Here is a 55,961-nt window from a genome sequence, read left to right as displayed (position 1 = left end):
GGGCCTCGGCCGCCAGGCCAAGCGCCGCGGTCTCGCGCTCACGGGCGTCGCGCACGCCCTGCTGCAAGGGAATCATCATCTCGAACATCAGGTCCCAGGACTCGCGGCCCTCGCGCGGGCGGTTGTAGGTGACGCCGACTGCATAGTCGGGCTGGCGCTCGCGGCGCGCGCGTTCGCGCTCGATACGCGCGGCGTCGACGCCGATCGCCTCCGCACGCACCTCGGGGTGGGCCAGGCGCGCACGCTCGACCAGGGTGGCGAACTCGAGCCGGGCGGGCAGCGGCGTCGGCGCCAGCGGCGCGGCGAGCGGCGCATCGGGCGCACGCCCGAGCAGGGCATTGAGCTGGGCGACCGCGGCCTGGCGGCGCTGCTCGATGGCGAGCACGTCCAGGCGCTGGGCGCTCGCCTCGCGCTGGGCCTGCAGCACATCCTGCTGGCTGCCCTCGCCGCTGCGGTAGCGCGCGAGCGCGGCCGCCTCGATGCCGCGCAGCAGTGTCTGCTGCTCGCGGCTGAACTGCAGCTCCTGCTCGGCCTGGTAGTAGCGCAGCCAGGCCGAGCGCACGGCGGCTTCCAGCGTACGCCAGGCGCCATCGCGCGCGGCCTCGGCCTGCGCTGCGCTGGCCACGGCGGCCTCGGTCTCGAGCGCGCGCTTGCCCCAACCGGGCAGGGGCTGGACGATGCGGTAGCGGGTCTCGCCGACCTGGCCCGGCAGCACCGAGGTCGAGCCCCCGCTCATGGTGTTGGTGGCGTCCATCAGCTCGAGCTCGAAACGGGGGTCGGGCAGCGCGCCCGCCGCGCCCACCCGCTCGCGCGCCGCCTGGGTCTCGAAACCCTCGGCAGCGAAGGCCGGGTTGTCCTGGCGGGCGAGCGCGAGCAGGCTGTCGACGTCCGCGCCTGGCACTGCCGGCTGGGCAAGCGCGACGCTGCTGGTGGCGAGGCAGGCAAGCAGGCTCGCCAGGCGCATGAAGGCGCTCATGGGATCTTCCTGGGCCGCGTGCTTACTGCATGACCTCGACGTCGCGCGCGGTGTAGCGGCGCCCGTCCTTGCCGGCGATGAAGCGGATGCGGTCGCCGACCTTGAGCGCTTCGACCACCGCAGCATCCTCGACCTCGAAGGCCATCGTCATCGGCGGCATGCCGAGGTTCTCGAGCGGGCCATGGGCGATCGTCACCCGCTTGCCCGCCTTGTCCAGACGCTTGACCTCGCCCTCGGAGGGTGCGAACTGGGCCGCCCCCGCCGCTGCAGCCGGGGCGCCCTGAGCGTGATGGCCGTCGTGCCCCTGCTGGGCCTGCACCGGCGCGGCGGCGATCCACAGCGCGAGCGCACCGGCGCAGGCCAGGGTCAGCGCCCCGACACGCAGGCGGCCCGCGGCGTTCGCGGCAGCGCCGGCAGTCAGGGCGGAAGCGGTATTGCGATCCCGATGGGCGGGGTGGGTCGTGGTGATCCTGGGGGTGTTCTGCATCGTCCTTCTCCTTGTTGAAGCCGCGGGCTCGCGCCGTGAATGCGTGTCCGGCCAAGGTCTGCAGCCGCCTCGCGGGGAAGACGGCACCCGCGACAAACCGAAGCCCATGACCGCTCAGCGATCGCAGTATGGGTAGCGCCCGCCTACACCAAGCTGACACCAGCATTACATTCCTGTCAGTTTCATCCGCACCCGGCGCTGCGAGGCACAATGCCGGCCATGAAGATCCTCATCGTCGAAGACGAACCGAAGACCGGCGACTACCTGCGCCAGGGCCTGGCCGAGGCCGGCTTCGTCGTCGATCTTGCCCGTGACGGGCTGGACGGCCTGCACCTGGGGCTTAACGGCGACTACGACCTGGTCGTGCTCGACGTCATGCTGCCCACACTGGACGGCTGGGGGGTGCTGCAGGCCCTGCGCCGCAACGGGCGCGAGATGCCGGTCCTGTTCCTGACCGCGCGCGACCAGGTGGAAGACCGCGTGCGCGGGCTCGAACTCGGCGCCGACGACTATCTGGTCAAGCCTTTCGCCTTCTCCGAGCTGCTCGCCCGCGTCCGCACCCTGCTGCGGCGCAGCCGCAGCAGGGAGCCCGAGCTGCTGCGCGCCGCCGACCTCGAGCTCGACCTGCTGCGCCGCCGCGCCACCCGCGCCGGCCAGCGCATCGAGCTCACCGCCAAGGAGTTCGCCCTGCTCGAGCTGCTGCTGCGCCGCCAGGGCGAGGTGCTGCCGCGCTCGCTGATCGCCTCCCAGGTGTGGGACATGAACTTCGACAGCGACACCAACGTCATCGAGGTCGCGGTGCGTCGGCTGCGCGCCAAGGTGGACGACCCCTTCGAACCCAAGCTGATCCGCACCGTGCGCGGCATGGGCTACGTGCTGGAGGCGGCGGAGGAAGCATGAGGCTGCCACCCGGCCTGTCGCTGACCGCCCGCCTCGCGCTGCTGTTCGCGGCGCTGACGGCGAGCCTGCTGATCATGGTCGGCGTCGTCATCGGCCGCGCGGTGGAGCATCACTTCCAGGAACTGGACGAGCATGAGCTGGTGGGCAAGCTCACCCTGGTCGCCAACCTCGTGCAGGGCGCGGACCCAGGGCTGCCGCTGGCCGAGCGCCTGCTGCGCCTGGACGACGCCTTCGCCGGCCACGACATGGTCGCGGTACTGCTGCGGGCCACCGACGGACGCGTGCTGCATGCGATCCATCCCGGCTTCTTCACGCCGGCCCAGCTTGCGGGCGCCCAGATGCCGATCGGCAGCACGGAGTGGGCGCAGGACGGCCACCAGGTGATCGGCCGCACGGCGCGCATCGAGCTGCCCGCCGGCACAGGTGCGGCAGGCGAGGCGCTGACGGCGCTGGTGGCGCTCGACATCTCGCACCACATCCACTTTCTCGACGAGCTGCGGCGCGGCCTGTGGCTGGCGATCTCGCTCGCCGCCATCGCCGCCGCCCTGCTCGGCTGGCTCGCCGCCCACCGCGGGCTGGCGCCGCTGCGCCGGGTCACGGCCACCGCCCGCCATCTGTCGGCCGAGCGTCTCGGCGAGCGCCTGGTCGAGGACGCCGCGCCAGCCGAGGTGCGCGAGCTGGTCGAGGCCTTCAACGGCATGCTGGCACGGCTGGAGGCGTCCTTCCGGCGCCTATCCGACTTCTCGGCCGACATCGCGCATGAGCTGCGCACGCCGGTGTCCAACCTGATGACACAGACCCAGGTCGCGCTGGCGCGCAGCCGCAGCGCGGACGAGTACCGCGAAGTGCTGGCCTCCAACATGGAAGAGTACGAGCGCATCGCGCGCATGGTCGCCGACATGCTGTTCCTCGCCCAGGCCGAGGACGGCCGCCTGCCGCGCGCAAGCGAAACCGTGGTGCTCGCCGACGAGGCCGCGGCGCTGATCGAGTTCTACGACGCGCTCGCCGAGGCGCAGGGCGTGCGCATCACGGTCGAGGGTGCGGCCAGCGTGCGCGGCGACCGCCTGATGCTGCGCCGTGCGCTGTCCAACCTGCTGTCGAATGCGCTGCGCCACACGCCCGCCGGCGGCGGCATCCGCATCCGGCTGCGGCACGACGACGGCGAGGTCGAGGTCCAGATCGACAACGACGGCGAGCCGATTCCGCCCGAACAGCTCGAGCGCATCTTCGACCGCTTCCACCGCGGCAGCGCCGACCGCCGGCGTCACGGCGAAGGCGCCGGCCTCGGCCTGGCGATCACGCGCTCGATCGTGCACGCGCACGGCGGGCGGATCTGGGCGAGCAGCGCCGCCGCGTCCGCGCCGCACGCCGGCACCACCACCTTCACCCTGCGCCTGCCCGTCGCTGGCGGCGCAGCGCGGCAGCTTGCCGCGCCTCATGGATCCCCTCAGGAGTCTGCAACATGAAGCTTCCCACCCGATCAGATCGGCCCAGCCTGCGCGGCCTCGTCGCGGCAGCGCTGCTCGGCCTCGCCAGCCTCGCCCCCGCCTTCGCCGCCGAGGACGAAGTCGTCATGTACAAGGATCCCAACTGCGGCTGCTGCGGCAAGTGGGCCGAGCACATGCGCGAGCACGGCTTCAAGGTCAAGGAGGTCTCCACCAGCCAGATGGGCGTGATCAAGCGCGAGGCCGGAGTGCCGCAGGCGCTCGGCTCCTGCCACACGGCCAAGGTGGGCGGCTACGTGGTCGAGGGGCATGTCCCTGCCGCCGACGTCAAGCGCATGCTGACCGACAAGCCCGCCGTCAGCGGCATCTCGGCGCCCGGCATGCCGCTCGGCTCGCCCGGCATGGAAGGCCCCTACCCGGCCGAGCGCTATGACGTGGTGAGCTTCGACGCCGAGGGCAACACGGCAGTGTTCGCCAGCCACTGAGCGGGCTCTGCGGGCGGCGCGACGATCAGCCCGCCGAAGCGCGCGCCGCGCGCTTCTCGTCCCGGCGCACGAAGGCGAGCTGACTCTCGCGGGCGCGCAGCTGGCCGCAGCCGGCGTCGACATCCTGCCCGGCGGACTGGCGCAGCTTGGTGAGGATGCCGCGGCGGTGCAGCGTGCGCGCGATCTCGGCCGCACGCTCGGCGCTCGGGCGTCGATAGCGCAGGCCATCGACGGTATTGAACGGGATCATGTTCATCACCGCGTACTTACCGGCAAGCAGGCGCACGATGCCGTCGATCTCGTCCTCGCCGTCGTTGATGCCCTCGATCAGCGTCCACTGGTACTGGATCGGATAGCCGCTGGCGCGCGCCCAGGCCTCGCCGAGTTCGACCAGCTCCGCGGGCTCGATGCGCGGCGCGCGCGGCAGCAGCTGCGCACGCAGCTCCGCCTTCGTGGTGTGCAACGACAGCGCGAGCGCGGGCTTCACCCGCATCTGCGGCAGACGCTCGAACACGCGCACATCGCCCACGGTAGAGAGCACCAGGTTCTTGTGCGGGATCGCGCCCTCGGTGCCGAGCAGCTCGATCGCCTCGAGCACCGCCTCGAGGTTGTGGGCCGGCTCGCCCATGCCCATGAACACCACCTTGTGCACCCGGCGCAGCCGGCGCGCCAGCGCCACCTGGGCGACGATCTCGGCGCTGCCGAGCTGGCGCAGCAGGCCGTCCCTGCCGGTCATGCAGAACACGCAGCCCACCGCGCAACCGAGCTGGGTGGACACGCACAGCCCGTCGCGCGGCAGCAGCACGCTCTCCACCGCCTGGCCGTCGGCGAGCTCGACCAGCAGCCGGGTGCCATCCTCGCCCGGGTGTTCCGAACGCACACGGGCAAGCGCGCGCAGGTCGGACTCGAGCTCGGGCAGCGCGGCCTGCACCGCCTTGGGCAGGCGGTTGGACTCGGTGCGCGGGCCGGCGTCCAGCGCCCGCCCCTGCAGCCAGGCACGCAGCAGGCGCGCCTCGTGGCTGGGACGGGCGCCGAGCGCGCGCAGGCGCTGGCGGATGGCATCGATGTTCATGGCGCGCGATGCTAGCACCTCGGCGGCCGCGAATCACGGCGCGGGACGCCCGATTCGAACGCGGCGCAGGCGCAGCGGGCAGGCCTGTTGCCGATCCGGACGCATGGCGCCGGCCCTGACGGCCCTATAATCGAGGGGTTCGATACGAGGATGACCGCATGTCCGCTTTGCGCTTCGAAGGCTCCCAGGGTTATGTCGCCACCCCCGACCTGATGCTCGCGGTCAACGCCGCGATCCGCCTGCAGCGGCCGCTGCTGATCAAGGGCGAACCCGGCACCGGCAAGACCATGCTCGCCGAGGAGGTCGCCGCCGCGCTCGGGCTGCCCTTGCTGCAGTGGCACATCAAGTCCACCACCAAGGCCCAGCAAGGCCTCTACGAGTACGACGCGGTGTCGCGCCTGCGCGATTCGCAGCTCGGCGACGACCGCGTCAAGGACATCGGCAACTACATCGTCAAGGGTGTGCTGTGGCAGGCCTTCGAGGCCGAGCGCCCGACCGTGGTGCTGATCGACGAGATCGACAAGGCCGACATCGAGTTTCCCAACGACCTGCTGCGCGAGCTCGACCGCATGGAGTTCCATGTATACGAGACGCGCCAGACCATCCAGGCCCGCCACCGGCCGATCGTCTTCATCACCTCGAACAACGAGAAGGAACTGCCCGACGCCTTCCTGCGGCGCTGCTTCTTCCACTACATCCGCTTCCCCGACCGCGACACCATGCAGCGCATCGTGGATGTCCATTTCCCCGCGATCCGCAAGGACCTCCTGACCGAGGCGCTCGAAGTCTTCTTCGGCCTGCGCGACATCCCGGGGCTGAAGAAGAAGCCATCGACCTCCGAGCTGCTCGACTGGCTCAAGCTGCTGGTCGCCGAGGACATTCCGGCCGAGGCGTTGCGCAGCACGGACAACAAGACCGTGATTCCGCCCCTGCATGGCGCGCTGCTGAAGAACGAACAGGACATGCACCTCTTCGAGCGCCTGGTGTTCATGGCGCGCCACAACCGGTGAGGCAAGGCGCCTGATGTTCAAAGCTTTCCTCGCCTGGCTGTTCGGTCGCACGCGCACGGCGCCGGCCGCGCCAACGGCGGATGCCGAGGGCTTTGCGCAGCTCAACCGCAATGCCCCCCTGCGCACCGAAGCCTCGCCCGACCTGAGCCCGGACAGGCTCGTCACCTTCCTGTGCCGCGAGGCCGTGCTCGGGCGCAACCAGCGCATCGCCGGCTACCAGTTCATGCTGCAGGAGGGCACGCGTGCACGCATCCGCCACAGCAGCCGCAAGGTGCACCATGTCTATGCCGAGGTGCTGGTGCGCAGCCTGGTCAATGCCGATATCGGCGAACTGCTCGGCCATCGCCTCGCCTTCATCGACGTCCCGGACTCCTTCCTGTCCGACCCCTGCCTGTCGCTCCTGCCGGCCAAGAACCTGGTCCTGGTGCCCACCGCCCATGCCGACCCCGGCGCCCCCGACTGCGACAGCTTGCGCGCCACGATCGAGGCGCTGCGCGCCCGCGGATTCCGGCTCGGCGTGCTTGACCCGGATGTGGTCAGCGAATTCGCCCCCCTGCTGCCGTTTGCCGATTTCATCATCGCCCACGCCCAGGGGCTGGATGCCCGCCACGGCCTGCGCCTGAGCAACATCGCACTCGAGGTGGCGCCCAATGCACGCCTGGTCGTCCGCGGCCTGCCCTCGATCGACGAGTTCCGCTTCTGCTACAAGCTTGGCGCCAACCTGTTCCAGGGCCCTTTCATCACCAGTCGCGAGGACTGGCGCGAACGCGAACTCGGCCCCAACACGGTGCGCATCGGCACCCTGATCGCCCGCCTGCGCGGCGATGCCGACTCGCGCGAGCTGGCCGAGCTGCTCAAGCAGGACGCCGCGCTGTCGCTGCGCCTGCTGCGCTACATCAACTCGGCCGCCAATGCCTTGCCGCAACGCGTGTCGTCGATCGAGAACGCCATTACCCTGCTCGGCCGCGAGAAGCTCTACCGCTGGCTGATCCTGCTTGTCTGCAGTGCCGACAGCCACAACGAGCGCGGCGGCGCAGCCCTGGAGACGGCGCTCGTACGTGGCCGCATGATGGAGCTGCTCGGCGAGGGACGAGCGGCGGCCGAGCGCGATTCGCTGTTCCTGGTCGGGCTGCTGTCGCTGATCGACGTCATCCTGCAGGTCCCGCTCGACAAGGCGCTCGCCCCGCTGGCGCTGAGTCCGGACATCGATGCCGCACTGCGCAGCAGCCGCGGCCCGCTCTTCCCCCTGCTCGAGCTCGCCATCGCCTGCGAGCGCGCGGACGGCGAGGCAATGCGCACTGCGGCCGAGCGCGCCGGCATCGAGCCCGGGCAGGCTTCCGAATGCCACATGCAGGCGCTGTCGTGGGCCATGCAGGTGCAGGACTAGTCATGGACCACGACCACGGCGAGGACGACGATGCTGATTGACTTTTTCCTGCATCTCAAGGCGCGCAAACTGCCGGTGTCCACACGCGAGTTCCTGACCGTGCTCGAGGGCTTGCGCGCGCACGTGTGCGGCCCCTCGATCGACGAGTTCTACTATTACGCGCGCACCTGCCTGATCAAGGATGAGTCGCTCTACGACCGCTTCGACCAGGCCTTCGGCGAGTACTTCAAGGGGGTCAGCGAGCTGCCCGGTCTCGACGTCGAGCTACCCGCGGACTGGTTGCGGGCGATGGCGAGGAAGCACCTCAGCCCCGAGGAGCAGGCCAAGCTCGAGAAGCTCGGCTGGGACAAGCTGATGGAGACGTTTCGCAAGCGCCTCGAGGAGCAGAAAGGTCGCCACCAGGGGGGCAGCAAGTGGATCGGCACCGGTGGCAGCTCGCCCTTCGGCAACAACGGCACCCACCCCGAGGGCATCCGCGTGGGCGGCGATTCGGCAGGCAATCGCACGGCGGTCAAGGTGTGGGACAAGCGCGAGTTCCGCAACCTCGACGATGCGGTCGAGCTGGGCACGCGCAACATCAAGGTCGCACTGCGCCGGCTGCGTCGTTTCGCACGGCAGGGCGCGGCCGAGGAGCTGGACCTCGACGGCACGATCGCTGCAACGGCGCGCAATGCCGGCTGGCTCGACCTGATGATGCGCCCTGAGCGCCACAATGCGGTCAAGGTCCTGCTCTTCCTCGACGTCGGCGGGTCGATGGACGACCACATCAAGGTGTGCGAGGAACTGTTCTCGGCATGCAGGCTGGAGTTCAAGCACCTCGAGTACTTCTACTTCCACAACTGCGTGTACGAAGGGGTGTGGCGCGACAACCGCCGCCGCCACACCGAGCGCACGCCGGTGCTGGACGTGATCCACAAGTACGGCGCCGACTACAAGCTGATCTTCGTCGGCGATGCGACCATGAGCCCCTACGAGATCCTTCATCCGCACGGTTCGGTCGAGCACATGAACGCCGAGCCGGGTGCCACCTGGCTGCGCCGGCTGCTCGACGCCTATCCGGCCGCCGCGTGGCTCAATCCCGAGCCCGAGCGGCTGTGGGCCTACCGCAAGTCGATCGAACTCATCCACCAGCTCGTCGGCGGACGCATGTACCCGATGACGCTGGATGGGCTGTCGCGCGCGATGCAGGGCTTGTCACGCCGGCACTGAGCACAAAAAAAAAGCGGCCTTCTGGGCCGCTCAAGCTGCTGTCCGCACAAATGCAGGGCACTGTGTAGAACACGGTCGGGACACTCCGCCCGTGTTCGGCGGCGCGTCGCTCATTCGGTAAATGGCAGGGGCTGCATGCCGAACCCCTCATCGAGGTTCTTGATCTGGCGCAGCAGCTTGTCGAGTTCACTCTGCAGGCTTTGCAGACCTTCCTCGTCCATCAGGCGCAGCGCCTCGGGAAGCACGCCCCGCGCCGGCGACGGTGCGCGTGCAAGCAGTGCCGAGCCTTCCTCGGTGAGATACAGGCGCACCACGCGCTGGTCAGCGCTGGTGCGCTCCTTGCGCAGCAGGCCCGCCGTCTCCAGTCGGTCGACCATGTTGGAGGTGGTCGACTGGTGCAATGCCATGCGGTTGGCGAGCTCGCCGACCCGCAAGCCCGCGCTCTCGCTCAGCTCCTGCAGGGCCCAGAGCTGGGCGCCGGTCACGCCGCTCTGGCGCTCGATCCACTGCGAATGCCGCTGGGCGGTACGGATCAGGATTCTGAAGCGCTGAAGCACGGACAAGGGGGTCACCGGGGCTGCCGGCTTCTTCGGTTTCTGTTGCGTTTCTGCCATTCGAATCTCGCCGGAACTATATTTGCTCAAACCATCATTGTCAAAAAAACATCACTCGCTGCCGCTGGGCGTATGGTAGCGATATCGTTCACTTTTCGCATGTGCAGCACGGCACAATATTGGCGCGTGCGCGGCCGCGCGAATGCAGGCAGGCAGCGTCCCACGCATCGCAACAGAGAGCCCGATGAGCGCCGAGCAAAGCCCCGAACCCCCTTCCTCCTCGCGCTGGAGTTTGCGCCGCCTGGCGCGCGGAAGCCGGCGCTACGCGCTGCCGTGGCTGTCGCTGCGGCGCTGGCGGGTGCGCCTGTTGCTGGTCGGTGCGGCATTGCTGGCCGGGCTGATCGCGATCGCCTTCGCGATCGGCGCCGAACTGGCGATCGCGACCCACGCCGGCCTGATGCGCGAGCGCCCCTGGCTGAGCCTGGTCATCGCACCGGTCGGCTTCGCCGCGCTGGCCTGGGTATCGCGACGCCTGTTCCCGGGCACCGAGGGCAGCGGCATCCCGCAGGCCATAGCGGCCTCGATGTCGGACGACGGCCGCGTGCGCAAGCAGTTGCTGTCCTTCCGCATCGCCATCGCCAAGGTCTTTCTCACCCTCGGTGGCCTGCTGTCGGGCGCCTCCATCGGCCGTGAGGGACCATCGGTGCAGATCGGCGCCTCGATCATGCACATGCTGGCGAGCCGCAAGCGCCGTCGTCGCATCGCCTCGAGCCGCGACCTCATCATCGCCGGCAGTGGCGCGGGCGTGGCGGCGGCCTTCAACACCCCGCTCGGCGGCATCATGTTCGCGATCGAGGAGATGTGCCGCCATCGCGCCTTCCGCGCCAACAGCACCACCCTCACCGCGGTCATCTTCGCCGGTCTGATCTCGCTTGCGGTATTGGGCAACTACACCTACTTCGGCCGCACCCTGGCGAGCATCGGCTGGCCCGACGGCATCTGGCCGGTGCTGGCCTGCGGGGTGGCGGGCGGACTGCTCGGAGGCGGATTCTCGCGTCTGCTGATCGCCTCCTCGCGCGGCCTGCCCGGGCGCGTCGGCGTCTTTGCCCTGGAGCGTCCGGTGGCCTTCGCCGCTGCCTGTGGCCTGGCGACCGGCATCATCGGCCTGGCAAGCGGCGGGCTCACCTACGGCACGGGCTATGCCGAGTCCAAGGCCGCGCTCGAAGGCAGCACCGCGCTGCCCGCAGCCTTCATGGTGATGAAGATGGCGGTGATCTGGCTCGCCTTCATCTCGCGCATCCCCGGCGGCATTTTCGCCCCCGCGCTGGCGGTGGGGGCCGGGCTGGGCTCGGACATCGCGCTGCTGCTGCCCGGTGAGTCCGATCCCGCCATCCTGGTGCTGGGCATGGTCGCCTTCCTGGCGGCAATGACGCAGACGCCGATCACCTCCTTCGTCATCGTCATGGAGATGACCGCCAACCACCAGATGCTGCTGCCGCTGATGGCGACCGCGGTGGTCGCGCACGGCGTGTCGCGCTCGGTCGCGCCGGTACCGCTCTATCACGCCCTCGCCCATCCTTGGCTGCGACGTGCCGAAAAGCGGCTGAAGCCCGCCAGCGCGCCGCCCATGCCACAGGCCGCAGCACTCGAGAATGCGTCGGCGCCGGCGACAGAGCCGGCGCCCGAAGTCAGACCGGATGCGCCCGGCCCGACCACCACGGAACAGCGACCGCCGCCGAGCTAAGGCCTCAGCGAATGCCCGCGCGCTGGATCAGCGCCTGCAGTTCGCCGACGATGCCGCGCCGGAACAGCAGCACGCAGACAACGAAGATCACGCCCATGATCACCGTCACCCAGGAGCCGACGCGGTCGGCGAGCTCGGTCTGCAGCGACACGATGGTGGCCGCGCCGACGAGCGGCCCAAGCACCGTGCCAAGCCCGCCGAGCAGGGTCATCAGCACGACCTCGCCCGACATGTGCCAATGCACATCGGTGAGTGAGGCGAGCTGGAACACCAGCGTCTTGGTCGCCCCCGCCATGCCGGCGAGCGAGGCCGACAGCACGAAGGCCAGCAGCTTGAAGCGGGCGACGTCGTAGCCGAGCGAGACCGCGCGCGGCTCGTTCTCGCGGATTGCCTTCAGGATCTGGCCGAAGGGCGAGTTGATGGCGCGGTAGATGATGAAGAAGCCGATGCAGAACACGGCGAACACCAGGTAGTACATGGCGATGTTGTTCGACAGGTCGATGATGCCGAACAGATGGCCGCGGGGCACGCCCTGCAGGCCGTCCTCGCCCCCGGTCGCTTTCCACTGCAGCACGATGAAATACACCATCTGCGACAGCGCGAGCGTGATCATCGCGAAGTAGATGCCAGTGCGCCGGATCGCCAGCACGCCGAACACCCAGCCCAGCAGACCCGCGGCCAGGGTACCGCCGAGGATGCCAAGCTCGGGCGTCACACCCACGTCGCGCACCAGCATGCCGCAGACGTAGCCCGCGCTACCGAGGAAGGCGGCGTGACCGAAGGACAGCAGGCCGGCGAAACCCAGCAGCAGGTTGAACGCACAGGCGAACAGCCCGAAGCACAGGATCTTCATCAGGAAGGTCGGGTACATCGTGAACGGCGCGATCAGGCCGATCACGAACAGGGCCGCGAACAGGTAGGGCGTGGCGCGGGAGAACATCGAATTGTTGGTCATGAACGATTCACCTCTTTCGCAGCGTCAGGCCTTGCCGAACAGGCCGGCGGGTCGCACCAGCAGCACGATCACCATGATCACGAACACGACCACGGCCGAGGCCTCGGGATAGAACACCCTGGTGAGCCCCTCGATCAGGCCGAGACCGAGGCCGGTGAGGATGGAGCCCATGATCGAGCCCATGCCGCCGATGACGACGACCGCGAACACGACAATGATCAGGTTGGAGCCCATCAGCGGGCTGACCTGGTAGATCGGCGCTGCGAGCACGCCGGCAAAGGCCGCCAACGCAACACCAAAGCCATAGGTGAAGGTGATCAGCAGCGGGACGTTGATGCCCAGCGCCTGCACGATCTGCGGGTTCTCGGTGCCAGCGCGCAGGTAGGCCCCGAGCTTGGTCTTCTCGATGATGAACCAGGTCGCAAAGCACACGGTCAGCGCTGCGACCACCACCCAGCCCCGGTAGATGGGCAGGAACATGAAGCCGAGGTTGACCCCGCCCTGCAGCAGCTCCGGCACCGGGTAGGACTGGCCCGAGATACCGTACTGGTCGCGGAACACGCCCTCGAAGATCAACGCGAGGCCGAAGGTGAGCAGCAGGCCATACAGATGGTCGAGCTTGTAGAGCTTGCGCAGCATGGTGCGCTCGATCACGACGCCGAGCGCGCCGATCACCACGGGCGCGAGCAGCAGCGCGACCCAGTAGTTGATGCCGAACTTGTTGAGTGCGATCCACGCCACGAAGGCGCCCATCATGTACTGCGCGCCATGCGTGAAGTTGATGATGTTGAGCAGACCGAAGATGATCGCCAGGCCAAGGCTCAGGATGGCGTAGAACGAACCGTTGATCAGGCCGATCAGCAGCTGGCTGCCAAGCAGCGCGCTGGGAACACCGAAGATTTCCATGTGCGACTCCCGCTCCGGGGCGACCCGCGCCCCGGAGCGACACGATTACCGGACCGAAAGGCGATCAGCTCACTTCTTGACCAGCGGGCAGCGCGACTCGGACAGCGGCTGGAAGGCCTCTTCCGCGGGGATGGTCTGGCGGATGTGGTAGTAGTCCCACGGGTACTTTGACTCGTCCGGGCTCTTCACCTGGGCCAGATACATGTCGTGCACCATGCGGCCATCCTCGCGGATGCGGCCGTTCTTGGCGAAGAAGTCGTTGATCGGCGTCGCCTTCATCTGCGCCATCACCTTGCCCGCCTCGTCCGTGCCGGCGGCCTTCACCGCGCGCAGGTAGTGCAGCACCGACGAGTACTGGCCGGCCTGGACCATGGTCGGCATGCGCTTTTGCTTGTCGAAGAAGCGCTTCGACCAGGCCCGCGTGTCCTCGTCGAGGTCCCAGTAGAAGCCGGTGGTCAGGTACATGCCCCGGGTGTTGTTCAGGCCCAGCGAATGGACGTCGGAGATGAACATCAGCAGGCCCGCCAGCGACTGCTTGGGCGTGACGCCGAACTCGGCCGCCTGCTTGATCGCGTTGGTGGTATCCGCGCCGGCGTTGGCGAGACCAATGATCTTGGCGCCAGAGGCCTGCGCCTGCAGCAGGAAGGACGAGAAGTCGGACGCCGGGAAGGGATGGCGCACCGAGCCCAGCACCTTGCCGCCATTGGCCGTCACCACCGCCGAAGAGTCCTTCTCCAGCGCCTGGCCGAAGGCGTAGTCGGCGGTGAGGAAGAACCAGGTGTCGCCGCCCTGCTGGGTCACCGCCTTCGCCGTGCCGTTGGCGAGCGCATAGGTGTCGTAGGTGTAATGCACGGTGACGTCGTTGCACTGCTCGTTGGTGATCGGCGTGGAGGCCGGGCCGCTCATCAGCGCGACGCGGTTCATCTCCTTGGCGATCTTCATCACCGCCAGCGCGGTCGAGGTCGTGACCAGCTCGGTCGCGGTGTCGACGCCCTCGCGCTCGAACCATTCACGCGCCTTGTTGGAGGCAATGTCGGCCTTGTTCTGGTGGTCGGCGGACACCATCTCGACCTTGAACTCGGGCTTGGCCTCGGCGATGAAGTCCTCGATCGCCATCTGGGTCGCCAGCACCGCGCCGGCGCCAGCGAGGTCGGAGTACGTGCCCGACATGTCGGTCAGTACGCCGATCTTCACCGTGCCCCCGGAGATCTGCGCCTGGGCAGCGCCGGAAAGGGTTGCGAAGGCCGCTGCGCAAGCCAGGGTGGTCAGTTTCTTCATCGCCATCGTGTGTCTCCGTCCTGAGTTTGGTTTTGATGAAATTACGCGTGGAGTCGTCGCGTCGTTTCAGACCCCGAGCGTCTGGTGCAGCCAGTCCATCTTCCCGGGCAGCTCTGCCGCGGTGATGGTGGCAATGATCTCGCCGTGCTCGAGCACGTAGTGGCGGTCGGCGAGCGGCGCGGCAAAGCGGAAGTTCTGCTCGACCATGACGATGGTGAAGCCGCGTGACTTGAGCTCGACGATGACCTCGCCGAGCTTCTTGACGATCACCGGCGCCAGACCCTCGGTGATCTCGTCGAGCAGCAGCAGCTTGGCCCCGGTGCGCAGCACGCGCGCCATCGCCAGCATCTGCTGCTCGCCCCCCGACAGCTTCGAGCCCGGGCTGGTGCGACGCTCGAGCAGGTTGGGGAACATGCGGTAGATCTCGTCGATCGACATGCCGCCGCTCGCCACCTGGGGCGGCAGGGTGAGGTTCTCCTCGGCGCTGAGCGAGGCGAAGATCGCGCGCTCCTCGGGCACGTAACCGATGCCATAGCGCGCCATGCGGTGGGTGGGCTCGCCGATGACCTCGCGGCCGTTGACCATGATCGAGCCGCTGCGGCGGCCGACCAGTCCGAGCACCGACTTGAGGGTGGTCGAGCGCCCCGAGCCGTTGCGCCCGAGCAGGGTCACGCATTCGCCGCGCGCCACCTGCAGGTCGATGCCGTGCAGGATGTGCGACTCGCCGTAAAAGGCGTGCAGGTCGTGGATCCGGAGCATCTCCGGATGAGGATTGAAGGCACTGGTCATGGCGGTCCGGAAGGAGGATCAGTGGTGAGCGTCGCTCATGTCGTCCGAACCGACGTAGGCCTCGAGCACCTTCGGGTTCTTCGACACTTCGGCATAAGTGCCCTCGGCGAGCACGCTGCCGCGGGTCAGCACGGTGATGCGATCGCACAGGTCGGCAACCACCGACAGGTTGTGCTCGACCATCAGGATGGTGCGATTGGCCGACACCTTGCGAATGAGGGCGACGACGCGGCTGATGTCCTCGTTGCCCATGCCCTGGGTCGGCTCGTCGAGCAGCATCATGCGCGGCTCGAGCGCCAGCGTGGTCGCGATCTCGAGCGCGCGCTTGCGCCCGTAGGGCATCTCGGCGGTGAGGGTGTCGGCGAACTGGGTCAGGTCCACCGATTCGAGCAGGGCCATGGCCTCGTCGTTGAGCACGTCGAGCGACTTCGCCGAGCGCCAGAAGTGGAACTCGGTGCCGAGCTTGCGCTGCAGGCCGATGCGCACGTTCTCGAGCACGGTCAGGTGCGGGAAGGTGGCCGAGATCTGGAACGAGCGCACCATGCCGCGGCGCGCGGTCACCGCCGGCGCTTCGCGCGTGATGTCCTTGCCCTCGAACAGGATCTCACCCGCGGTCGGCGGCAGGAACTTGGTGAGCAGGTTGAAGACGGTGGTCTTGCCGGCACCGTTGGGGCCGATCAGGGCGTGGATGTGGCCCTTCTGCACCTTGAGATCGACGTCCGCGACGGCGACGAAGCCCTTGAACTCCTTCGTCAGGCCACGGGTTTCAAGAATGTAGTCGCTCATCGCTCACGGCCTCCGTTCGGCAGGCGACAGGATGGTCCAGGAAGATGACAAGGCGGCTACGGCAGGATGCTGCGTGGATGCTGGCAAATGGGCATGCGGGCGCACGCGTGTCTCCCCACAGGAACTTGTGCTTGTTCTGCCCCGAGTCTTGCGGCACCCGCGAATAGCGTCAACCTGCGGTTTGCCCCGATATGAGCGCGGCCTGATATGTGACGCGGATCAAGGCGCGGGCAGTCCCGTGCGCGCACAAAAATGGGGCGCCCGCATGCACTGCGGGCGCCCCATGCCGGTGACCGCGGCGCCTGCCCGCGGGCAGGCGCCGGATGCTCAGTGACTGCCGCTCATCGCCATCATCAACTGGTTGATGCGCTTGACGAAAGTGGCCGGATCGTCGAGCGTGCCGCCCTCGGCCAGCAGGGCCTGGTCGAACAGCACCGCGGCCCAGTCGTCGAAGTGCTTGTCCTCGTACTTCAGGCGCAGCACCGCCGGGTGGCTGGGGTTGATCTCGAGGATGGGCTTGGAGACCGGTGCGTTCTGGCCCGCCGCCTTCAGGATGCGCGCCAGGTTCATGCCGAGGTCGTGCTCGTCGGCCACCAGGCAGGCAGGCGAGTCGGTCAGGCGCAGGGTCACCTTGACGTCCTTGACGCGCTCGCCCAGGCTCGCCTTCATCTTGTCGAGCAGCTCCTTGTACTCGTCGGCAGCCTTCTCGGCTTCCTGCTTCTCGGCCTCGTCCTCCAGCGCGCCCAGGTCGAGCCCGCCCTTGGCCACCGACACCAGCGGCTTGCCGTCGAACTCGGCGAGATTACCGGTGACCCATTCATCGACGCGATCGGACAACAACAACACTTCGATGCCCTTCTTGCGGAAGACCTCGAGGTGCGGGCTGTTCTTCGCCGCGTTGAAGGTCTCGGCGGTGACGAAGTAGATCTTGTCCTGGCCGTCCTTCATGCGCGCGATGTAGTCGGCGAGCGACACCACCTCGTCCGCGGTATCGAGCTTGGTCGAGGCGAAGCGCAGCAGGCCGGCGATCTTCTCCTTGTTGGCGAAGTCCTCGCCCACACCTTCCTTGAGCACCTTGCCGAAGGCCTTCCAGAACTCGGCGTACTTGTCCTTGTCGGCGGCCTCGTCGCTGTTCGCGAGGCTCTCGAGCAGGGTCAGCACCTTCTTCGTGCAGCCCGAGCGGATGGTGTCGATGTCCTTGCTTTCCTGCAGGATCTCGCGCGACACGTTGAGCGGCAGGTCCGCCGAATCGACCACGCCGCGCACGAAGCGCAGGTAGGTCGGCATCAGCTTCTCCGCGTCGTCCATGATGAACACGCGCTTCACGTAGAGCTTGATGCCGTGACGGGCGTTGCGGTCCCACAGGTCGAAGGGCGCGTTCTTGGGGATGTAGAGCAGGTTGGTGTATTCGTGGCGGCCTTCGACGCGCGAGTGGGTCCACGCCAGCGGGTCCTCGAAGTCGTGCGCGACGTGCTTGTAAAAGCCCTTGTACTCGTCTTCGGTGATGTCGTTCTTGGCGCGTGTCCACAGCGCATTGGCCTGGTTGACCGTCTCGTCCTCGTCGGTCAGCACCTGGGCCTTGCGCTCCTCGTCCCACTCCTCCTTCTTCATCACGATCGGCTGCACGATGTGGTCGGAGTACTTGCGGATCAGGCTCTTGAGCTTCCACGACGACAGCAGGTCTTCCTGCCCCTCACGCAGGTGCAGGGTGATCTCGGTGCCGCGGCCAGCCTTGTCGGCCTGCGCCACGGTGTAGGCGCCGGCCTCATCGCCCGCCATCGAGCATTCCCACTTCACCCCCTCGCCGGCGGCCAGGCCGGCGCGGCGGGTAAGCACGGTGACGCGGTCGGCGACGAGGAAGGCAGAGTAAAAACCCACGCCGAACTGGCCGATCAGGTTGGCGTCCTTCTTCTGGTCGCCGGTGAGCTGGCCGAAGAACTCGCGCGTGCCCGACTTGGCGATGGTACCAAGATGGGCGATCGCCTCGTCGCGGCTCATGCCGATGCCGTTGTCGGCGATGGTGATGGTCTTCGCCTCGGCGTCAAAGCCGATACGGATCTTCAGTTCGGGATCGCCTTCGTACAACGCGCCATTGTCGAGCGCCTCGAAGCGCAGCTTGTCGCAGGCATCGGACGCGTTGGAGACGAGTTCGCGCAGGAAGATCTCACGGTTCGAATACAGCGAGTGGATCATCAGGTGAAGCAGTTGCTTCACCTCGGCCTGGAAGTTCAGGGTCTGGGAGGGTGCGGTGTTGGTTTCGGACATGTCGCTGGGGCTCCGTCTGACTGTTTATGCTGACGAAGCCCCAACTGGGGGCGGCCGGGGTGATTTTCAAGCCTGCGCCCCCGCCCCCGACTCAACAGCGGAAGCGCCCGACCGACGCATTGAGCGTGCCCGCCAGGCCCTCGAGCTGCTCGACCGATGCCACCACCGCGCGCATCGCGCCGCTGGTGTCCTCGGCCATGCGCGTGATCTGCTCGACGCGGCGGGCAATCTCGGTGGCCGCGGCGCTCTGTTCGCTGGTCGCGTACGCCACCTCGCGAATCCGGCCCAGCGCCTCCTCGGTGCCGCTGCGGATCTCGCGCAGGGAGTCGGTCGCCTCGATCACCAGGCCGACGCCGCTATCGACCCGGGTCGACACCGTCGACATCGCCGCCACCGTCGCCCGCGTCTCGCTCTGGATGCCGGCGATGACCTGCTCGATCTGCACCGTGGCGGACGCGGTGCGCTCGGCCAGGCCTCGCACCTCGTCGGCGACGACGGCGAAACCGCGCCCCTGCTCGCCAGCCCGCGCCGCCTCGATCGCCGCGTTGAGGGCGAGCAGATTGGTCTGACCGGCGATCTCCTTGATCACATGGGCAATGGTTCCGACCTCATCGGCACGGCTCACCAGGTCATTGATCTTCTGCGCGGCGTCACCCACGGTGGCGGCGATCGACTGCATCTCGCCGGCCGCGCGCTCGGCCTTGCCGGCGCCGTCCTGTGCCAGCTCCGCGCTGCGCGAGGAGTTCGCTTCGGCGCTGCGCGCGCTGTCCGAGATCTGCTCGACACTGACCGTCATCTGCTCGATGGCCGCCGCGATCGAGGCGGTGGCATCGGTCTGCGACAGCGAGGCTTCCGAAACCGAGCGCGACACGCCGGCGATCTCGCGCGAACTGTCGGTGACGCGGTCGGCGCTGTGGCCGATGTCGCGCACCATCATGCTGATCTGGCGCAGCATCGAGGCCAGCGCGCCCAGCAGGCTGTCCGGCCCGCCCCGGGCGCGCACGTCCACGTTCAGTTCGCCACCGGCGGCACGGCTCATGATGTCCGAGGCATAGCCGGGCTCGCCACCGAGCTGCAGCGTGATGCTGCGGATGACCCGCCACACCATCAGCGCGAGCAGCAACAGCGCGCCACCGACCAGGGCCGCGAAGCCGAGCGCCTCGCGCGCATAGCGGTCATCGATGTCATCCACATAGACACCGGTACCGACGATCCAGTCCCAGGCCGGGAAATACTTGACGAAGGACAGCTTCGGCTGCGGCTGCTCCGAACCCGGCTTCGGCCACAGGTAATCGACGAAACCGGCGCCCTCGCCCTGCGCAACACGGACGAACTCGACAAACAGCGCCTTGCCCTTGGGATCACGACTGTCGCCCAGCGACTGGCCTTCCAGCTCGGGACGCACCGGGTGCATGATCATCACCGGACGGCTGTCGTTGACCCAGAAGTACTCGCTGCCCTGGTAGCGCAGGCCGCGCAGCGCTGCCCGCGCCGCCTCCTGCGCCTCGCGACGGCTCATTGCACCGGCGCGCTCGAGCGCTTCGAAGTGCGCGATGAGGCCATGGGCGACCTCCACCTGGCCCTGCACCGCACGCGCGGCGGCTTCTTCCATCTGTGTGCGGCTACCTTGCAGCGCAGCAAACGCCAGCGCGAGCATGCCAATCAGCGCGATCACCAGGATCAGTGCCAGCCGTTGGCCGACCTTCATCGAATTCAGCTTCATATCCCTCGTTCCTCGATGGGCGATCCGTGCTGACCGCCCTGCCGGGCGCGAGTCGCGGTCTTTCACCGCGCTCCCGCCTCACCCTCTGGCCTTACGGCCGCAGGCTGCCCAGCTTGAGGAATTTCCGCCGCGCCGCGCCGCTGCAGGCGCCGCTATAGATACTGCACGTCGACGATCTCGATCTCGCGCATCCCGGCCGGGCTCTGGAAACGCACCACGTCGCCCACGCGGGCCTTGAGCACCGCGCGCGCCAGGGGCGAGATCCAGCTGATCCGGCCCTGCGTGGCGTCGGCCTCGTCCACGCCAACGATCTGCCAGGTCTGCTCCTCCTCGGTCTCGAGGTCGCAGAAGCTCAGCGTGGCGCCGAAGAACACCTGCTCCAGCCCCTGCTGGCGCTCCGGGTCGACCACTTCGGCGCTCTCGATGCGCTTGATCAGGAAGCGGATGCGGCGATCGATCTCGCGCAGGCGCTTCTTGCCATAGATGTAGTCGCCGTTCTCCGAGCGGTCGCCGTTGCCAGCGGCCCAGGCCACGGTCTCGACCAGCTTGGGGCGCTCGAGGCGCACGAGCTGGTCGAGTTCGACGCGCAAGGCGTCATAGCCCCGCCGCGTCATGTAGTTCTTGCTGCCGGCCGGCAGGCGCGGCGCGGCGGCGAGGGCCTCTTCGTCCTCGTCCGCCGCGCTGCCGTCAGCTTCTTTCACGAAAGCCTTGTTCACTTGCTGCACCCCCTGTTCGTGAAGCGCGCATGTTAAGGAATCCGGCTGCCACACGCCACGCCGTGCGACCCGGCGGGGTGGGCACATGTGAAGTTGTCATTGACTGCGCCCGCGCATACCATTGCCGGCACGATGAACGGGGCCGCGGCACCGGATCGCCAGCGTGACTGAGGTAGGGGAGCCTGATGGACGAAACCTTCAACGAAGTGACCAGCCTGCGTTCCCGCCTGGCTGAACTGCGCCTCGAACACCGCGACCTGGACGAGGCCATCGCCCGCCTGGCCGAGGCACCGTCCGAAGACGAGCTGATGCTGCGCCGGCTCAAGAAGCGCAAGCTCGCGCTCAAGGACCGCATCACCGCCATCGAGCACATGCTCGAACCCGACGAGCGGGCCTGAACGCGTCCTGCCCGGACACTCCCGGCAGCCCGCGTTGGCGGGCTCCCCGCCGGCGCCTGCCGCCCCCACCGCCCACCACTCGCGTCACAAGCGACGATGCCTGCAATGAAAGAACTCGAAGTCAATGGACAGCGTGTCAGCGTGCATGAATACGGCACGCCGTCCGCCTCAGCCTCGCCGCTGCTGCTGATCCACGGCGCCGGCCACGACCACGGCGTATGGAACGAAGTCGCTGCCGGGCTGGCGGAGGCTGGCGAACAGGTGTTCGCGCCCGACCTGCCGGCGCACGGTGGGTCCGCCGGCACGCCGCTGGCAGGCATCGAAGCGATGGCCGACTGGGTCCTCGCGCTGGCTGACGCACTCCATCTCGAGACGTTCCGGATCGGCGGCCACAGCATGGGCTCCTTGGTTGCACTCGCCACTGCGGCCGCGGCGCCACAATGCGTGCAGGGGCTCTATCTCATCGGCACCAGCGCGCCGATGCCGGTCTCCCCCTTCCTGCTCGAAGCGGCGCACGCCGAACCCGAGCGCGCCTGGGCCCTGATCAACAAGTTCTCCTTTGCCCCCGCCGAAGTCCTCGGCGAGGCGCGACGCCTCGCCCTCGCTGCAGACAACCTCGCCCGCATGCAGCAACAGGGCGGTCAGACGCTCGGTGCCGATCTCGCGGCCTGCAACGCCTGGCAGGCCGGCCTCGCCGCCGCGGGTCGCATCCGCTGCCCGACCCTGCTGGTGTGTGGTGAGCTCGATCGCATGACGTCGGCCGAGGGCGCCCAGCCACTGCTCGCCGCACTGCAGGCCGGCGCCTGTCCGGCGCACCTGGTCGTGCTTGCCCGCTGCGGGCACGCCATGATGCAGGAAGCACCCGACGCACTGATCCAGGCCCTGCGGGCACAAGCCTAGCTGGCAGAAAGGCAGGCCCCGCTCGGCAGTCCAGCAGCCCCCCACAGGAGAAACGCATGGCGATGCACAACGATGCCCCACCCCGGGTCGACGGCCGCAAGGACGACGACCCGGGCCCGCCCTTCCCGCGCGTGCGCGAGGTATCGATCGGTGCGCCGCTGCGCTGGATCGGGCGCGGCGCGCGCGACCTCAAGGCCTGCCCGATCCCCAGCCTGTTCTATGGCTTCTGTCTCGCGGGCATGGGCCTGTTGATCACCATGGTGTTTCGCCGCGCCTACGAGTACACCTCGGCGCTCACGGCCGGTTTCCTGCTCATCGGCCCCCTGCTCGCGATGGGCCTGTACGAGATCAGCCGCCGGCGCGAGCGGGGCGAGCCGCCGCGGCTGGCACCGACGCTCACCGTATGGCGGCGCAATGCCGGCAACATCGGTGTGTTCGCAGTCGTGCTCGGCGTCGTCTTCCTGGTCTGGGCGCGCGCCTCGATGATCGTGTTCGCGCTCTTCTACACCAACGAACTGCCTTCGGTGTCCGACTTTCTCGGCCAGGTCGCAAGCCTCGAGAACCTCGAATTCCTGGCCGCGTATTTCGGCGTCGGCTTCATCTTCGCCTTCGTCGCCTTTGCCGCCAGCGTGGTGTCCATCCCGCTGATGCTCGACCGCAATCAGGACGCGGTCAGTGCCATGATCGCCAGCTTCAACGCGCTGCTGACCAATCCCGCACCGATGCTGGTGTGGGCCTTCGTGATCGTCAGCCTGACGCTGATCGGCTTCATCAGCTTCCACGTCGGTCTGATCGTGGTCATGCCCCTGCTCGGCCACGCCACCTGGCATGCCTATCGCGACCTCATCGAGCCGCTCGACCCGGCATGACCGCCGCGGCGCGCCGCCGGTGCAGGCCCGCGGCACCAGCGCTCAGTCGGCCAGTTCCAGCACCACCGGCTGGTGGTCGGAGGCCGGCGTGTCGGCCACCACGCGCAGGGCGCGCAAGCGCGGCGCGAGGTCGGTGCTGACGAAGAAGAAGTCGCAGCAGTAGGCGCGATCGGGCCAGTCGGCGCCATGCAGGCCGACACTCGGCGAATGTTCGCGGTCGGGATGCAGCGCCAGCCACGCGTCCTGCCAGCTCGGCAGGCCGCCGTCCAGGGCCACCTGCATACGGCGGTGCTCATCCGAGCCGGGTTCGCAGTTGAAATCGCCGCACAGCACCGCCGCGGCCGGCCGCGGCCACGCGGCGAAAGCCGGGTTCGATTCCTTGCCCGCCGCCGGCGCCACCGCCTGCCCCGCCGCCTCGCACTGCAGCGCACGCAAGGCCTCGACCTGGGCGCGGCGCTGGCGCTGCGAGTAGTACTCCAGATGCGTGGTCATGATGCGCAGCGGCCCGAAGGCGGCCGTCACCACCGCCTCGACACACACGCGCTGCATGCTCGGCACCGTCGCGTCCGCCGGCGCGGGCAGCAGGTGGCGGAAAACCTGACCCACCGGCAGGCGCGACAGGATCAGGTTGCCGAAGCGAGCCCGACCACCGCTTCCATCGGGCACTTCCAGGCCGGCGCCGAACACCGCCTCATGGCCGGCAAAGGCCGCCGTCAGCAGCGCCACGCCATCCTCGCGCACACCACCAGGCAGGCCGGGAAAGTTCGACGCCACCTCCTGCAGGCAGATCACGTCGAAGCTGCCCGCGGCGCGGATCGCGGCCACCGTGCGCGCCAGATCGACGCGGCCATCGGCCCCACGGCCCCACTGAATGTTCCAGCTCAGCACTTTCATGTCGTCTCCCCCGGGAATGCGCGACCTGCGCTCTCCGCGGCCGTCGCGCCAGAAGATGCGATTCTGCCTCGATGCCCGAACTTCGTCTCGCGCCCCTCGCGTCCCGCCGGCCTGCGCGCTCGAGCCCTGATCGCCGCGCCGGGGTTCATCCCTGCCCGCCCAGCGGGGGCATAATCGGAGCCTTGCGATCCACAGGATGCGTTTCGATGCCAAAGGCGTACGGCCAGGAGCACCACGAGGACCATGATCACGACCACGGGCACGGTCATGGCCATCTGCACCGCAGTCACGATCACGGCCACCCACACCACCACCATGACCACAGCGCCAGCCGCTTCCTGCCGCTGGCGCTGGCGCTGACCCTCGGCTTTGCCGCGGTCGAGGCAATCGCGGGCTGGTGGTCGGGCTCGCTCGCGCTGCTCGGCGACGCCGCCCACATGCTCACCGACGCCATGTCGCTCGGGCTGGCCGCGATCGCCGCGCGCGTCGCCCAGCGCGCACCGAGCCACCGCCACTCCTATGGCCTGCGCCGTGTCGAGGCGCTGGCGGCGCTGGTCAACAGCCTGCTGATGCTGGCCGTGGTCGGCGGCCTCGTCTGGCACGCCATGGACCGCCTGCTCGAACCGCGCCCCATTCTCGGCGAGGCCGTGATCGTGGTCGCGCTCGGCGGGCTGGTGCTCAACCTCGTCGTCGCCTGGCTGCTCACCCGCGGCGAGGCCGACCTCAACACCCGCGGCGCACTGCTGCACGTGATGGGCGACCTGCTCGGCTCGGTGGCCGCGCTCGCATCGGGGCTGGTGATTCAGTTCAGCGGCTGGACGCCGATCGACCCGCTGCTGACGATGCTGATCTGCGGGCTGATCCTGTTCTCGACCCTGAGCCTGCTGCGACGCGTGGTGCATACCCTGCTCGAGGGGGTGCCCGACGCCGTCTCGCTGCCGGATGTCGGGCGCGCCATGGCCGCGGTGCCCGACGTGCGTTCGGTGCATGATCTGCACATCTGGAGCCTGGACTCGCGCCGTATCGCGCTCTCCGCCCATGTGGTGCTTGCCGACGCACGGCGCTGGCCGGCAGTGCTGGCCGCCTTGCGCGCCCTGCTGCACGAGCGCTTCGGCATCGAGCATGTGACGCTGCAGCCCGAGCTCCCACCCGCGCAGCCGCTGGTGTTTTCGCCACGCGCCTCGCGCGGGCGCAGTGCTCAGGGATAATCCCCCCATCACGCACAGGACGCGCCCCATGCACTCCGCGCAGGAACTGGTCAGCCAGATTGAAGCCCTCACCTCACTCCCCGATGTCTATGATCGGGTGCGCGCGCAGCTCGAATCGCCCACCGGCTCGGCCGCCGAGGTCGCCCGCCTGGTCGCCGCCGACCCGGCCCTCACCGCCAGGCTGTTGAGGCTGGTCAATAGCGCGATGTTCGGCCACCGCGCCCGCATCGACTCCGTCGACCGTGCCGTGCAGTTGCTTGGCCTGCAGCAGGTGCACGATCTGGTGCTGGCGATGTCGCTGCATGCGGTCTTTGCCGGGGTGTGCCCGGCGCAGCTCGACATGCGCCGCTTCTGGCGCAACAGTGTGCTCAACGGCCTTGCCAGCCGCGCTGCCGCGCGTCAGGCACAGATGCCGAGCAGCGAGCGCCTGTTCGTGATCGGTCTGCTCGCGGACGTCGGTCACCTGGTGCTGTACCAGACCGTGCCCGAACTGGCAGCCGAAGCCCTCGCTGCAGCCAGCCACGGCGACGAGACGCTCGACGCTGCCGAGCGGCGGATCGTTGGCTGCGACTTCGCCGAGATCGGCGCTGCGCTGGCCGACCGCTGGCAGTTGCCGCCCTGCTTCGCCGGCGCGATCGGCACCCAGTTGCGCCCCCGCCTGGGCGGAGAGTTCAGCGTCGATGCCGCCGTGCTCAGCCTGTCACGCTGCATCGTCGGCGCCGAAGCCGCGAACAGGGCCAGCGCCGAGGCCGCCGCGCAGATCGACGCCGGGACCTGGGAACTGCTCGGCCTCGCACCCGAACAGCTCGCGGGCATTCGCGAGGAAGCCGAGCTCAACCTGGCGGCCTACCTTGCGCTGTTCTTCCCGACCACGGCCAGGCCCGCCCGGACACCGCCCAAACCCGCGTAAACACTAGGATTTTGCGCCCAAGACCCCACGCTTTTCCCTACTACATCTAGTGGATAACAAAAGTTCATAGCACAACAAATTTTTATAAGCCTCTGTTTTTATTCGTTTTTATTTTTTTGCGAAAACAGGTTTTCCGCGCTATTCTTCAGTCCGTTCCACGACCCACCACGGATGAAGAAAAAGATGAGCGAGACCACCAGCGCGTCCACCCTGAACACCGCCAAAGCCTCCGCCGCCAACCTGCCGATGCAGGAGATCTCCGGCGAGGTTCTCGTCGAGAAATACGCCAAGGGCGACGAGCAGACCGTCGCCGAAGTGCGCCGCCGCGTCGCGCGTGCGCTCGCCGCCGTCGAGAACGAAGACAAGCGCAGCCACTGGGAAGCCAAGTTCCTCGAGGCGCAGGAAAAAGGTTTCGTGCCCGCCGGCCGCATCAACAGCGCCGCAGGCACCACGCTGGCCGCCACGCTGATCAACTGCTTCGTGCAGCCGGTCGGCGACTCGGTGACCGAGGCCGTCGACGGCCGCCCCGGCATCTACACCGCGCTCGCCCAGGCCGCCGAGACCATGCGCCGCGGCGGCGGCGTCGGCTACGACTTCTCGTCCATCCGCCCCAAGGGCGCGCTGGTCAAGGGCACGGCGTCGAACGCCTCCGGCCCGGTGTCCTACATGCGCGTGTTCGACCGCTCGTGCGAGACGGTGGAATCCGCCGGTGCCCGCCGCGGCGCGCAGATGGGCGTGCTGCGCTGCGACCACCCGGACATCGAGGAATTCATCCACGCCAAGGATGAAGGCGACCTCACCAACTTCAACATCTCGGTCGGGGTCACCGACCCCTTCATGCAAGCCGTCGAGGCCGACGGCGACGTCGAGCTGGTGCACAAGGCCGAGCCCACCGAAGAACTGAAGGAAGCCGGCGCCTACCAGCGCGACGACGGCCTGTGGGTGTACCGGAAGGTGCGCGCACGCGAGCTGTGGGACCAGGTCATGCGCTCGACCTACGACCACGCCGAGCCGGGCATCCTGTTCCTCGACCGCATGAACCAGGACAACAACCTGTATTACTGCGAGACCATCGAGGCCACCAACCCCTGCGCCGAACAGCCGCTGCCGCCCTACGGCTGCTGCTGCCTGGGCTCGATCAACCTGACGCCCTTCGTCAAGAACCCGTTCACCGACAAGGCCGAGTTCGACTACGCCGGCTTCGGCAAGGTGGTCGACGTCTCCATCCGCATGCTCGACAACGTGCTCGAAGCCACCCACTGGCCGCTCGAGCAGCAGCACGCCGAAGCGCAGTCCAAGCGCCGCGTGGGCCTGGGCTTCACCGGCCTGGGTGACGCGCTGATCATGCTCGGCCTGCGCTACGACACCACCGAGGCACGCGAGGAAGCGCGCAAGATCTCCGAGTTCATGCGCAACCGCGCCTACCTGGCTTCAAGCGAGCTGGCCCGCGAGCGCGGCGCCTTCCCGCTGTTCAACGCCGACCTCTACCTGTCGGGCGGCAACTTCGCCTCGCGCCTGCCAGCCGAAGTGAAGGACAAGATCCGCAAGAACGGCATCCGCAACTCGCACCTGCTGTCGATCGCGCCCACCGGCACCATCAGCCTGGCCTTCGCCGACAACGCCTCCAACGGCATCGAGCCGCCCTTCTCCTACACCTACACCCGCCGCAAGCGCATGGCCGACGGCACCTTCAAGGAGTACGCGGTCGAGGACTACGCCTGGCGCCTGTACAAGCACCTCGGCGGCAACGTCGACAAGCTGCCCGAATCCTTCGTCACCGCGCTGGAGATCTCCGCGCAGGCGCACAAGGACATGGTCGCCGCGGTCGCCCCGTACATCGACACCTCCATCTCCAAGACGGTGAACGTGCCCGAGGACTACCCCTACGCCGAGTTCGAGGACCTCTACCTCACCGCCTGGAAGGCCGGCCTCAAGGGTCTTGCCACCTATCGCCCCAACAACGTGCTCGGCTCCGTGCTGTCGGTCACCCCGACCACCGAGCAGAAGCAGCCGCACGACGTCGAGATCGCCGACGCCAACAAGCGCCTGTCGATCAAGAACCTGCCCGCCCCGGTGCTCTCGAGCCTGCGCTGGCCCGGCCGTCCGGACCTGCCCGATGGCAACCTGGCGTGGACCTACATGCTCAACACCCCGACCGGCGGCTTCGCGCTCTTCGTCGGTCAGGTGGGCAACAACGGCGGCAGCTTCCCGTTCGAGGTGTGGGTGAACGGCGCCGACCAGCCGCGCGGCCTGGGTGCGGTGGCCAAGACCCTGTCGATGGACATGCGCGCCAACGACCGCGGCTGGCTCAAGTTGAAGCTCGACACCCTGGCCCGCACCGTGGGCGAGCGCTCCTTCGAGATGCCCTTCCCGCCGCACGGCGAGAAGAAGCTGGTGCCCGGCGTGGTGTCGGCCTTCGCCCAGGTGGTGAACTACCGCTGCGAAAAGCTCGGCGTGTTCGACAAGGAAGACGAAACCAACGGCGTGCTCGACACCCTGTTCAGCCTCGAAGAGCCCAAGACCGGCACCGATGGCACGCTGTCGTGGACGGTGGACATCTACAACCCGGCCACCGGTGAGGACTTCGTCCTCGGCCTCAAGGAGATCACCCTGCCGGACGGCGTCACCCGCCCGTACTCGGTGTGGCTGTCGGGCAACTACCCGCGCGCGCTGGACGGCCTGACCCGCATCCTGTCGCTCGACATGCGCGTGATGGACCCGGCCTGGATCGGCATGAAGCTGAGAAAGCTGCTCGACTACCCCGAGCCCCTGGGCGACTTCATGGCCTTCGTGCCCGGCACCCGCCGCCAGCAGAACTGGCCCAGCACGGTGGCCTATCTGGCGCAGCTCATCATCCATCGCTACGCCATGCTCGGCGTGCTGGACGAGAAGGGCTACCCGACGCGCGAGATGGGCATCCTCGAGTCGCCGCGCGACGACAACGAGCCCAAGCTGATGCAGGGCGCGCTGTGCACCGAGTGCGGCAACCACACGGTGATCCGCAAGGACGGCTGCGACTTCTGCACCGCCTGCGGCGCGGTGGGGACCTGCGGCTGAGGATCATCCGCCGCAGTGTCCATGGTCGGTGTCGGCGGGTCGCAACTCTGCAATAATGCGACTCGCCGATAACTACATGAAGCAACTGCCCGCCCCATCGGTGCGGGCAAGTGCCTTGCTCTGTCCCATGCCGACCTGCCCCCGTTGCGACGGTACCGACTGTCGTGAATCCCCCTGGCGCTCCGACGACGAGCAGCGCGAGCACAAGGGCGAGCGCGCCTGGCGCTGCATGTCCTGCGTACACCGCTTCTACAGCCCTGTGCCCAGGCGCCTGCTGCAGGCCAACCCATTGATCGCCGCCATCGGTGGCAGCACCTTGTTCGTGGTGCTGGCGGTGGTCGCGATCATGTGGATCTGGAAAAGCTGAGCGGAGCGGGCCGAGCATGAGTGGATCGAAGCTCCTGAGCTGCCCCAAGTGCGGCTCGACCGATTGCCGCGAATCGCGCTGGCGATCGCACCAGGAGAAGACGGACAACCCCGGCCGCCACCCCTATCGTTGCCTGACGTGCGCCCACCGCTTCGTCGCGGCGCGGGCAGGGGCGCTGGCGAGCCGTCGTGGCTTGACGCTGGCGGCGGCCGTGGTAGTGCTGATCGCGCTGAGCCTGGTCGCCGGCGGCACGGCCTGGATGCTGGCCGACGACGACGGCATCCATCCGCTGGCGGCAAACGGGCCGGACGGCGGGGCGGGCATCGCCTCGGGCAACGAGACGGGTCCGAGCGTGGAGGCGGCACAAGGCGGAGACCTCGAGGCCCAGTATCGGCTTGGCCGCGCTGCGCTGCTCAACACCGCGCGCGGCAAGGAAGCCACGCTCGAGGCCCTGGGCTGGCTCAAGCGCGCCTCCGAAGGCGGGCACACCGGGGCGATGATCCTGCTCGGCAAGCTCTATCGCAGTGGCGTCGGCATCACGCAAAACTACGAGCTCGCCGCGCGCTGGATCGCCGCCGCCGCCGAGGCGGGAGACCCCGAAGGCATGGTCGAGTACGGCCGGCTGCATCGCAGCGGCATCGGCATGACGCAGGACGCGGTGATGGCCTACGTGTGGTTCAACCGCGCCGCCGCCGCCCTGAACATGGAAGGCGTGCACGAGCGTGACAGCGTCGCCATCAAGCTCACGCCGGAAGAACTCAAGCGCGCCCAGGCGCTATCGCTTGAGCTGGAGGAGGCCCTGGCCGGCGGCACGCAAGCGGATGAGCAGGATGCCGCCGCCTCGAGCCTTGCATCGGGCGGCAATTGAGGCCGGGTCGGCCGTCGCCGAGCGGGGGATCAGTCCGCCTTGCCGAGCGTGCCGGCGAAGACCCAGCCCTCCGCGACCTTGTAGGTGAACACGAAGCCGGTCGGCTGGTCGATGAACACACTCACCGGCTGGCCGGCATCGGCTACCGTGGCGGTTTCGGCCGCATCGGCCTGGCGGCCGGCGAAGGTCCAGCCCTGCTCGGGCAGATAGACGAAGCGCCCGCCGCTGGGCTGGTCGAGCATCACCGCCAGCGGGCGCGCGGCCTCGGCGCGCATGACCTGATCGCCAGGCGCAGCCAGGGCGAGCTGGACGGGGCCGTCCGGCTGGGCGTGCGCGGCAGACAGGGCGCCGGCAAAGGAGACGGCCGCGACGGCGGCAAGGGCGAGCGAGCGAGGGCGAATGATCGAGGTCATAGTTTCGGTCCTTGAGAAAGCGTTCGGGGCGGCTGCATGCGCCGGGCGCGACACAGCACTTCTCCTGGTGGTGGTCGCGGCGGATTCGGGCGGCCGGCACACGGCAAACGCTGCTGCACCGCAACATCAATGGCGGCAGTGTAGCAGGAATCCCTAGAACGCCCATTCGAACATTCCAATCCCCCACATAAGCCCAGCTAATCAAAGCCCGCCAAGCCGCGCCGGCGCACTGTGGTTTCTGCGGCTTGCCGCGGGCGCGCTCCAGCGCGTATCGTGCAGTCGTAACCCGTGGCCAACGCCCGACCGCCCAGGCCCGCGCCACGCCTGACCCCGCTCCCTCAGCCGCCCCACGTCGACGATGACCCTCCGCCCGCCCCCCGCTGCGCCCGGCCCGCGCCTCGTGCTGAAGGGCATCAGCAAGGTCTATCCGGCCGTGGTGGCCAATGACAATGTCGACCTGATGGTGCAGCCGGGCGAGATCCGCGCCGTGCTCGGCGAGAACGGCGCAGGCAAGTCGACGCTGATGAAGATGATCTACGGCGTCACCCGCCCGAGCGCCGGCCAGATCATCTGGGAAGGTCAGGAAGTCCAGGTTGCCAACCCCGCCCATGCGCGCAATCTCGGCATCGGCATGGTGTTCCAGCATTTCTCGCTGTTCGAAACGCTCACCGTGGCGGAAAACGTGGCGCTCGCCCTGCCCGGCAAGCCGGCGCTGGACGCCCTGGCGCAGCGCATCACCGAGGTCTCGGCGCGCTACGGCCTGCCGGTCGATCCGCGCCGCCACATCCACGCGCTGTCGGTCGGCGAGCGCCAGCGCGTCGAGATCATCCGCTGCCTGCTGCAGAACCCGCGCCTGCTGATCATGGACGAGCCCACCTCGGTGCTCACCCCGCAGGCGGTGCGCACCCTGTTCGAGACCCTGCGCCAGTTGTCGGCCGAGGGCTGCACCATCCTCTACATCAGCCACAAGCTCGACGAGATCCAGGCCTTGTGCCACACCGCCACCGTGCTGCGCGGCGGCAAGGTCAGCGGCGAATGCATTCCGGCGCAGGAGACGCCCGCCTCGATGGCGCGGCTGATGATCGGCAAGGACCTGCCGCACTGCGAACACGGCGCGGCGAAGACCGATGGCGAACTGCGCCTGCGCCTGGCCGGCCTGTCGCACGCCTCTGACGACCCTTTCGGCACCGACCTCGAGGACATCCACCTCGATGTGCGCGCCGGCGAGATCGTCGGCATCGCCGGCGTGTCGGGCAACGGCCAGCAGGAGCTGCTGCGCGCGATTTCCGGCGAGGAGCCGCTGAGCGAGAAATTCCCCGTGCAGGTCTGCGGCGTCGAGGCCGGCCGCCTCAGCCCCGGGCAGCGGCGCAGGCTCGGCCTCGCCTTCGTACCCGAGGAGCGCCTCGGCCGCGGCGCCGTGCCGGGCCTGTCGCTCACCGACAATGCGCTGCTCACCGCCGCCCACAGCCAGGGTCTGCTGGCCGGCGGCTTCCTGCGCAGCGGCCGCGCGCGCGCCTTCGCCCAGCGCTGCATCGAGGCCTTCAACGTCAAGTGCGGCGGGCCGGGCGCGGCGGCCAAGTCGCTGTCGGGCGGCAACCTGCAGAAGTTCATCGTCGGCCGCGAGATCCTGCAGGCGCCCAAGCTGCTGGTGTGCGCCCAGCCCACCTGGGGCGTGGACGTGGGCGCCGCCGCCTTCATCCGCCAGGCGCTGATCGACCTGCGCGACCGCGGCTGCGCGGTGCTGGTGATCTCGGAAGAGCTCGACGAGCTGTTCGAGCTCTGCGACCGCATCGCCGTCATCGCCAAGGGCCGGCTTTCGCCCACGCGTCCTGCCGCCGAGACCACGGTGGAAGACATCGGCGTCTGGATGAGCGGGATGTGGCCGGGTGCCGACCCGGCAAGCGCGTCCGCTCGCATGGACTCGTCGCATGCTTGAACTCGAAGCCCGCGCCGAACCCTCGCGGCTGATGTCCTGGCTGTCGCCGCTGCTGGCGGTGGTGCTGATGCTCGCCGGCGGCATGCTGGTGTTCGCGGCGCTGGGCAAGGACCCGGTGGAAGGCTTCCGCATCTTCTTCCTCAACCCGGTCAGGGATCTGTACAGCGTCTCGGAGCTGCTGCTCAAGGCCACGCCGCTGATGCTGTGCGCGACCGGCCTGGCGATCGGCTTTCGCGCCAATGTGTGGAACATCGGCGCCGAAGGCCAGTTCATGCTCGGCGCGGTGGCGGCCACCGGCCTCGCGCTGTATTTCGACGGTTCCGAGAGCACCTTGCTGCTGCCGGCGATGATCGTGGCCGGTGCCCTCGGTGGCGCGGCCTGGGCGGGCATCCCGGCGCTGCTGCGCACCCGCTTCAACGCCAACGAGATCCTGGTGTCGCTGATGCTCGTGTATGTGGCGCAGCTGTTCGTTTCCTGGCTGGTGTTCGGGCCCTGGAAGGACCCGGACGGCTTCAACTTCCCGCAGACCAAGATGTTCGGCGACGCCGCGCTGATGCCGGTGCTGCTCGAGGGCACCCGCCTGCACATGGGCTTCGCGCTCGCGCTGGGCGTGCTGGCCGCGGGCTACGCCTTCATGAACCGCAGCTATGCGGGCTTCCGCATGCGGGTCGCCGGCGAGGCGCCCGACGCTGCGCGCTATGCCGGCTTCTCCGCCCATCGCATGATCTGGACCGGCCTCCTGCTGGGCGGGGCGGCGGCCGGTCTGGCCGGCATGGGCGAGGTGGCCGGCCCGATGGGCCAGCTCACCGACAAGATCGGCAGCGGCTACGGCTTCGCCGCGATCATCGTCGCCTTCGTCGGTCGGTTGAACGCCTTCGGCATCTTCCTCGCCAGCCTGCTGATGGCCTTGCTCTACATCGGTGGCGAGCAGGCCCAGCAATACCTGAACCTGCCGAGCTCGATCTCGATGGTCTTCCAGGGCATGTTGCTGTTCTTCCTGCTCGGCTCGGACGTGTTCATCCACTACCGCCTGCGGCTGCGCCGCCGCGCGGCCTGAGGACGCGAGACGATGGACGCTACTCTCTTCACCTCGATGCTGTTCGCCACCGTGGTGGCCGGCACGCCGCTGATCATCGTCGCCCTCGGCCTGCTGGTGAGCGAGAAGGCCGGCGTGCTCAACCTCGGCGCCGAGGGCATGATGGCGATGGGCGCGGTCGCCGCCTTCGCCATCACCCACGAGAGCGGCAGCCCCTGGCTAGGCGTGCTCGCCGGCATGGGCGCGGGGATGGCGATGGCCTTCATTTTCGGCGTGCTGACGCTGAGCCTGATGGCCAACCAGGTGGCCTCGGGGCTGGCGCTGGCGATCTTCGGCGTGGGGCTGGCGGCCTTCGTCGGCAAGCCCTACGAGGCGGTGGCGCTGCAGGCGGTGCCGCCGATCCGCATCCCCTTCATCGCCGACCTGCCGCTGATCGGCGAGGCGCTCTACAACCAGCAGGCGCTGGTGTATTTCTCCTGGGCGCTGTTCTGGGGCCTGCTGTGGTTCCTTTACCGCAGCCGCGCCGGGCTGGTCCTGCGCGCGGTGGGCGAGTCGCCCACATCCGCGCACGCGATCGGCTATCCGGTGATCCGCATCCGCTACCTGGCGGTGCTGTTCGGCGGCGCCATGGCCGGCATCGGCGGCGCCTTCCTGTCGGTGTTCTACACGCCGATGTGGGCCGAGGGCATGGTCGCCGGGCGCGGCTGGATTGCGCTCGCGCTGGTGGTGTTCGCCACCTGGCGGCCGCTGCGGGTGATGGTCGGCGCCTATCTATTCGGCGGCGTGATGATCACTCAGCTCTTCATCCAGGGCTCGGGGCTGCAGATCGACTTTCCGTCGCAACTGCTGTCGTCCCTGCCCTATTGGGCGACGATCATCGTGCTGGTCGCCATCTCGCGCAACCTGAACACGATCCGGCTCAACTCGCCGGTGTCGCTGGGCAAGCCTTACCGGCCGGACGCGTGAGGGCGGCGGCAATCGATTCGGCGCGCAACCGGCGCCCGATATTGCCCACGGTGTGAATTCCTCAACTTGGGGCGTTCGACCGGATGCATTAAGCTCCGCGGGCCGTAGACGCCCACCGGCCCGCCGGCCCACCGGAGCCTTGCGCCCGCTGATGATCCTCGAACTGATTCAAACCGTCGCGCTGCTGCTCGCACTCAGCCTGCTGCATGGTTTCAGCATGCGCGCGTTCGCGGCACGGCCGCGACTCTGCGAGACGGCATCGGGGCTGATCTTCGGCCTGGTGTGCGTGGTCGGCATGATGCTCCCGATCACCCTCGCCCCCGGGGTGATCGTGGACGGGCGCTCGGTCCTGCTGTCGATGGCCGCACTGTTCGGCGGTCCGCTCACGGGCCTGGTCGCGGGCGCGATCGCCGGCGCCTACCGGCTGTGGCTGGGTGGAAGCGGAATGATCGTCGGCACCACGGTGATCGCGCTCGGGGTCGCGCTCGGTCTGGCCTACCGGGCGGCCTGGGCGCGAGGCTGGCTGGCGCGCACGCCCCTCACCCTGTTTGCCTTCGGCGTGATGGTGCACGCGCTGTCGATGGTGCTGATCGCGCAGATACCGGAGCAGAGCATCGCCAGCATCTACGCCGTGCTTGGCCTGCCCTATCTGCTGACCATGGGCGCGGCGACAACGCTTCTCGGGCTCCTGCTGCAGGACCTCGCGGCACGCCAGCAGAACGAACGCTCCTTGCGCGAACGCGAGGCCCGTCTGCGCGCGATCGCCGGCGCAGTCCCCGACATCCTGTTCGTGCTCGACGAGAACGGGCGCTGCCTGGAGGTGATGACCCACGACGAGCGCCTTCTATATCGTGACGCCGAAAGCGTGCTGGGCCATCGCCTGCAGGAGATTCTCCCCGAGGCGGTCGGCAACCTGCTCATGAACGCCATTCGTCAGGCCATCGTCTCCGGCACCCCGGCCATCACCGAGTACGCCCTCGACACCCCACGCGGACACCGCCACTTCGAAGGGCGGCTCCAGGCCATCGAAGGCAAGGACGCGCCGAGGACGGTGGTGCTCATCGTCCAGGACGTGACCCGTCGGACCCTGCTGGAGCAGGAACGCCGCATCGCCGCCATCGCCTTCGAGTCGCAGCAGGGCATGATGGTCACCGATGCGCGCACCCGGATCCTGCGGGTCAACCAGGCCTTCACCGAGGTCACCGGCTACGCCAGCGAGGAGGTCATCGGCAAGCCGGCGCGCATGCTGGCCTCCGGCCGCCATGACGAAGCCTTCTACAAAGCGCTGTGGCAGCAACTGCAGGCGCACGACCTGTGGGAGGGCGAGATCTGGAACCGGCGTCGCAACGGCGAGGTGTATCCCGAGCGCCTGTCCATCAGCGCGGTGCGCAGTGAAGAGGGTGTGGTCACCCACTACGTGGGCTGCTTCACCGACATCACCCAAAGCAAGATCAATGAGGAAGAGATCCACGCCCTCGCCTACTACGACCACCTGACCGGCCTCGCCAACCGGCGCCTGCTCACCGACCGTCTGCAGCAGGCGCTCGGGCATGGCAGTCGCGACGGCTGGCGTGGTGCGCTGATGTTCATCGACCTGGACGACTTCAAGGACATCAATGACCTGCTCGGCCATGATGCGGGCGATGCGCTCCTGACCCAGGCAGCAGCGCGTCTGCGCAGCGCAGTGCGAGAGACCGACACCGTCGCCCGCTTCGGTGGTGACGAGTTCGTGATCCTGGTCGAGCACCTGCCCGCCGAGGAGGTCGCGGCCGCGGCCAGTGCCGAGCGCCTCGCGAACAAACTCCTCGAGACGATGAGCGCGCCGTACGCGCTCCGGAGCCAGGCCAGGGTGTGCACGGCCAGCATCGGCATTGCCATGTTCGCGGGTCACCGCCAGACCGTCGATGAGTTGATGCAGAGCGCCGACCTGTCGATGTACGAAGCCAAGCGACAGGGCAGGAACCGGGTCCGCTTCTTCGATCCGGTCATGCAGCAGACCGTCGCCGAACGGCTGCAACTCGAGACCGATCTGCGTGACGCCTTGTCGGGCGACCAGTTCGAGCTGCACTACCAGGCACAATGCGATGCCGACGGCCGCATCGACGGCGTCGAGGCCCTCGCGCGCTGGCAGCACCCGCGCCGTGGCCTGGTGCCACCGGGGCTTTTCATCGCCGCCGCCGAGCGTTGCGGCTGCATGCCGGCGCTCGCCCGGAAGCTGCTGGAGATGGCGTGCCTGCAGCTCGGGCGCTGGGCGCGCGACCCCCGCTTCTCCGCCCTGCGCCTTTCGGTCAACGTGAGCGCGAGCCAGCTCTACGCGCCGGACTTCGTCGCCGAGACCTGTGCCGTGCTCGAGCGCACCGGCTGCCCGCCCGACAAGCTGGTCTTCGAGCTGACCGAATCGATGCTCATCAGCGACATGGCGGGCGCGGTGCAGACCATGGAAGCCTTGCGCAAGCTCGGGATCCGCTTCTCGATCGACGACTTCGGCACCGGCTACTCCTCGCTGGCCTACCTGCAGCGACTGCCGCTGGACGAACTGAAGATCGACCGCAGCTTCGTGCGCGACCTGCCCGACAAGCCCAGCAGCCGGGCCATCGTCAGAACGATCGTGGCCCTTGCGCGCAGCCTGGGCCTCAGGCTGATTGCCGAGGGCGTCGAGGAAGCTCGCCAGCTCAGGGCTCTGATGGAAGAGGACTGCACCAGCTTTCAGGGCTTCCTGTTTCACGCCCCCACGACCATCGATGCGCTTGAAGCCAGGTTCGGCAGCATGGCAGTCGCCCGCGCGCAGGGCTGCGTCACCGAGCACGCGCAGGCAGCCGCGCGGACCGAAGGGATGGCCGCAGTGGAAACCGCTCAAGAGACACTTCAATGAGTGCCGACTCGGACAAGCGCGAACAAGGGCTCGATGTGCACCCGCCCCTGCCCGACAGTGCGCGCCAGGCGGGCGACATGCCCTACCGCAGCATCTTCGACAACAGCCACGCGGTGATGCTGATCCTCGACCCCGACAGTGGCCGGATCGAGGACGCCAACCCGGCGGCGGAGAAGTTTTACGGCTGGTCGCGGGCCACCCTCACCCGGATGCACATCAGCGAGGTGAACACGCTGTCGCCGGAGGCCTTGCGGGCCGAGATGGACGCTGCGCGCGCAGCGCGCCGCACCCACTTCGAGTTCCGCCACCGCCGTGCGGATGGCTCGATCCGTGACGTCGAGGTCTACAGCGGCCCGACCGAAGCCGGCGACAGGACGCTGCTGTTCTCCATCGTGCACGACGTCACCGAGCGCAAGCAGGCCGAGGCGCTGTCACGCCGGTGGGAGCGCTTTTTCCGCCTCTCCAATCTGGGCATCGCCATCCACGATGCCGCGGACGACACGATCATCGACGTCAATGCCACCTACGCCAGGCAGCACGGTTACGACATCGACGAGATGCGGCACATGCCGGTGCGCCAGCTCTACGCACTCGAGGAGCGGCCGCAACTGCCCGCTCGCCTCGCCGAAGCCGATCGCCTCGGCAACATCAGCTTCGAAACCGTGCACCTGCGCAAGGACGGCAGCACGCTGCCGATGGTGATCGGCATCACCGCGCTGCACAACGACGACGGCCAGACGGTGGCCCGCTTCGTGTTCGCGCTCGACATCACGGCGCGCAAGGCCGCCGAGGAAAGGCTGCGCAAGCTGTCGCGCGCGGTCGAGGAGAGCCCGGAAAGCATCGTCATCACCAACACCCGCGCCGAGATCGAGTACGTCAACCAGGCCTTCGTGGACAAGACCGGCTATTCGCGCGAGGAGGCCCTCGGCCACAATCCGAAGGTGCTGCAGTCCGGGCGCACGACGCCGGAAACCTACCGTAGCCTGTGGAACACCGTGACCCAGGGCCGGTCCTGGAGCGGCGAGTTCCTGAACCGGCGCAAGGACGGCAGCGAATACCTCGAGCACGCCACGATCACGCCGATCCATGACGACAGCGGCGCGATCACGCACTACGTGGCGGTGAAGCAGGACATCACCGAAAAGCGGCGCATGGAAGAGGAGCTGCTGCGCTACCGCGATCACCTTGAAGGCCTGGTCGCCAGCCGCACCAACGAACTGCAGCATGCGCTCGACCTCGCCAACATCGCCAGTCGCGCCAAGGGCGAGTTCCTGGCCACCATGAGCCACGAGATCCGCACCCCGATGAATGGCGTGATCGGATTGCTGGACGTCCTGAGTCACTCGGCTCTGTCGATCGAGCAGACCCATCTGGTCGAGATCATGCGCGAGTCGGCCACCACGCTGCTGCGCCTGATCGACGACATCCTCGACTTCTCGAAGATCGAGTCGGGCAAGCTCGAGCTCGACATCGGTCCGGTCTCGATCCGGAACCTGATCGCCCGCGTCACCGACATCATGCAGCCGGTTGCAGAGCGCAAGGCAGTCAAGCTGAGCACACGCGTCCTCGACGATGTGGCCGACCTGGTGAGCTCCGACGCGCTGCGCCTGCAGCAGATCCTGTCCAACCTGGTCAGCAATGCGGTGAAATTTTCGGCCGGCCTGGAGCGCCCCGGCCGCGTCGAGATCCGTGCCGAGAACGCAGGCCCCGGGGTGATCCGCTTCAGCGTCACCGACAACGGCATCGGCATGGCGCCCGAGGTGCTCGAGAAGATCTTCCAACCCTTCGCCCAGGCCGAGTCGTCCACCACCCGCCGCTTCGGCGGCACGGGGCTGGGCCTGTCGATCTCCGCCCGCCTGGCACAGCTGCTCAACGGCCGGATCGACGTCCGCAGCCGGCCGGGACAAGGCACACGCTTCATCGTCACGCTGCCGCTGCCCGCCACCAGCGCACCGGCTGCCGGGCGGCAAGCGGCCCGCATGCCGGATCCGGCACCGCTGGCCACCTTGCAGCCGGCCGCCTTGCGCGCGCCGCAGGCGCCGGTGCGCCATGCCCCGTCGCCACAGGTGCAGATCCTCGTGGCCGAGGACAACGACATCAACCAGCGGGTGATCGAGCGCCAGCTCGCGCTGCTCGGCCTGCAATGCGACATCGCCGCGAACGGCCGCGAAGCACTCGAGCGGTGGCGACATGGCCAGTACACCTTGCTGCTGACCGACCTGCACATGCCCGAAATGGACGGCTACGAACTGACCGCGCGCATTCGGGGCGAAGAGCCGGCGGGACGGCGCATCCCGATCATCGCCGTCACCGCCAACGCCATGCGGGGCGAGGATCGGCGCTGCGTTGACGCCGGCATGGACGACTTCATCGCCAAGCCGGTCCAGGTCGAGGTCCTGCGTCAAGCGCTCGGACGCTGGCTGCCGAAGGCCGAGCTCGACCGCTCGCCCCCCATGGCCACGGCCGCGGCTCCTGCCCTTGCGGTGTTCGATCCACAGGTGCTGCCCGCCCTGATCGGTGACGAGGCCGCGCTCGTCGAGGAATTTCTCACCGACTATCGGGCCTCCGCGCGCAGTACGGCAGACGCCTTGCAGCGGGCTTGCGCGGCCGGCGACTGGTCGCAGGTGGCCCAGCTCGCCCATCGCCTGAAATCCTCCTCAAGGTCGGTCGGGGCCATGCAGCTCGGCGAAAGCTGCGCGGCCCTCGAGCAGGCCGGGCGCGACGCCGACGGCGGGCGCATCGAACGGGTGATGTGCGATTTCGTCCTCGTGCTCGACGCTACAATCCGGGCGATGGATCCGCCCCAGGCCGCTTCAAGATGACGACAAAGCTGTACGCTGCACCCCGCAGCCATGAAGGATGGACCGCCGATCGAGCGAGGCCGTGGCGATGAAGCCCGAAGACTTGAAGATTCTGGTCGTCACCGAGGTGTCGGCCGACGCGGCGCAGATCGCGCGTCTGCTCGAGCGCCACTTCGAGCATGTCGACACCTCGACCGTCGAGAGCCGCTTCGTCGCGGACTTCGAACGCGTCAAGCCGGACGTGGTGGTGCTGGCCTTCAACAGCCTCGAGCGTGCCGAGCGCTACTCGCTCGGCCTCTACCGCCAGTGCGAGATCGTGCACACCCTGCCCCACCGCAACATCGTGCTGTGCGACAAGGACAGCGTGCACCGCGCCTTCGAGTTGTGCAGCAAGGGCTACTTTGACGACTACGTCATGTACTGGCCGCTCGTCTACGACACCCCCCGGCTGCCCATGTCGGTCATCATCGCCGGCCGCTCACTGCAAGCCCAGCGCGACACCGCACCGGCGCGCGAGGTCGCGGCGCACGCGCGCTCGGTGAGCCAGCTCGAGTCCGTGCTCGACGATCGCATCGCGGTCGGCCAGCGCCACGCCGACGCCCTGAGCAAGGCGCTGACCGCGGTTGCGCCAGACGACGCGTTCGAGCCTCCGACCGTCGTCGCCGACCGCTTCGATCTCGACCTCGACGGCGTTCCCACGGGAGCGGACCTGCAGCCCCCGCTCGCCAGCCCGCAGCGCGAGGACGTGATTCGCGAGGTACAACTGCGGGTCGATGAGGCGCAGCAGAAGGTGGTCCCGCTCACCGAATGGATCGGCCGCCTGAAGCACGACGTCAAGCCGCAACTCGATGCGGCCCGCCAGCTGGGCGAGCTCGCGGGCAGGACGCCGCCCCTGGTCGTGGTCGTGGACGACGACAGCTTCCAGTGCAAGCTGCTCGACCGCCTGCTGGGAACCGCAGGCTACCGCTCGGCCTTCGCCCATTCCGGCACCGAAGCGCTCGTGCTGCTCGGCCGCCAGCATCCCGACCTGATCCTGATGGACGTTGCCTTGCCGGACCTGAACGGGGTCGAGATCACCCGCCGCCTCAAGGCCAGCCCGCAGCTGGCGAACATCCCGATCCTGATGATCACCGGCCACAGCGAGCGCCAGGTGCTGCAGGCGAGCCTGAAGGCAGGCGCGGTCGACTTCCTGGTCAAGCCCTTGGACCGCCAGGTCCTGCTGCAGAAGCTCGCCCGCCACCTGCCGCGCTGAGGCCTCACACCCTGGCGCTGGGCCGCTCGGCGACGCGGTCGCGCCAGGCCTGCAGGTTGGCCATGCCCTCGGCGCCGGGCCTGAACTTCATCAGTCCGCGGGCGAACTCGATGGCGCAGAAGGCGGTGATGTCGGCAATGGTGAAGCGCTCGCCGGCCACGAAGGCCCGGGTGGCGAGTTCTGCATCGAGCCAGCGCGCCACCTCGCGCACCTTCTCGCCCTGCGAGCGGCCGAAGTCGGGAAACTGCGGCTGCTCCAGCGGCGCCAGCCCGGGGTGGGTGTGGCGGATGCAGTTGGCGATGCTGCCGAACAGGTAGAGCTCCATGCGGCGGTCGGTCATCTCGATGAAGGCGCGCTCCTCGAAGCGCTCGCCCATCAGGTTGGGCTCGGGCCAGACGCCCTCCAGGTAGGAGCAGATCGCCCGCGTCTCGCCGAGCATGCGGCCGTCGTCGAGCTCGAGCACCGGCACCTTGGCGAGCGGGCTCTTGGCGCGGAAGTCCGAGCTGCGATGCTCGTTCCTGCCGATCTCGACCACCACCTCCTCGATGCCGGTGATGCCTTTCTCGGCGATGAACATCTGCACCCGGCGGGGATTGGGCGCGCGCGGTGAAATATAGAGTTTCATGGCTTCTCCGTGGCGGAGCCGGACGCGGCGCAGCGGATGGAAGGCTTGTGCCCATCGGGCCTTGGGACGGTGTCAAGATCGATCATGCGACGCTCCTGAAGGGGACGGAATATTGTAATCCGGCAAAGAAACTGATTCGCCCATAAGCACAGTTATATAAGCGCTATCAGGCCCCGGCCGTTTTCTTGTCGGCGGCGCCTTCTACACTCTGACCACGGCCCGCACTGCAGGCCTGCACGCCCCCCGCAGACACGCTGCAAACGCCTCAGCCACAAACATAAACCCGGCCCCCACGCGCCGGAGACACGGAGACACGCCAATGAGCGCGACGACGCCCGTCTATCCCGACCCCGCCAATCCGCCGCGGCCCGCCGTCGACGAGCACTCGCCCGACTACATGCCGCCGCTGTCGCGGGCGACTCCGCTCGGTCTGCAGCACATCATGGCGATGTTCGTCGGCAACATCACGCCGCCGATCATCATCGCCGGCGTCATCGGCGCGACGATGGAAGAGCGCATCTTCCTGATCCAGGTGTCGCTGTTCGTGGCCGGCATCTGCACCCTGATCCAGTCGGTCGGCATCGGCCGTGTCGGTGCCCGCCTGCCCATCGTGCAGGGCACCAGCTTCGGCTTCCTGCCGGTGGCGCTCCCATTGGCGAAGGCCTTCGGCCTGCCCGCCGTGCTCGGCGCATCGCTGGTAGCCGGCCTGCTGCAGGTCTTCCTGGGCGCCTTCCTGTCACGCGTGCGCCACCTGTTCTCGCCCGTGGTCACCGGCATCGTGGTGCTGCTGATCGGCCTCACGCTGATGCCGGTCGGCCTGCGCTACGCCGCCGGCGGCGTGGGTGCGGCCGACTTCGCCGCGCCGCATCACCTGCTGCTGGCGCTGTTCGTGCTGATCGTCACCATCGGCTGCCACCAGTACGGGCGCGGCTTCATCAAGCTCGCCTCGGTGCTGGTCGGCCTCATCAGCGGCTACCTGGTCGCCGTCTTCCTGGGCTGGGTGGACTTCTCCCGCGTCGGCACCGCCGCCTGGTTCGCCGTGCCGCAACCCTTCGTGTTCGGCATGGAGTTCTCGCCGACCGCCATCCTCGGCATGGTCATCATCATGTTCGTGGTCGGCCTGGAGACGATCGGCAACATCTCGGCGATCACGGTCGGCGGCGCCAAGCGCGCGGCCACCAACCGCGAACTGTCCGGCGGCGTGATGGCCGACGGCGTGGCGACCGCCTTCGCCTCCGTGTTCAACACCTTGCCCAACACCGCCTACGCGCAGAACGTCGGCCTCGTCGCCCTCACCGGGGTGGTCAGCCGCCACGTGGTGACCATCGGCGGCATCTTCCTGATCATCCTCGGTCTGTTCCCCAACCTGTCCGCGATCGCCTCGGCGATGCCGCCGGCCGTGCTCGGCGGCGCTGCGGTGGTGATGTTCGGCATGATCGCCTCGGCCGGCGTCAAGATCCTCGCCGAGAGCGAGCTCGACCAGCGCTCGAAGGCGAGCCGGCGCGCCAGATCCTCGATGCGGCCAAGCACACGCTCGCCGACATGATCGTCATGGGCTCGCGCGGCCACAGCGCGATCGGCGAACTGCTGCTCGGCTCGGTCGCGCACAAGGTGACGATGAAGGCCGACGTGCCGGTGGTGCTGGTACCGATCGACCGCTGAGCGCGCGGTTGGGACGACGGCAAGGCCTCGGGGCGCCCAGCGCCACCGAGGCCTTTTCGCATTACTGCGGCGGCAACACCGCGCCCTTGCGCTCCACGATCAGGCCGTAGGCCTGCGGTTCGCGGTGGCGGGCAAAGTTGAAGGTGGTGCTCTTGTACGACTGCGTCAGATCGAGGTCGCAGCGCGCCACCGCCAGTTCGTCGCCCAGCGTCGAGCAGGCGCCGACGATCTCGCCCGAGGGCGCGACGATGATCGAGTTGCCGATCTGCATCACGCCCTCCTCGTTGCCCGCCTTGCCCACCCCCACCACCCAGCTGCCGTTCTGGTAGGCGCCGGATTGCATCACCAGCTGGTTGTGAAAGTGCGACAGGTTGTCGTGCTCGGGCGCGGGCGGGTTGTGCACCGGCGTGTTGTAACCGATCAGCACCATCTCCACCCCCTGCAGCCCCATCACACGGTAGGTCTCGGGCCAGCGGCGGTCGTTGCAGATCGCCATGCCGATGATGCCGCCAAAGGCGCGGAACACCGGAAAACCGAGGTTGCCGGTCTCGAAGTAGCGCTTCTCCAGGTGCTGGAACTGGCGCCAGGGCTCGTGCTCGGCATGGCCCGGGAGGTGGATCTTGCGGTACTTGCCGACGATCGTGCCGGTCTTGTCGACCAGGATCGAGGTGTTGAAATGGCGCGTGCGCCCCTCCTCCTCGGCCAGCTCCGCATAGCCGAGGTAGAAGCCGATGCCCAGCTCGCGCGCCGCCTCGAACAGGGGGCGCGTCTCCGGCCCCGGCATCTCGCGCTCGAAGAAGGCGTCGATGTCGGCCTGGTCCTCGAAGTACCAGCGCGGGAAGAAGGTGGTGAGGGCGAGCTCGGGAAACACCACCAGCTCGCAGCCATGCTGCCTGGCCTGGGTGAGCAGCGCGATCAGGCGCGTCACGACCTGGCTGCGGGTGTCGTTGCGGGCGATGGGGCCGAGCTGGGCGGCGCCGACGGTGATGATGCGGGACATGGGTTCAGGCTCCCTCGTTGGCGAGTTCGAGCAAGGTCGCGAGCAGCACGCGCGTGCCGGCGACGAGGTCTGCGGGCTCGGTGTGTTCGGCCGGGTTGTGGCTGATGCCGCCGACGCTGGGGACGAAGATCATCGCCGTCGGGCAGATGCGCGCCAGCATCTGGGCGTCGTGACCGGCGCCCGAGCTCATGCGGCGGTGGGTGTAACCGAGCGACTCGGCGTGGGCGGCGATGCGGGCCGCGATGCCGGCGTCGAAGCGCACCGGCTCGAAGCGTGCCAGGCGCTGCGTGCTGATGCTCACCCCCTCGGTCGCCGCCAGCTCGTCGACAAAGGCCGCCAGGCGGGTCTCGGCCTGCTGCAGCAGCGCTTCGTCGGTGTTGCGCAGATCGACCGTCAACGTCGCGCGCGCGGCGATGACGTTAATCAGGTTGGGCGTCAGATCCACCTTGCCCACGGTGCCGACCTGGTCGCCACCCATCTCACGGGTGAGCGTGCGCACGAAGTGCGCCACCGCGGCCGCGGCGTAGCCGGCATCGTGGCGCATGCGCATCGGCGTGGTACCGGCGTGGTTGGACTGGCCGACGATGTCGACCTGCTGCCAGGAGATGCCCTGCAGGTTTTCCACCGCGCCGATGGTCAGGCCCTCGAGATCGAGCACCGGCCCCTGCTCGACGTGCAGCTCGACGAAGGCGGCAGGGCGGATGCCACCCAGCGGCGCCGTCCCGGCGTAGCCGATGCGGGCCAGTTCCTCGCCCAGCACGGCGCCGTCGATCGCCCGCGTGGCAAGCGCCTCGTCCAGCGCCAGCCCGCCCACGTACACCAGGGAGCCGAGCATGTCGGGCGCAAAGCGCGCGCCCTCTTCATTGGTGAAGAAAGCCACCACCAGCGCCCGCTCGGTGCTGACGCCGGCGTCATTGAGCGCGGCGACCACCTCGAGCCCGGCGAGCACGCCGTAGTTGCCGTCGTAAGCGCCGCCGGTGCGCACGGTATCGATGTGCGAGCCGGTCATCACCGGCGCCAGATCGGCCCGGCGCCCGGGGCGCAGGCCGAAGACGTTGCCGATCGGGTCGATCGCCACCTGCAGGCCGAGCTCTCGCATCCAGCCGACGACAAGGTCGCGGCCGCGGCGGTCGTCGTCGGTGAGCGCCAGCCGGCAGCACGCCCCCGTCTCGCTGCGGCCGATCTCGGCCAGCGCGGCCAGGCGCGCCAACAGGCGCGCGCCATCGGGCTCCACGGCCAGCACGCGGTCGGTGCCCGTCATGCCAGCACCTCCTCGGCCGACTTGCCCACCACGTCGCGGTAGATCGCCGGGTCGGTGTCGCCCTCACTGCCGATCAGCAGCACGCGCGCTTTCGCATCGAGGCCCAGGGCCTGCCGCACCGCGCTTTGATCTGCGGCCGCCAGCAGCAGCCCGAGCCCGGTGCCGCCGGTCTCGCCGGACACGATCGCCGGATCCTCGCCCTGCGGACGGGCGAACACCCGCATCGCCTCGAGCGCGAAGCGGTCGGCGACGGTGGCGTAATGGTTCGCGCCGCCACTCAGGATTTCCCAGGCCACCGGCGACACCTCGCCGCAGGCCAGCCCGGCCATCACGGTGTCGAGCTCGCCATGCACCGCCACCGGCCGGCCCGCCTGGCCGCTCTGGAAGTAGCAGTCGGCCTGCTCGGGCTCGGCAAGGATGAACACTGGCCGCCGCTCGCCCCAGGCCAGCCAGAAGGCCGCGCACACCGAGGCCGCCAGCGCGCCGACGCCCGCCTGCACGATGACATGGGTGGGCAGCTCCTCGCCGAGCTGGCGCACGATCTCGCGCGCCATGACGCCGTAGCCGTGCATGACGTCGATCGGGATGTCACGGTAGCCCTCGTAGGTCGTGTCCGAGACCACCGTCCAGCCGTGGCGCTCGGCCTCGGCCGCGGCGTGGCGGACGGAGTCGTCATAGTTGCCGGGCACGCGGATCACCTCGGCGCCGTAGTGTGCGATCGCCGCGCGCCGCCCCTCGCTGACCGTGGCGTGGATGTAGATCACGCAGCGGCAACCGAACAGCTGCGCCCCCCAGGCCACGGAGCGGCCATGGTTGCCGTCGGTGGCGCAGGTGACGGTGAGCGCGGAGACGATGTCGCGATACTTGCCGGAGAGGATTTCCGCCGGCGTCGCCAGATGGCCGCCGTGGGCGACGGCGATCGCCTTCTGGATCAGGCGGAACACCGCATAGGCGCCGCCCAGGGCCTTGAAGCTCTTGAGCCCGAAGCGGGTGCTCTCGTCCTTGTACCAGAGCGCGCCGAGGCCAAGGCGCGACGCCAGCGCCGGCAGCGCATGCAGCGGCGTCGGGGCGTAGCCCGGCCACTGCGAGATCTCGCGCTCGGCGGCGTCGAAGCCCTCGCGACTGAGGATCGCCGCGCGCGCCTCGCCGTAGGGCGTCGCCGCTGAGACCGCGAGCGGGTTGGGATAGCTTGCGATGCCCTCGGCACGCAGGATGTGTGTCATTGCCGTTCGTCCTCCGTCTGCACGCCCGGGAGGGCGCGCAGACGCATGGTTGTTGTCGTTGAGCCTTACTTGACCTGCTCGATGTTGGCGAGCATGGCGTCGAGCATGTCGATGCCCTCGGCGCCCAGTTGCTGCTCGATCACCGCACGCACGGCCGGCTGCGCGACGGCGGCGAACTTCTGCAGCTCGGCCTCCGGAATGGCGTTGACCTGCATGCGCTGGCCGAGCTTGGGCAGGCCCTTGTCGGCCGAGGCCTCGATGATGCGCGAGATGCCGCGCCCGGCGTCCACCGCCACCGCCGCGGCCGAATCCACCACCGCGCGCTCGTCCGCCGTGAGGCCGTCGTAGAAGGCCTGGTTCATCGTCCACACATAGGGCGTGATGACGTGATTGGTGATCGACAGGAACTTCTGCACCTCGTCGAACTTGGCAAAGGCGATGATCGGGATCGGGTTCATCTGGCCATCGGCGACGCCGGTCTGCAGCGCGGTGTACACCTCGGCCCAGGGCAGCGGGGTGGGCTGGCCGCCGAGCGACTTCACCGTGGCCTCATGGGTGGGCAGCGTCATCGTGCGGATGCGCAGGCCACCGAGGTCGGCTGCGGTCTGGATCGGGCGCTTGGAGTTGCTGATGGCGAAGAAGCCGCCCGAATCGAGCAGGCCGAGCACCTTGAGCCCGGTCTTGGCCGACAGGTCGGCGGCAAACTTCTGGCCGAAGGGGCTGCCGAGGTCCATCACCTTGTGCACCACGCCGATGTTCGGGAAGGCGAAGGGCATGTCGAACACGCCGACCATCTTGTAGTGGGCGGAGATGCCGCCCGCCGACGAGATGACCGATTGCACCAGGCCATCGCGCACCTGCTGGATCACCTCGTCGTCCTTGCCGAGCTGGCCGTTGGGAAACAGCTGCACCTTGACGCTGCCATTGGTGCCGGTCTCGACCAGACTCTTGAACACCGCTGCCATCGCACCGGAATGGCTGTCGAAGGGGCTGTCGGGGTTGAGGTGGGCCAGCCGGAGGGTCTTCTGCGCGAAGGCGGGCGACGCGAGCATGGCGGTTGCCGCGAGGGCGGTGACGGCAAGTTTCTTCAGCGAGATCATCGTGCTTACTCCAGGGCTAGGGTGAAGGGGTGAAGCAGGAACACACCGCGGCGCAGCACCACGGCAGGGGAAGGGACAGGGGGAGACGGCATCGGGGCGGGCGGGTGCATGAGGGCTCGGTGGGGGGCTCAATTGCTCGTCAGGCCGAGCAGCCGTGGTACGGCCAGCGTCAGGCTGGGCCAGTAGGCCACCGCGAACAGCACCGCAATCTCGGCGAGCAGGAAGGGCCACAGCGAGTGCGCGATACGCTCGATCTTCTCGCCCGTGACGGACGCCAGCACGAACAGGCAGGCGCCCACCGGCGGCGTCATCAGCGAGATGTTGAGCGCGAGCACGATCATGATGCCGGCGTGGATCGGGTCCATGCCGATGGTCACCGTCAGCGGCGCCAGCACCGGGGCGAGGATGATCAGCAGCGCGTTGATGTCCATGAACATGCCGATCAGCAGCAGCAGTGCCAGGATCAGCGCAATGATCACGGCCGGCTCGGACGACACCGCGAGGAAGGCGGCCGCGATCGCCTGCGGGATCTGGTTGAAGGTCATCCACCAGCCCACGATCGAGGCCGAGGCAATGATCAGGAACACCACGCCGGTGATGCGGGCGGTGCGCACCAGCATGTCGACCAGATCGCCCCAGCCCACCTTGCGATAAACGAACACCCCCATCACCAGCGCGTAGAAAACCGCGATCGAGGCCGCCTCGGTCGGCGTGGTGATGCCGCCGAGGATGGCGCCGAGGATCATCACCGGCATCAGCAGGGCGGCAAAGCCGTCCTTGAAGGCGACAAAGATACGGCGCAGGCTGGGCCGGTGCTCGCTCTTGGGCAGGTTGAGGCGGCGTCCGAGCGCAGCAATCACCGCCATGCAAACCAGGCAGATCAGCAGGCCGGGCAGGATGCCGGCGGCGAACAGGCCGGCCACCGAGACGCCCATCAGCGAACCGTAGATCACCATCAGGTTCGACGGCGGGATGGTCGGCCCGATGATCGAGCCCGCTGCGGTGACCGCGCAGGCGAAGGGGCGGGTGTAGCCCTTCTTGACCATGGCCGGCACCAGGGTGTTGCCGAAGGCCGCGGCATCGGCCGTCGCCGCCCCCGACAGGCCGGCGAACATGACCGAAGCCACCATGTTGGAGTGCGCCATCCCGCCGCGCAGGTAGCCGACGAGTGCATCGGCGAGCGCGATCAGGCGGTCGGTGATGCCCGAGCGGTTCATGATCTCGCCGGCGAGGATGAAGAAGGGCATGGCGAGGAAGGTGAACAGATCGAGACCGGCGAAGAAGCGATCCGGCGCCATGGTGAGGAAGCGGCCGCTGGGGTCTATGCTCCACATGCCGACCATGCCGGTGATGCCGAGCACGTAGCCGATGGGCATGCCGAGCACCATCAGCACGACGAAGGTGAGGGCGACCGTGATCATGGGCACACCACCACGTGCGGCGAGCGCGCCAGGCGCAACTGGTCGCGCACGGCCACCAGCGTGAGCTGCACCACCGCCAGCGCGGCCGCCACCGGCACCGCGGCGAAGGGCAAGGCCTTGGACATGCCGTAGATCATCGTCGTGATGCGCTCGCCGCGCTCGACCATGCCGAGACCGTAGAACACCAGCATCGAGAAGAAGGCGATGCCGAGCAGATCCACCACCGCAAGCAGGCCGCGCCGCAGCCAGGATGGGAGGTAGGCGAACAGCATCTGCACGCCGATGTGCTCACGCCGCGAGATGCCAGCCGACACGGCGAGCAGCGCGACCCAGATCATCAGGTAGCGCGCCGCCTCTTCCATGAAGGTGATCGGCAGCGGCCACACGTAGCGCACCAGCACGCCGAGCCACACGTCGAGCACCAGCACGATCAGCAGCGCCACGCAGATCAGGTCGACGGCGCGCGCCAGCTTGCGGCTCATGCCGTCGAGCACGCGCGCCACGCCCTCGTATTCACCAGGGTCATGCATGCAGGGTCTCCTCCACACCGGTCGCTGGCTGGCGTCCACCCTCGCAGGCATCGCGCCGCCTCTGCCGCTGCTCGCTCCCGCAAGTGGTGCGCGGAAGGGCAGTCGTTGCTGTTGTATGCACCATACTGGATCACCTGTTTCAGAAAAACAATCAGTAAAACGTTTTTTTCAGCTATGGTTCGCTTCAACGCAAGCAACGTGCCAATACACTCGGAAGAGCGTCCGATGAGCGCTGCCTCAACGCCCGGAAAGACCCGCAAACGCCACAACGCCGGCCCAGGCTCGCTCGAGCGACGCATCCGCGGCAGCTACGAGGGCCTGCCCAACAGCGAGCGCCTGGTGGCCGACCTGCTGCTGGACTTTCCCTCCCATCTCGCCACCCATTCCGCCACCGAGCTGGCGCGCCTTTCGGGCGCCTCCAAGGCCGCGGTGACGCGGCTGGTCCAGCGCCTCGGCTACCAGAGCTTCGCCCAGGCGCGCACCGATGCGCGCAATGCCCAGCAATGGGGCTCGCCGGTCTACATGAATGCCGCCGACCCCCCCGCCAGTGCGCGTTCGGCCATCGAGGCACACATGGCGGCGGACCTGGACATCCTGCGCAAGACGCTGGAGGGGCTGGGGCAGACAGCGTTCGACGAGATCGTCACGGCCTTGCGTGAGGCACGCCGGGTGCTGGTGATCGGGCACCGCAACAGCGCGCTGCTCGCCACCTATGCACGCGGCCAGCTCGGCCTGCTGCGCGCCGGCGTCGAGCTGGCGCCGATGCACGGCGAGACGCTGGCCGAGGGCCTGTTCGGCCTCGGTGCGCAGGATGTGCTGCTGGCCGTGGGGTTCCGGCGCCGGGTGCCGGCCTTCCTGTCTGCACTGGAACTCGCACGTGCCAATGGCGTGCGCATCGTGATGCTCACCGACCCCAGCGGGGCGGCGATGGCGGCTCGCGTGGACTGGGTGATCCCCTGCCACTGCCGGGGCGCGTCGATGTTCGACAGCTATGTCGCGGCGGTGAGCCTGATCAACTTCCTCGCCAGCCAGCTCGCGCTGCAGTTGGGCGCGCAGGGGCGGGCCCGCCTGCGCGGCATCGAGCAACTGCACGAGGAACTGGGCGACCTCGTGTGAGCGCCGCCCGCGCCGGCCAGCCAGGTCAAGCCGTGCGCGCCCTCACCCCGCCTGGGTCGGCGCGGTGACGATGCGCCGCCCGCAATCGCTCAACAGCCGGCGCAGCCAGCGATGGCCGGGCGACTGGTGGTTGCGCTCGTGCCAGAGCTGGTAGAAGCGCATCGGCGGAAAGGCGATCGGCGAAGGCACGATCGCCAGCGCCAGCAGGTCGGCATAGAAGCGGGCGAAGTGGCGGGTGGTCGTGAACACCAGGTCGGTGCCCTGCAGCAGATAGGGCGCGGCGGTGAAGGACTGCACCACGACACGCTCCTCGCGGTGGATGCGCATCGAGGCCAGCACGCTGTCGATGACGCCGCGCTGGCTGATCGAGTACGGCATCGGCACCACATGCACCGCGCGGGCGTAATCGTCCGCGCTCATGCCCTTGCGCGCGAAGGGATGGGTGGCGGCGACCAGGCACACGATCTCGTCCTCGAGCAGCATCGACAGGTGCATGCGATGCGGCGGCTCGGGCCAGTTGCCGATGACGACGTCGAGATCGCCCTCGGCCAGCGAGCGCTCGAAATCGAAGTTGGGCCCGAGCGAATGCAGGGTCAGGCGCGCATTGGGCGCCTCGCGGCGGAAGCGCTCGGCCACGCCGGCGACGAACACAGGGGTCAGGTAATCGGGCGAGCCGATGCGAAACTCATGGCGGGTGCTCACCGGCTCGAAGCTCTCCGGCCCGTCGACCATGCGATCGATCTCGGCCAGCGCCCCCTTGGCGTGCGACACCAACGCCAACGCGCGCTCGGTGGGCACCATGCCGCCCTTCTCGCGCACCAGCAGCGGGTCGCCGAGGATCTCGCGCAGGCGCTTCAGGGCCGCGCTGATCGCCGGCTGCGACTGGTTCAGCTTCAGCGCCGTGCGCGACACGCTGCGCTCGCCGATGAGCAGGACGAATACGCGCAACAGGTAAGTGTCCAGCGGGTCGTCGCTGCGCCGGATGGTCATCGTCGTCTCCTCGTTTCCTGTCGCGAACGCCCGGCCTGTGCCGGCCGAGTCAGATACGCGAGAGCATATATCACTTATAAAGACATATGCGATCACTGAATACATCACGAGCTTAAACTGCGCCTCACAGTCAGGGCCGATCCAGGCCCTCCACATCCAGACACCACAAACACAATACGCAGGAGACAGCACCATGGGACGCCTCACCACCCACGTTCTCGACACCGCCAACGGCAAGCCCGGCGTCGGCATCGCGGTCACCGTCTATCGCCTCGACGGCGAGCGCCGCGAGGTGGCGCGCAGCGTCACCAACCACGACGGCCGCTGCGATGCACCGCTGCTCGAGGGCGCCGCGCTCGAGACCGGCAAGTACGAGATCGTCTTCGCCGCCGGCGACTACTTCCGCGCCCTGGGCCTGAAGCTGCCCGAGCCGCTGTTCGTCGATGAGGTGGCGCTGCGCTTCGGTATCGCCAACACCGATCAGCACTACCACGTGCCGCTGCTGGTATCGCCGTGGAGCTACTCCACCTATCGCGGCAGCTGAACCCGCGCTTCCACCCCAACCCCGACATAGAGACATCGTCATGGAAGCCTACCTGCTCGACTGGGCCAACCTGCTGGTCCGCTGGGTGCACCTGATCGCCGGCATCGCCTGGATCGGTGCCTCCTTCTACTTCGTCATGCTGGACAACTCGCTGAAGGCCCCGAAAAAGCCCGAGGACGCCAAGCGCGGCGTGTTCGGCGAACTGTGGGCCGTGCATGGCGGCGGGTTCTACCACAGCCAGAAATACCTCACCGGCCCCAAGGGCGAGCCGCTCACCCAGGACCTGCACTGGTCGAAGTGGGAGGCCTACAGCACCTGGCTGTCGGGCATGGGCATGATGGCGCTCATCTACTGGATCGGCGCCTCGAGCTACCTGATCGACAACAACGTGATGGCGCTGTCGCCGGCCACCGCGGTCGCCATCTCGATTGCCTTTCTCGTCGTCGGCTGGGTGTTCTACGACCTGCTGTGCCGCAACATGATCGGCAAGGACGGCCTGCTCGCGGCGATCGTGTTCGTCTTCGTGATGGTCGCCAACTACGTGCTGCACCAGGTGTTCTCGGCCCGCGGCGCCTACATCCACGTCGGTGCCATGCTGGGCACGATGATGGCGGCCAACGTGTTCTTCCACATCATTCCTGGCCAGAAGAAGATGGTCGAGCAGATCCGCAAGGGTGAGCAGGTCGACGCCATGCCCGGCATCGTCGGCAAGCAGCGCTCGGTGCATAACACCTACTTCACCCTGCCGGTGCTGTTCATCATGATCAGCAACCATTACCCGATGACCTATGCCCACGCCAACGGCTGGCTGGTGCTCGGTGTGCTGATGATGGCCGGCGTGCTGATCCGCCAGTTCTTCGTGCTGCGCCACCGCGGCCAGGTCAAGTGGTGGCTGCCGGCGGCCGGCAGCGCGCTGATCCTGCTGCTGATCGTGCTGATGGCGCCCAAGCCGGTCGACGCCAGTGGCGACAAGGTCTCCTTTGCCACCGTCAAGCAGATCCTGGACCAGCGCTGCGTGAGCTGCCACGCCGCCGCGCCCACCTTCGACGGCTTCGCCCAGCCGCCCAAGGGCGTGATGCTGGAGAACGCCGAGCAGATCGCCCAGCACGCGGTCATGAGTGCGCAGACGGTGGCCAGTGGCTACATGCCGCTGGGCAACCTGACCGGCATCACCGACGAGGAGCGCCAGACCATCGCCATCTGGTTCGCCCAGGGCGCCCGGACGCAGGACTGAGCACGCCGCCGAGAACGCATCGCAAGAGACCACACCATGAACGCCACGACCCACACCCCCACCGCACACGCGCATCTCACCGTGCAGGCGCTTTCCGCCCTGCCCCAGGCCGACTTCGTCGCCCGCCTCGAAGGCATCTTCGAGCACTCGCCCTGGATCGCCGAGCGTGCCTGGAGCCGACGCCCCTTCGCCAGCGTCGTCGAACTGCACGCCGCCCTGCTCGCGGTGCTCGACGCCGCGAGCGAGGCCGAAAAGCTCGCGCTGATCTGCGCCCACCCGGAACTGGCCGGCAAGGAGGCCGAAGAAGGCACGCTGACAACCGCCTCCACCGGCGAGCAGCGCGGCGCGGGGCTCGATCAGTGCAGCAAGGAGGAGCTTCATCGCCTGCGCAGCCTCAACAAGGCCTACCGACAACGCTTCGGCTTTCCCTTCGTCGTTGCGGTGAAGGGCCTGAGCCGCCATCAGATCATGGACGGCGTGGAAGCCCGGCTCGCCAACGACCGCGACACCGAGTTCAAGCGCTGCCTGCTCGAGATCGGCAAGATCGCCCGCTTCCGCCTCGATGCCTTGCTCGCCTGAGCCCCTGGAGACGACCATGAAAGCCAACGCTGCCTACCCGCGCGACCTCGTCGGCTACGGCAAGAATCCGCCCTACGCCAACTGGCCCGGCCGCGCCCGCATCGCGGTGCAGTTCGTCCTCAACTACGAGGAAGGCGGCGAGAACTGCGTGCTGCACGGTGATGCCGGCAGCGAGCAGTTCCTGTCCGAACTGTTCAACGCCGCCAGCTACCCCGAGCGCCACCTGTCGATGGAAGGCATCTACGAGTACGGCTCGCGCGTGGGCGTGTGGCGCTTTTTGCGCGAGTTCGAGCGCCGCGGCCTGCCGATGACGATCTTCGGCGTGTCGATGGCGCTCGAGCGCCACCCGGAACTGACCGCCGCCTTCAGGGAACTCGGCCACGAGATCGCCTGCCACGGCTGGCGCTGGATCCACTACCAGAACACGCCCGAGGAGGTCGAGCGCGAGCACATGAAGATCGGCATGGAGATCATCGAGCGCCTGACCGGCGAGCGTGCGCTGGGCTGGTACACCGGGCGCGACTCGCCCAACACCCGGCGCCTGGTGGCCGACTACGGCGGCTTCCTGTACGACTCGGACTACTACGGCGACGACCTGCCATTCTGGACCGAGGTGCAGAAGACCAACGGCGAGACCGTGCCGCACCTCATCGTGCCCTACACGCTCGACACCAACGACATGCGCTTCGCCCTGCCGCAGGGCTTCTCGCACGGCGACGAGTTCTTCGAGTACCTGCGCGACGCCTTCGACGTCATGTACGCCGAAGGCGAGGAGCGCCCGGCGATGATGTCGATCGGCATGCACTGCCGTCTGCTCGGCCGCCCGGGCCGCTTCAAGGCCCTGCAGCGCTTCCTCGACCACATCGAGAAGCACGACCGCGTGTGGATCTGCCGTCGCGTCGACGTCGCCCGCCACTGGATCGAGCACCATCCGTACAAATAGGAAATAGGGGACAGACCACGATTTCTGTTCAGAAATTGTGGTCTGTCCCCTATTTCCCAACCCCAAATAGCCTTTCCACCGCAGGCGCCGCTGCGCGACCGCGAAAGCCGCCTCAGCCCCCCGAACCCAAAGGAGAACTCCACCATGGCCAGCCACACTCCCGGCGCCCCCGTCTTCGCCCCCGCAGCCGAGCTGCCCGACTGGGCCCTGCGCTCGGTCGATCTCGCCAACCCGCGCCTGGGCGCGAAGGCGCTCGCCGCCTCGGACGACTTCTTCGCCGAGGTGTCGCGCATGCTCAA

Annotated in this window: 50 protein-coding genes and 1 pseudogene (1 of these 51 running past the window's edge); 29 read left to right on the top strand and 22 right to left on the bottom strand. The window is 68.2% G+C overall.

The window, feature by feature from the left end; all coding sequences use genetic code 11:
• Both ACMV5O_RS14795 and ACMV5O_RS14790 read right to left on the bottom strand, forming a co-directional pair.
• Positions 1 to 976: the 5' portion of a TolC family protein gene (locus ACMV5O_RS14795; RefSeq protein ID WP_416164175.1), read on the bottom strand. 287 nt of this gene lie to the left of the window's left edge; 976 of the gene's 1,263 nt are visible here — the first part of the coding sequence; its start codon is at positions 974 to 976; the stop codon falls past the left edge of the window.
• A gap of 22 nt (positions 977 to 998) precedes the next feature.
• Positions 999 to 1,463, bottom strand: coding sequence for a copper-binding protein (locus ACMV5O_RS14790; RefSeq protein WP_416164174.1), 465 nt, complete (start codon positions 1,461 to 1,463; stop codon positions 999 to 1,001).
• A 219-nt stretch (positions 1,464 to 1,682) separates the two neighbouring features.
• Here ACMV5O_RS14790 and ACMV5O_RS14785 point away from each other — a divergent pair, with 219 nt between their 5' ends.
• The 3 genes from ACMV5O_RS14785 to ACMV5O_RS14775 are packed head-to-tail and all read left to right on the top strand — an operon-like array spanning position 1,683 to position 4,293.
• Positions 1,683 to 2,363, top strand: a complete 681-nt coding sequence (locus tag ACMV5O_RS14785; protein ID WP_416164173.1) for a heavy metal response regulator transcription factor — start codon at positions 1,683 to 1,685, stop codon at positions 2,361 to 2,363.
• Complete coding sequence (locus tag ACMV5O_RS14780) at positions 2,360 to 3,829, top strand: heavy metal sensor histidine kinase (protein WP_416164172.1); 1,470 nt, start codon at positions 2,360 to 2,362, stop codon at positions 3,827 to 3,829. Before ACMV5O_RS14785 ends, ACMV5O_RS14780 begins: the two co-directional genes overlap by 4 nt.
• Entirely contained in the window at positions 3,826 to 4,293 is a 468-nt protein-coding gene (locus ACMV5O_RS14775; protein WP_416164171.1) for a DUF411 domain-containing protein, read from the top strand. Before ACMV5O_RS14780 ends, ACMV5O_RS14775 begins: the two co-directional genes overlap by 4 nt.
• Before the next feature lie 25 nt (positions 4,294 to 4,318).
• Here the strand turns inward: ACMV5O_RS14775 and ACMV5O_RS14770 are convergent, their stop codons facing one another.
• The gene (locus ACMV5O_RS14770; protein ID WP_416164170.1) at positions 4,319 to 5,365 is read right to left on the bottom strand and encodes an RNA methyltransferase; all 1,047 of its coding nucleotides are present in this window, start codon (positions 5,363 to 5,365) and stop codon (positions 4,319 to 4,321) included.
• A 158-nt stretch (positions 5,366 to 5,523) separates the two neighbouring features.
• Here ACMV5O_RS14770 and ACMV5O_RS14765 point away from each other — a divergent pair, with 158 nt between their 5' ends.
• From ACMV5O_RS14765 to ACMV5O_RS14755, 3 genes are read left to right on the top strand one after another with little or no spacing between them, the layout of a single operon-like run.
• Positions 5,524 to 6,375, top strand: a complete 852-nt coding sequence (locus ACMV5O_RS14765; RefSeq protein ID WP_416164169.1) for an AAA family ATPase — start codon at positions 5,524 to 5,526, stop codon at positions 6,373 to 6,375.
• Between the two features lie 13 nt (positions 6,376 to 6,388).
• The gene (locus ACMV5O_RS14760) at positions 6,389 to 7,762 is read left to right on the top strand and encodes an EAL and HDOD domain-containing protein (RefSeq protein WP_416164168.1); all 1,374 of its coding nucleotides are present in this window, start codon (positions 6,389 to 6,391) and stop codon (positions 7,760 to 7,762) included.
• A 30-nt stretch (positions 7,763 to 7,792) separates the two neighbouring features.
• A complete protein-coding gene (locus tag ACMV5O_RS14755; protein ID WP_416164167.1) occupies positions 7,793 to 8,971 on the top strand; it encodes a vWA domain-containing protein in 1,179 nt (392 codons plus the stop codon).
• A gap of 110 nt (positions 8,972 to 9,081) precedes the next feature.
• Here ACMV5O_RS14755 and ACMV5O_RS14750 read toward each other — a convergent pair whose 3' ends face one another.
• A complete protein-coding gene (locus ACMV5O_RS14750; RefSeq protein ID WP_324540339.1) occupies positions 9,082 to 9,585 on the bottom strand; it encodes a MarR family winged helix-turn-helix transcriptional regulator in 504 nt (167 codons plus the stop codon).
• 184 nt (positions 9,586 to 9,769) lie between these two features.
• Here ACMV5O_RS14750 and ACMV5O_RS14745 point away from each other — a divergent pair, with 184 nt between their 5' ends.
• Complete coding sequence (locus tag ACMV5O_RS14745) at positions 9,770 to 11,269, top strand: chloride channel protein (RefSeq protein ID WP_416164166.1); 1,500 nt, start codon at positions 9,770 to 9,772, stop codon at positions 11,267 to 11,269.
• A gap of 4 nt (positions 11,270 to 11,273) precedes the next feature.
• Here the strand turns inward: ACMV5O_RS14745 and ACMV5O_RS14740 are convergent, their stop codons facing one another.
• From ACMV5O_RS14740 to greB, 8 genes are all read right to left on the bottom strand, one after another.
• Entirely contained in the window at positions 11,274 to 12,224 is a 951-nt protein-coding gene (locus ACMV5O_RS14740) for a branched-chain amino acid ABC transporter permease (protein ID WP_416164165.1), read from the bottom strand.
• Between the two features lie 24 nt (positions 12,225 to 12,248).
• A complete protein-coding gene (locus ACMV5O_RS14735; protein WP_416164164.1) occupies positions 12,249 to 13,130 on the bottom strand; it encodes a branched-chain amino acid ABC transporter permease in 882 nt (293 codons plus the stop codon).
• A 69-nt stretch (positions 13,131 to 13,199) separates the two neighbouring features.
• Complete coding sequence (locus ACMV5O_RS14730; protein ID WP_416164163.1) at positions 13,200 to 14,414, bottom strand: ABC transporter substrate-binding protein; 1,215 nt, start codon at positions 14,412 to 14,414, stop codon at positions 13,200 to 13,202.
• A gap of 60 nt (positions 14,415 to 14,474) precedes the next feature.
• Positions 14,475 to 15,197 carry an ABC transporter ATP-binding protein gene (locus tag ACMV5O_RS14725; RefSeq protein WP_416164162.1) on the bottom strand — a complete coding sequence of 241 codons (723 nt, stop codon included), beginning with the start codon at positions 15,195 to 15,197 and terminating at the stop codon, positions 14,475 to 14,477.
• Positions 15,198 to 15,215: 18 nt separating this feature from the next.
• Complete coding sequence (locus ACMV5O_RS14720) at positions 15,216 to 15,983, bottom strand: ABC transporter ATP-binding protein (protein ID WP_416164161.1); 768 nt, start codon at positions 15,981 to 15,983, stop codon at positions 15,216 to 15,218.
• A 327-nt stretch (positions 15,984 to 16,310) separates the two neighbouring features.
• The gene (gene htpG, locus ACMV5O_RS14715) at positions 16,311 to 18,248 is read right to left on the bottom strand and encodes a molecular chaperone HtpG (protein WP_416164160.1); all 1,938 of its coding nucleotides are present in this window, start codon (positions 18,246 to 18,248) and stop codon (positions 16,311 to 16,313) included.
• Positions 18,249 to 18,339: 91 nt separating this feature from the next.
• Positions 18,340 to 19,971, bottom strand: a complete 1,632-nt coding sequence (locus tag ACMV5O_RS14710) for a methyl-accepting chemotaxis protein (RefSeq protein WP_416164159.1) — start codon at positions 19,969 to 19,971, stop codon at positions 18,340 to 18,342.
• A 152-nt stretch (positions 19,972 to 20,123) separates the two neighbouring features.
• Positions 20,124 to 20,687, bottom strand: a complete 564-nt coding sequence (gene greB, locus ACMV5O_RS14705; protein ID WP_416164158.1) for a transcription elongation factor GreB — start codon at positions 20,685 to 20,687, stop codon at positions 20,124 to 20,126.
• 185 nt (positions 20,688 to 20,872) lie between these two features.
• Between greB and ACMV5O_RS14700 the strand changes: the two genes are divergently transcribed.
• From ACMV5O_RS14700 to ACMV5O_RS14690, 3 genes are all read left to right on the top strand, one after another.
• Positions 20,873 to 21,085: a YdcH family protein gene (locus tag ACMV5O_RS14700; RefSeq protein ID WP_416164157.1), complete on the top strand. Its 213-nt coding sequence runs from the start codon at positions 20,873 to 20,875 to the stop codon at positions 21,083 to 21,085.
• 105 nt (positions 21,086 to 21,190) lie between these two features.
• Entirely contained in the window at positions 21,191 to 21,985 is a 795-nt protein-coding gene (locus tag ACMV5O_RS14695; protein ID WP_416164156.1) for an alpha/beta fold hydrolase, read from the top strand.
• A 56-nt stretch (positions 21,986 to 22,041) separates the two neighbouring features.
• Entirely contained in the window at positions 22,042 to 22,854 is an 813-nt protein-coding gene (locus ACMV5O_RS14690; RefSeq protein WP_416164155.1) for a DUF2189 domain-containing protein, read from the top strand.
• Positions 22,855 to 22,896: 42 nt separating this feature from the next.
• Here ACMV5O_RS14690 and ACMV5O_RS14685 read toward each other — a convergent pair whose 3' ends face one another.
• Positions 22,897 to 23,748, bottom strand: a complete 852-nt coding sequence (locus ACMV5O_RS14685; protein ID WP_416164154.1) for an endonuclease/exonuclease/phosphatase family protein — start codon at positions 23,746 to 23,748, stop codon at positions 22,897 to 22,899.
• Positions 23,749 to 23,954: 206 nt separating this feature from the next.
• Between ACMV5O_RS14685 and ACMV5O_RS14680 the strand changes: the two genes are divergently transcribed.
• From ACMV5O_RS14680 to ACMV5O_RS14660, 5 genes are all read left to right on the top strand, one after another.
• Positions 23,955 to 24,956 (top strand): cation diffusion facilitator family transporter, encoded by a 1,002-nt coding sequence (locus ACMV5O_RS14680; RefSeq protein WP_416164153.1) that lies wholly within the window; start codon positions 23,955 to 23,957, stop codon positions 24,954 to 24,956.
• A 28-nt stretch (positions 24,957 to 24,984) separates the two neighbouring features.
• Complete coding sequence (locus ACMV5O_RS14675; protein ID WP_416164152.1) at positions 24,985 to 25,866, top strand: HDOD domain-containing protein; 882 nt, start codon at positions 24,985 to 24,987, stop codon at positions 25,864 to 25,866.
• 183 nt (positions 25,867 to 26,049) lie between these two features.
• A complete protein-coding gene (locus tag ACMV5O_RS14670; RefSeq protein ID WP_416164151.1) occupies positions 26,050 to 28,923 on the top strand; it encodes an adenosylcobalamin-dependent ribonucleoside-diphosphate reductase in 2,874 nt (957 codons plus the stop codon).
• A 76-nt stretch (positions 28,924 to 28,999) separates the two neighbouring features.
• On the top strand, positions 29,000 to 29,290 hold the full coding sequence (locus ACMV5O_RS14665) for a hypothetical protein (RefSeq protein ID WP_416164150.1): 291 nt from the start codon (positions 29,000 to 29,002) through the stop codon (positions 29,288 to 29,290).
• Positions 29,291 to 29,306: 16 nt separating this feature from the next.
• Positions 29,307 to 30,158 (top strand): sel1 repeat family protein, encoded by an 852-nt coding sequence (locus ACMV5O_RS14660; RefSeq protein ID WP_416164149.1) that lies wholly within the window; start codon positions 29,307 to 29,309, stop codon positions 30,156 to 30,158.
• 29 nt (positions 30,159 to 30,187) lie between these two features.
• Here ACMV5O_RS14660 and ACMV5O_RS14655 read toward each other — a convergent pair whose 3' ends face one another.
• Positions 30,188 to 30,571: a hypothetical protein gene (locus ACMV5O_RS14655; RefSeq protein ID WP_416164148.1), complete on the bottom strand. Its 384-nt coding sequence runs from the start codon at positions 30,569 to 30,571 to the stop codon at positions 30,188 to 30,190.
• A gap of 358 nt (positions 30,572 to 30,929) precedes the next feature.
• On the opposite strand from ACMV5O_RS14655, the gene ACMV5O_RS14650 reads away from it, so the two are divergent.
• From ACMV5O_RS14650 to ACMV5O_RS14625, 6 genes are all read left to right on the top strand, one after another.
• Complete coding sequence (locus tag ACMV5O_RS14650) at positions 30,930 to 32,507, top strand: ABC transporter ATP-binding protein (protein ID WP_416164147.1); 1,578 nt, start codon at positions 30,930 to 30,932, stop codon at positions 32,505 to 32,507.
• Positions 32,500 to 33,564 carry an ABC transporter permease gene (locus ACMV5O_RS14645; RefSeq protein ID WP_416164146.1) on the top strand — a complete coding sequence of 355 codons (1,065 nt, stop codon included), beginning with the start codon at positions 32,500 to 32,502 and terminating at the stop codon, positions 33,562 to 33,564. Before ACMV5O_RS14650 ends, ACMV5O_RS14645 begins: the two co-directional genes overlap by 8 nt.
• A 12-nt stretch (positions 33,565 to 33,576) precedes the next feature.
• The gene (locus ACMV5O_RS14640; protein WP_416164145.1) at positions 33,577 to 34,509 is read left to right on the top strand and encodes an ABC transporter permease; all 933 of its coding nucleotides are present in this window, start codon (positions 33,577 to 33,579) and stop codon (positions 34,507 to 34,509) included.
• Between the two features lie 151 nt (positions 34,510 to 34,660).
• A complete protein-coding gene (locus ACMV5O_RS14635) occupies positions 34,661 to 37,381 on the top strand; it encodes an EAL domain-containing protein (protein ID WP_416164144.1) in 2,721 nt (906 codons plus the stop codon).
• The gene (locus ACMV5O_RS14630; RefSeq protein ID WP_416164143.1) at positions 37,378 to 40,203 is read left to right on the top strand and encodes a PAS domain S-box protein; all 2,826 of its coding nucleotides are present in this window, start codon (positions 37,378 to 37,380) and stop codon (positions 40,201 to 40,203) included. Before ACMV5O_RS14635 ends, ACMV5O_RS14630 begins: the two co-directional genes overlap by 4 nt.
• Before the next feature lie 67 nt (positions 40,204 to 40,270).
• Entirely contained in the window at positions 40,271 to 41,434 is a 1,164-nt protein-coding gene (locus ACMV5O_RS14625) for a response regulator (RefSeq protein WP_416164142.1), read from the top strand.
• A 4-nt stretch (positions 41,435 to 41,438) separates the two neighbouring features.
• Here ACMV5O_RS14625 and ACMV5O_RS14620 read toward each other — a convergent pair whose 3' ends face one another.
• Positions 41,439 to 42,059, bottom strand: a complete 621-nt coding sequence (locus tag ACMV5O_RS14620; RefSeq protein WP_416164141.1) for a glutathione S-transferase family protein — start codon at positions 42,057 to 42,059, stop codon at positions 41,439 to 41,441.
• A gap of 319 nt (positions 42,060 to 42,378) precedes the next feature.
• Between ACMV5O_RS14620 and ACMV5O_RS14615 the strand changes: the two genes are divergently transcribed.
• The gene (locus ACMV5O_RS14615) at positions 42,379 to 43,605 is read left to right on the top strand and encodes a uracil-xanthine permease family protein (RefSeq protein WP_416164140.1); all 1,227 of its coding nucleotides are present in this window, start codon (positions 42,379 to 42,381) and stop codon (positions 43,603 to 43,605) included.
• Complete coding sequence (locus tag ACMV5O_RS14610) at positions 43,602 to 43,721, top strand: universal stress protein (RefSeq protein WP_416164139.1); 120 nt, start codon at positions 43,602 to 43,604, stop codon at positions 43,719 to 43,721. The genes ACMV5O_RS14615 and ACMV5O_RS14610 overlap by 4 nt, the downstream gene beginning before the upstream one ends.
• A 61-nt stretch (positions 43,722 to 43,782) precedes the next feature.
• Here ACMV5O_RS14610 and ACMV5O_RS14605 read toward each other — a convergent pair whose 3' ends face one another.
• The 6 genes from ACMV5O_RS14605 to ACMV5O_RS14580 form a co-directional block, all read right to left on the bottom strand.
• A complete protein-coding gene (locus ACMV5O_RS14605) occupies positions 43,783 to 44,721 on the bottom strand; it encodes an N-carbamoyl-D-amino-acid hydrolase (protein ID WP_416164138.1) in 939 nt (312 codons plus the stop codon).
• 4 nt (positions 44,722 to 44,725) lie between these two features.
• Positions 44,726 to 45,982 (bottom strand): Zn-dependent hydrolase, encoded by a 1,257-nt coding sequence (locus ACMV5O_RS14600; protein WP_416164137.1) that lies wholly within the window; start codon positions 45,980 to 45,982, stop codon positions 44,726 to 44,728.
• Positions 45,979 to 47,205, bottom strand: a complete 1,227-nt coding sequence (locus ACMV5O_RS14595; RefSeq protein WP_416164136.1) for a diaminopropionate ammonia-lyase — start codon at positions 47,203 to 47,205, stop codon at positions 45,979 to 45,981. The genes ACMV5O_RS14600 and ACMV5O_RS14595 overlap by 4 nt, the downstream gene beginning before the upstream one ends.
• Positions 47,206 to 47,270: 65 nt before the next feature.
• On the bottom strand, positions 47,271 to 48,305 hold the full coding sequence (locus ACMV5O_RS14590) for a DctP family TRAP transporter solute-binding subunit (protein WP_416164135.1): 1,035 nt from the start codon (positions 48,303 to 48,305) through the stop codon (positions 47,271 to 47,273).
• 128 nt (positions 48,306 to 48,433) lie between these two features.
• Positions 48,434 to 49,726: a TRAP transporter large permease gene (locus ACMV5O_RS14585; protein WP_416164134.1), complete on the bottom strand. Its 1,293-nt coding sequence runs from the start codon at positions 49,724 to 49,726 to the stop codon at positions 48,434 to 48,436.
• The gene (locus tag ACMV5O_RS14580; protein ID WP_416164133.1) at positions 49,723 to 50,256 is read right to left on the bottom strand and encodes a TRAP transporter small permease; all 534 of its coding nucleotides are present in this window, start codon (positions 50,254 to 50,256) and stop codon (positions 49,723 to 49,725) included. The genes ACMV5O_RS14585 and ACMV5O_RS14580 overlap by 4 nt, the downstream gene beginning before the upstream one ends.
• Before the next feature lie 225 nt (positions 50,257 to 50,481).
• Between ACMV5O_RS14580 and ACMV5O_RS14575 the strand changes: the two genes are divergently transcribed.
• Entirely contained in the window at positions 50,482 to 51,372 is an 891-nt protein-coding gene (locus tag ACMV5O_RS14575; protein WP_416164132.1) for a MurR/RpiR family transcriptional regulator, read from the top strand.
• A gap of 42 nt (positions 51,373 to 51,414) precedes the next feature.
• On the opposite strand, the gene ACMV5O_RS14570 is transcribed toward ACMV5O_RS14575, so the two are convergent.
• Entirely contained in the window at positions 51,415 to 52,362 is a 948-nt protein-coding gene (locus ACMV5O_RS14570) for a LysR family transcriptional regulator (protein ID WP_416164131.1), read from the bottom strand.
• A gap of 193 nt (positions 52,363 to 52,555) precedes the next feature.
• Here ACMV5O_RS14570 and uraH point away from each other — a divergent pair, with 193 nt between their 5' ends.
• The 5 genes and pseudogenes from uraH to ACMV5O_RS14545 all read left to right on the top strand — a co-directional run.
• Complete coding sequence (gene uraH, locus ACMV5O_RS14565; RefSeq protein ID WP_416164130.1) at positions 52,556 to 52,906, top strand: hydroxyisourate hydrolase; 351 nt, start codon at positions 52,556 to 52,558, stop codon at positions 52,904 to 52,906.
• 40 nt (positions 52,907 to 52,946) lie between these two features.
• A complete protein-coding gene (locus ACMV5O_RS14560; protein WP_416164129.1) occupies positions 52,947 to 54,140 on the top strand; it encodes a urate hydroxylase PuuD in 1,194 nt (397 codons plus the stop codon).
• A 36-nt stretch (positions 54,141 to 54,176) separates the two neighbouring features.
• The gene (uraD, locus tag ACMV5O_RS14555) at positions 54,177 to 54,719 is read left to right on the top strand and encodes a 2-oxo-4-hydroxy-4-carboxy-5-ureidoimidazoline decarboxylase (RefSeq protein WP_416164128.1); all 543 of its coding nucleotides are present in this window, start codon (positions 54,177 to 54,179) and stop codon (positions 54,717 to 54,719) included.
• A gap of 16 nt (positions 54,720 to 54,735) precedes the next feature.
• Complete coding sequence (gene puuE / locus ACMV5O_RS14550) at positions 54,736 to 55,662, top strand: allantoinase PuuE (RefSeq protein WP_416164127.1); 927 nt, start codon at positions 54,736 to 54,738, stop codon at positions 55,660 to 55,662.
• 144 nt (positions 55,663 to 55,806) lie between these two features.
• Positions 55,807 to 55,961, top strand: a pseudogene (locus tag ACMV5O_RS14545) (allantoicase); the annotation flags it as partial.

Source organism: Thauera sp. WH-1, assembly GCF_047806685.1.
In the GTDB taxonomy this organism is placed as follows: Bacteria; Pseudomonadota; Gammaproteobacteria; order Burkholderiales; family Rhodocyclaceae; genus Thauera.
The sequence above is the reverse complement of the archived record's forward strand: the minus strand, read 5'-3'. Positions and strand labels throughout refer to the sequence as shown.

Coding starts and splice junctions, on each gene's coding strand:
- ACMV5O_RS14640 (WP_416164145.1), top strand. CDS start 33,577: ATGGACGCTACTCTCTTCACCTCGATGCTGTTCGCCACCGTGGTGGCC.
- ACMV5O_RS14730 (WP_416164163.1), bottom strand. CDS start 14,414: ATGGCGATGAAGAAACTGACCACCCTGGCTTGCGCAGCGGCCTTCGCA.
- ACMV5O_RS14665 (WP_416164150.1), top strand. CDS start 29,000: ATGAAGCAACTGCCCGCCCCATCGGTGCGGGCAAGTGCCTTGCTCTGT.
- ACMV5O_RS14655 (WP_416164148.1), bottom strand. CDS start 30,571: ATGACCTCGATCATTCGCCCTCGCTCGCTCGCCCTTGCCGCCGTCGCG.
- ACMV5O_RS14650 (WP_416164147.1), top strand. CDS start 30,930: ATGACCCTCCGCCCGCCCCCCGCTGCGCCCGGCCCGCGCCTCGTGCTG.
- ACMV5O_RS14595 (WP_416164136.1), bottom strand. CDS start 47,205: ATGACACACATCCTGCGTGCCGAGGGCATCGCAAGCTATCCCAACCCG.
- ACMV5O_RS14735 (WP_416164164.1), bottom strand. CDS start 13,130: ATGGAAATCTTCGGTGTTCCCAGCGCGCTGCTTGGCAGCCAGCTGCTG.
- ACMV5O_RS14725 (WP_416164162.1), bottom strand. CDS start 15,197: ATGACCAGTGCCTTCAATCCTCATCCGGAGATGCTCCGGATCCACGAC.
- ACMV5O_RS14790 (WP_416164174.1), bottom strand. CDS start 1,463: ATGCAGAACACCCCCAGGATCACCACGACCCACCCCGCCCATCGGGAT.
- ACMV5O_RS14610 (WP_416164139.1), top strand. CDS start 43,602: ATGATCGTCATGGGCTCGCGCGGCCACAGCGCGATCGGCGAACTGCTG.
- ACMV5O_RS14585 (WP_416164134.1), bottom strand. CDS start 49,726: ATGATCACGGTCGCCCTCACCTTCGTCGTGCTGATGGTGCTCGGCATG.
- ACMV5O_RS14720 (WP_416164161.1), bottom strand. CDS start 15,983: ATGAGCGACTACATTCTTGAAACCCGTGGCCTGACGAAGGAGTTCAAG.
- uraD (WP_416164128.1), top strand. CDS start 54,177: ATGAACGCCACGACCCACACCCCCACCGCACACGCGCATCTCACCGTG.
- ACMV5O_RS14635 (WP_416164144.1), top strand. CDS start 34,661: ATGATCCTCGAACTGATTCAAACCGTCGCGCTGCTGCTCGCACTCAGC.
- ACMV5O_RS14745 (WP_416164166.1), top strand. CDS start 9,770: ATGAGCGCCGAGCAAAGCCCCGAACCCCCTTCCTCCTCGCGCTGGAGT.
- ACMV5O_RS14680 (WP_416164153.1), top strand. CDS start 23,955: ATGCCAAAGGCGTACGGCCAGGAGCACCACGAGGACCATGATCACGAC.
- ACMV5O_RS14750 (WP_324540339.1), bottom strand. CDS start 9,585: ATGGCAGAAACGCAACAGAAACCGAAGAAGCCGGCAGCCCCGGTGACC.
- ACMV5O_RS14580 (WP_416164133.1), bottom strand. CDS start 50,256: ATGCATGACCCTGGTGAATACGAGGGCGTGGCGCGCGTGCTCGACGGC.
- ACMV5O_RS14620 (WP_416164141.1), bottom strand. CDS start 42,059: ATGAAACTCTATATTTCACCGCGCGCGCCCAATCCCCGCCGGGTGCAG.
- ACMV5O_RS14630 (WP_416164143.1), top strand. CDS start 37,378: ATGAGTGCCGACTCGGACAAGCGCGAACAAGGGCTCGATGTGCACCCG.
- ACMV5O_RS14660 (WP_416164149.1), top strand. CDS start 29,307: ATGAGTGGATCGAAGCTCCTGAGCTGCCCCAAGTGCGGCTCGACCGAT.
- ACMV5O_RS14605 (WP_416164138.1), bottom strand. CDS start 44,721: ATGTCCCGCATCATCACCGTCGGCGCCGCCCAGCTCGGCCCCATCGCC.
- ACMV5O_RS14590 (WP_416164135.1), bottom strand. CDS start 48,305: ATGATCTCGCTGAAGAAACTTGCCGTCACCGCCCTCGCGGCAACCGCC.
- htpG (WP_416164160.1), bottom strand. CDS start 18,248: ATGTCCGAAACCAACACCGCACCCTCCCAGACCCTGAACTTCCAGGCC.
- ACMV5O_RS14570 (WP_416164131.1), bottom strand. CDS start 52,362: ATGACCATCCGGCGCAGCGACGACCCGCTGGACACTTACCTGTTGCGC.
- ACMV5O_RS14760 (WP_416164168.1), top strand. CDS start 6,389: ATGTTCAAAGCTTTCCTCGCCTGGCTGTTCGGTCGCACGCGCACGGCG.
- uraH (WP_416164130.1), top strand. CDS start 52,556: ATGGGACGCCTCACCACCCACGTTCTCGACACCGCCAACGGCAAGCCC.
- ACMV5O_RS14785 (WP_416164173.1), top strand. CDS start 1,683: ATGAAGATCCTCATCGTCGAAGACGAACCGAAGACCGGCGACTACCTG.
- ACMV5O_RS14775 (WP_416164171.1), top strand. CDS start 3,826: ATGAAGCTTCCCACCCGATCAGATCGGCCCAGCCTGCGCGGCCTCGTC.
- puuE (WP_416164127.1), top strand. CDS start 54,736: ATGAAAGCCAACGCTGCCTACCCGCGCGACCTCGTCGGCTACGGCAAG.
- ACMV5O_RS14710 (WP_416164159.1), bottom strand. CDS start 19,971: ATGAAGCTGAATTCGATGAAGGTCGGCCAACGGCTGGCACTGATCCTG.
- ACMV5O_RS14755 (WP_416164167.1), top strand. CDS start 7,793: ATGCTGATTGACTTTTTCCTGCATCTCAAGGCGCGCAAACTGCCGGTG.
- ACMV5O_RS14685 (WP_416164154.1), bottom strand. CDS start 23,748: ATGAAAGTGCTGAGCTGGAACATTCAGTGGGGCCGTGGGGCCGATGGC.
- ACMV5O_RS14625 (WP_416164142.1), top strand. CDS start 40,271: ATGAAGCCCGAAGACTTGAAGATTCTGGTCGTCACCGAGGTGTCGGCC.
- ACMV5O_RS14690 (WP_416164155.1), top strand. CDS start 22,042: ATGGCGATGCACAACGATGCCCCACCCCGGGTCGACGGCCGCAAGGAC.
- ACMV5O_RS14575 (WP_416164132.1), top strand. CDS start 50,482: ATGAGCGCTGCCTCAACGCCCGGAAAGACCCGCAAACGCCACAACGCC.
- ACMV5O_RS14560 (WP_416164129.1), top strand. CDS start 52,947: ATGGAAGCCTACCTGCTCGACTGGGCCAACCTGCTGGTCCGCTGGGTG.
- ACMV5O_RS14615 (WP_416164140.1), top strand. CDS start 42,379: ATGAGCGCGACGACGCCCGTCTATCCCGACCCCGCCAATCCGCCGCGG.
- ACMV5O_RS14645 (WP_416164146.1), top strand. CDS start 32,500: ATGCTTGAACTCGAAGCCCGCGCCGAACCCTCGCGGCTGATGTCCTGG.
- ACMV5O_RS14695 (WP_416164156.1), top strand. CDS start 21,191: ATGAAAGAACTCGAAGTCAATGGACAGCGTGTCAGCGTGCATGAATAC.
- ACMV5O_RS14670 (WP_416164151.1), top strand. CDS start 26,050: ATGAGCGAGACCACCAGCGCGTCCACCCTGAACACCGCCAAAGCCTCC.
- ACMV5O_RS14700 (WP_416164157.1), top strand. CDS start 20,873: ATGGACGAAACCTTCAACGAAGTGACCAGCCTGCGTTCCCGCCTGGCT.
- ACMV5O_RS14780 (WP_416164172.1), top strand. CDS start 2,360: ATGAGGCTGCCACCCGGCCTGTCGCTGACCGCCCGCCTCGCGCTGCTG.
- ACMV5O_RS14770 (WP_416164170.1), bottom strand. CDS start 5,365: ATGAACATCGATGCCATCCGCCAGCGCCTGCGCGCGCTCGGCGCCCGT.
- ACMV5O_RS14740 (WP_416164165.1), bottom strand. CDS start 12,224: ATGACCAACAATTCGATGTTCTCCCGCGCCACGCCCTACCTGTTCGCG.
- ACMV5O_RS14765 (WP_416164169.1), top strand. CDS start 5,524: ATGTCCGCTTTGCGCTTCGAAGGCTCCCAGGGTTATGTCGCCACCCCC.
- ACMV5O_RS14600 (WP_416164137.1), bottom strand. CDS start 45,982: ATGACGGGCACCGACCGCGTGCTGGCCGTGGAGCCCGATGGCGCGCGC.
- ACMV5O_RS14675 (WP_416164152.1), top strand. CDS start 24,985: ATGCACTCCGCGCAGGAACTGGTCAGCCAGATTGAAGCCCTCACCTCA.